Source organism: Citrobacter sp. Ct235, assembly GCF_030332305.1.
Lineage (GTDB): Bacteria > Pseudomonadota > Gammaproteobacteria > Enterobacterales > Enterobacteriaceae > Citrobacter_A > Citrobacter_A telavivensis.
The window spans coordinates 1-57,671 of record NZ_JAOWIC010000045.1; the positions used below are offsets into that span (position 1 = coordinate 1).

A 57,671-nucleotide genomic window follows, 5' to 3' on the forward strand; every position below is an offset into this window, starting at 1 on the left:
GGCGCATTATAGGGAGTTATTTCAGGCTGACAAGGGGAAATTTAAAATAATTTTCCGAGTGCGTAATATTTATCCAAAACAGGTTTAAACCGTCAGTTTTTCGAGCGATTCAAAGCCGTAACGCTGCAAAACGGGTAATAATTGCTCAGTTTCCGGCGTCATCGCCATACAATAGGCGATATTGGCATCTGCGGATTTCGCATCCGGCGCTTCATGTTCCAGTAGCCAGGCCGTGCGGCGCGCAATCGCCGCTCCGGAATCTACCAGCCGCGTCCCTTCAGGAAGAACCTGTAAGAGTTCTTCCTGTAACAGTGGGAAATGGGTGCACCCGAGCACTACCGTATCAGGCGGTTCCGGCATCCGCAGCCATGGGCGCAGAATCCGTTGCAACTCTTCCAGCGGCACCGGCTCACCGTGCAGCTTCGCTTCCGCCAACTCCACTAGCTCCGCTGACCCCAGCATGGCTATCTGACACTCATTCGCAAAGCGCGCAATCAGCTCATGCGTATAAGGACGTTTCACCGTCCCGCGTGTTGCCAGCAGCCCGACAACGCCATTCGCCGTCAGACGCGCCGCCGGTTTAATCGCCGGCACCACGCCCACGACCGGGAAAGCGAACTTCTCACGCAAGGCCGGAAGAGAGACCGTACTGGCCGTGTTACAGGCGATAACCGCCAGGGAGAGAGGATAACGCTGCTGTACCGCCGTCACGATCTCAACAACGCGCTCAACGATAAATGCCTCGCTCTTTTCCCCATAAGGAAAAGCCACGTTATCGAAAGCGTAGATATAGTGGAGATCCGGCAGGAGATGCCGGATCTCATCATAGACCGACAACCCACCGACACCGGAATCAAATACCAGTACGGTGGGGCGTGGATCAGAAGGTGTAGCTGCCAGACAAGGTGTATTCCCGTCCTGCAGTTTGGTAGCCATAAACTGTCTCGTAATCTTTATCGAACAGGTTGGCTATTTTACCACGAACTGTGAGATGTGAGGTGACCGGATATGAAAGTCCAATATCCCACACGCTCAGCCCGCCCATTTTCACCTTACGGGAATTGTCATAGTCGTAATCGTAGCGCTCGCCGATGTACTGATAGGTCACATCCCAGCCCAGCTCGTAGACCTGCCCGCTCAGCTCATACTTCACCTGCTGCTTGGCGCGGCGATAAAGCTGTTGATCGGTTTCATCATCGCGCGGATCCACATACTGCAACGTTAAGCGGTGATCGACCGGACCGGTTGTCAGGTTTCCCGTCCATTCCAGCCCCTTGATGGTCGCAGATTTGACGTTGAAGTAGGTATTGTTGTTGTAGTCGATCAGATTCTGGATTTTGTAGCGATAGGTCGACAAGCGCCAGTCAAGCGGACCGGTCAGCCCTTCCAGCCCGGCTTCCCACTGCTTCGATTCTTCCGGCTTCAGATTCGGGTTAGAGGCAATGCCAAAACGCTCCGCACCAAACTGTTGCCCCAGTGAAGGCGCAAGGAAGCCCGTGCCGTAAGAGAGCGTCACCTTATAGTCATCAACGAACTGCCAGCCCGCCGCCGTTTGCCAGGTGCCATGCCAGCCAAACTGGTCGTCATGGTCTTCACGACCAGACGCTTCCAGCGTCACGCTGTCAATCTGCTGTTGCCCGGTCAAATAGAGGCCCGTGTTATCACGCTTATAGTTGTCTGTCCCATACTCGCCAAAGGACATCAGCTTTTCTTGCTTCCAGTCGACGCCCGCGCTGACAGCACCGTGCCCGACAATAACGTTGTTACCCCACTGGACATAGCGCTGCTCCATGTCATCAAGGCTGTAACCTGTCGCATAGCGCCCGTTCAGACTGCTGTAGTTGTAGTCCTTAATACGCTGGTAATTGGCGACCAGTTGCGAAGAGTAGATACCGGAATTGAAGCGCAGCCCTGTATCCCACGACTGGGTGTAATTCTGGTGCTCGTCGTTTCCGCCGTCATAACCCCATTTCCCCTGGTCATAATCGGCATTACTGGCATAGCCGTAGCCACGGAAGTAACCCTCGAATTGATCGTTAAATTTGTGCTCAACGCCTCCCCAGAACAGCTTGTTGCGATAGCCATCGCGATCGCTATCACCGCTATAGCTGGAGCGCGGCTGAACATCGAAGCCTTTGGTGGTCTGATATGCCCCGGCAGCGGTCACCACGGTATCACCAAAACGCTGGCGATAAGTGCCGTCATACTGCTGATAGCCTTTTGACCCCACGCCAGCATTGATCTGCGAACGCTCCTCACCGGCCATGGTGATAATGTTCACCACGCCGCCAATGGCACCGGAACCATAAATCGCTGAACGCGGGCCGCGGATATATTCGATGCGCTGCACCAGCGAGACCGGAATCTGATCAATATCGGAGTTATTCGAAATGCCCGGACGGGCGACCGGAATACCATCCACTAACACCAGAACGTGTTTCGCTTCGGTACCCCGCACAAACAGAGAAGAGCTTTGCCCCATGCCGCCATTCTGGGCGACATCCACGCCAGGCAGACGGCGCATGACATCAAGGACAGTTCGGGACTGCCAGCGTTCGATATCTTCACGCGTGACAATGTCAGTTGGTGCCAGAACGGTATTAACAGGTTGCTGAAAACGGTTTGCCGTCACGACAAGCGTGTCAGGCGTGGCATCCTGTGCCCAACCTGAAAAGGCCGTGACGGAGAGCACCGTCAACAGCGATGTTTTTTTAATCATTGTAAAGCATCCACAATATAAGAAGGATGCCGCAGGTCCCACCGATAGTACGCGATGATGAAAACCAGTTGCGACGTTAGCCGGCAGGTCTTCGGGCTTGGAAGGGTATCCCCGTCAGGGATACCAGAAATGAAGACTTCCCACCCGAGGGCAGTGTCTGCTTACGCTCTCATCTCACCTTTCCTTACCGCTGCGCGTCAGCTCCAGATTTACACTGGATTCCCTATTAACTCACAGGACCGGCACACGGATGCTACAGTTTGTAACATCTTACTGTCCAGCGTGATTGTTAAATATCGGAAGTCATCAATGTCTGGACATCTGTTGAGCAATCCCTACAATCCCCGCGTACTTATATTTTTCAGGATACATCATGACCCCCGAACACCTTCCGACAGAACAGTATGACGCGCAGCTCGCCGAGAAAGTGGTGCGCTTGCAGAGTATGATGGCGCCCTTTTCTGGCCTGGTTCCGGAAGTGTTTCGCTCGCCGGTCAGTCACTACCGTATGCGTGCGGAGTTCCGCATCTGGCACGACGGTGACGACCTGTATCACATCATTTTTGATCAGCAGAGCAAAAGCCGAATTCGCGTCGACAGCTTCCCGGCGGCGAGTGAACTGATCAATCAGTTAATGACCGCGATGATCGCTGGCGTACGCGACAACCGCGTGCTGCGCCATAAGCTGTTTCAGATTGATTACCTGACCACCATGAGCAATCAGGCAGTGGTCTCGCTGCTGTATCATAAAAAACTGGACGATGAGTGGCGTGAAGCCGCCGAAGCGTTGCGCGATGCTCTGCGCGCGCAGAACCTGAACGTGCATCTGATTGGCCGCGCGACGAAAACGAAAATCGCGCTGGACCAGGATTACATCGACGAACGCTTGCCGGTTGCGGGCAAAGAGATGATCTATCGTCAGGTCGAGAATAGCTTTACGCAACCCAATGCGGCAATGAACATTCAGATGCTGGAGTGGGCGCTGGATGTCACGCGCGAATCGAAAGGCGATCTGCTCGAACTGTACTGCGGGAATGGCAACTTTTCGCTCGCGCTGGCGCGCAACTTTGAGCGCGTACTGGCGACCGAAATCGCTAAACCCTCGGTTGCCGCCGCGCAATACAACATTGCGGCGAATCAGATTGATAACGTGCAGATTATCCGCATGGCGGCGGAAGAGTTTACGCAGGCGATGAATGGCGTGCGCGAGTTTAACCGCTTGCAGGGCATCGATCTGAAAAGCTATCAGTGTGAAACGATTTTTGTCGATCCGCCCCGCAGCGGTCTGGACAGCGAGACGGAGAAAATGGTGCAGGCGTATCCGCGTATTCTGTACATCTCCTGCAATCCGCAGACGCTGTGCAAGAACCTGGAAACCTTGAGCCAGACGCATAACGTCTCACGTCTGGCGCTGTTCGATCAGTTCCCGTATACGCACCATATGGAGTGCGGTGTGTTGTTGACGGCGAAGTAATCGGTTATCGGCCGGATAAGGCATTTATGCCGCATCCGGCCTGGACGTCAGCCGCGCTTATTCCGACACTTCCTGCTTGCGATTACGCATTTTCACGCCGATCCAGAAGACCAGAATGACCGACAGCACCGCCGGGAAGAAGTTGGAGCCGATATCCGGATACTCCGCGCGCACCACGGTGCTGTAAAGCAGAACGCCGAGAATAAAGCAGGCGGCAGACAGGCCCGGTAACCCCACAGGCATGGTGCGATTCTGATAACGTTGATGCAGACAGTACACCGTCAGCACCAGCGAGATAATCGGGAATACAGAGAACGGCACGATGGAGCTAAACAGCGCCGCGAATGTGCCATTGATCGACAAGCCAGCGACCAGCGCCAGCAACAGCGTACCTTTATCCTGAACTGACTGTTTCATTGCTCTTCCTTCACGTTACCTGGAATGAGGGTCATCTTCTCTTGTTCGCGGCGATACCAGTAAAACGCGCCTTTCGAAATCATGCGCAGTTGCAGTACCAGTCGCTCTTCTAACTGTTGGCGTTGTTCCGCCCCCACGTCCAGCGCCTCGGCGCCTGCACTGAAGACAATCGTCACCATCGCTTCGGCTTGCGCTTCAGTAAACGCGCGCGGCATATGGTTTTCGAGTTCCAGATAATCCGCAAGTTCCGCGATGAAGTGCTGAATTTCTCGTGCAACGGCGGCACGGAAAGCCGCTGAGGTACCAGAACGTTCACGCAATAATAAACGGAAGGCGTTGGGGTTGTTACCGATGAACTCCATAAATGTAGAGACCGAGGTGCGGATCACACTCCCGCCCTTGGCGATACGCTGACGGGCCTGGCGCATCAACTGACGCAGCATCAGACCGCTTTCATCGACCATCGTCAGGCCGAGTTCATCAACATCACGGAAATGACGATAAAAGGAGGTTGGCGCAATGCCCGCTTCGCGCGCGACTTCACGCAAACTCAGGCTGGCGAAGCTACGCTCTGCGCTCAGTTGACTAAATGCGGCCTCTACCAGCGAACGCCGGGTTTTTTCTTTTTGCTGCGCTCTAACGCCCATCACGATGTCTGAATCCTTCCATATGTCTTGTCTGGCACTATACCAGAGTTCAAAGTTAATCTGCTTGTTCCGCTTTGTGAATGATTGTTTGCGCGCAGTTTGTGCTTCAGCTTCGCAAAAAAGCACAACGATAATTGGGTTATCCCGGCAATGATGTTACTATTCTGTTGCTTTTATGTATAAGAACAGGTAAGCCTTACCATGCCACATTCCTACGATTACGATGCCATAGTAATAGGTTCCGGCCCCGGCGGCGAAGGCGCTGCAATGGGTCTGGTTAAGCAAGGAGCTCGCGTTGCCGTTGTCGAGCGCTATCATAACGTTGGCGGCGGTTGCACCCACTGGGGCACCATCCCGTCGAAAGCGCTCCGTCACGCAGTCAGCCGTATTATCGAATTCAATCAGAACCCCCTTTACAGCGATCATTCCCGCCTGCTTCGTTCCTCATTCGCCGATATTCTCAACCATGCCGACAACGTGATTAATCAGCAAACACGGATGCGGCAGGGTTTTTATGAGCGTAACCACTGCGAAATCTTGCAGGGCAACGCCCATTTTGTCGACGAACACACGCTGGCGCTGGAATGTCATGACGGCACGGTTGAAACCCTGACGGCAGAGAAGTTTGTCATTGCCTGCGGATCGCGCCCTTATCATCCGACAGACGTGGACTTCTCGCACCCGCGCATCTATGACAGCGATTCGATCCTCAGTCTGCACCACGAGCCTCGCCACGTCATTATTTATGGCGCCGGGGTGATCGGCTGCGAGTATGCGTCTATTTTCCGCGGAATGGAGGTCAAAGTTGACCTCATCAACACCCGTGATCGTCTGCTGGCGTTCCTCGATCAGGAGATGTCCGACTCCCTCTCTTATCACTTCTGGAACAGCGGCGTCGTCATTCGCCACAATGAAGAGTATGAGAAGATCGAAGGCTGTGACGACGGGGTGATCATGCACCTGAAGTCCGGTAAGAAACTGAAGGCCGACTGCCTGCTGTATGCCAATGGTCGTACCGGGAATACCGATTCCCTGGCGTTACAGAATATCGGTCTGGAAACCGACAGCCGTGGTCAGCTCAAGGTCAACAGCATGTACCAGACCGCACTGCCGCACATTTACGCAGTGGGTGACGTGATTGGTTACCCGAGCCTGGCGTCCGCTGCATACGACCAGGGACGCATTGCCGCCCAGGCGCTGGTGAAAGGGGAAGCGAACGCGCACCTGATAGAAGATATCCCAACCGGGATTTATACCATTCCGGAGATCAGTTCTGTGGGTAAAACCGAACAGCAACTGACGGCAATGAAAGTGCCTTACGAAGTGGGTCGTGCCCAGTTTAAACACCTGGCACGTGCGCAAATCGTCGGCATGAACGTGGGCACGCTGAAGATTTTGTTCCATCGGGAAACCAAAGAGATTCTGGGAATTCACTGCTTTGGCGAGCGCGCAGCCGAGATTATTCACATCGGTCAGGCGATTATGGAGCAGAAAGGTGGCGGTAACACAATTGAGTACTTTGTTAACACCACCTTTAACTACCCGACCATGGCAGAAGCCTATCGGGTCGCTGCGCTAAACGGCTTAAACCGCCTTTTTTAACGCATTGTCGAAATGGCCATCCATTGCACCACGGATGGCCTCTGCCAGTTGCTCATAGCGACTACGCAGGGGGGAACCCGGACGATAAACCAGCCCCACTGTGCGACGCGGCTCAGGCTTAATGCAGGGCAAATACACAACGCCATCGCGTTTGCGTTCCTGTGGAACCGCCAGCGCCGGCAGCAATGTAATCCCGCTTCCCGCCGCCACCATATTACGCAGCGTTTCCAGACTGGTCGCGCGGAAGTGGGTGTCTTCATCAGCCCCCGCTTCAAAGCAGAAGCCCATCGCCTGATCGCGCAGACAGTGACCGTCCTCCAGCATCAGCAGTTTTTCACCGGCCAGATCGGACATCGGCACGCATTCGCGATTCGCCCACGGGTGATCCTCATAAATAGCCAGTTGCATCGGTTCGTCGTACAGCGGCACTTCAATAAATGCCTCACTCTCTTTCACCAGCGCCAGGATCACGCAATCGAGTTTGCCGCTATCCAGCTGTGCCAGCAGCTGATGGGTTTGTGCTTCATGCAGATACATTTCCAGCTTCGGGAACGTCTGGTGCAGCATCGGAATAATGTGCGGCAGCAGGTAAGGACCAACGGTGGGAATCAAACCAATGTGCAGCGGACCGGACATGGTCTCGCCCTGCTGGCTTGCCATCTCCTTGAGCACTTTGACCTCACGCAGCACGGTGCGTGCCTGATCCACCAGCAGTAAACCTGCCTGGGTGAACAGCACTTTACGACTCGTACGCTCCAGCAGCATTACGCCCAGTTCATCTTCCAGCTTACGGATTTGACCGCTCAACGTTGGCTGGCTGACGTGACAGGAATCCGCCGCGCGCCGAAAGTGGCGATGTTCGGCTAATGCCACCAGGTATTCAAGATCACGAATATTCATTATTCATCCTCCATCGCCACGATAGTTCATGGCGATAGGTAGCATAGCAACGAACGATTATCCCTATCAAGCTTTCTGTCTGATAATCCATCACAGAAACGGAGCGGTCTCGTTTAACCCTTGAAGCCACTGCCCGTTTTGAGAGTCTCTCTCATACCCAAATAACTAAAGCCAACGTGAACTTTTGCGGACCTCAGGTCCGCATTTTTTTTACGTAAAAAAGCCCGGCTTAACGCCAGGCCGTGATGAGACAAGAACAGGTTGTTATTCGCGTTCGACAGCACTCAACGCATCGGCGACACGCTTAAACCGTTCGAACTGGCGACGTAACATGCCGTGCTTCTTCGCATCCGGTTCCAGACGAATCACCGGCGGCAGGGTCGCTTTAATGGCCTGCTCAAACCCAGGATAATCCCCCGTACCTACAGCCGCACACATCGCCGCCGCCCGGCAGCCGGACTGCTCAACGTCGACAATTTCAAGCGGCAAATTGCTGGCATCGCAAAACATCTGCATCCAGATACGTGAATGCGTAGGGCCGCCGGTGAAACGAATCGTTTGAATACCTTCTCCGAGCTGCAACAGTTTGTCCTGATGCAGTAAGTGCGAGAACACAATCCCCTGATAGATACCGTAAACGATATCTGCCGCGTCGTGGTGGCCTCCGAGCCCGAAGAATCCGCCACTCAGTGAATCGCCATAATTCGAACCGTATAGCCAGGGGAAAAACAGAATGCTGTCGGGTTTCTCATACCCACGCGCCGCCCACTGGTTAAGCGTGTCGTGGTCATCCTGTAGTTCTGGTAAAAAGTGCTGAATAAACCAGGTCAGATTGCTGGCAGAAGTGGGGCTGCCTTCGTGGGCAAAATAGTGCCCCGGAATACTGAATTTACCCCATACATACGGATAGTCTGCCGGGATAATATCATCAAAAACGCGGGTGGCAATCGACCACGTTCCGGCAACCGCGCTAAGCTGCGTGCTGTCATAGACGCCGGAAGTCATTGCCGCGCCAACGACATCAAACACCCCGCCAAATACCGGCGTTCCAGCTTTTAACCCGCATAACGCGGCGGCGTCCGTTGTGACAACCCCTGCCAGTTCAGCGGAGCCAATCACTTTCGGCATGCACTCCATCATCTCTTCAATGCCGAACAGGGTGAACAGCGCAGGATCGAAATCATTACGCTGCAAATTAAATAACTGACTTCCCGAAATATTGGTTTCTTCGCAGGTCAATTCCGCCGTCAAACGATAACGAATGTAATCGTGGGCCATCAACACATAACCCGTACGCGCATAACGCTCCGGCTCGTGCTGTTTCAGCCACCTCAGCAATGCCGCCGGATGTGAAGGCCATAACTGCTGAAAGCTATGCGGATATGCCAGACGGTCGATATCCTGCGCTTTCCAGTCCGCAACCAGAGACTGTGCCCGGGAATCCGAAGAGACAATCCCGTTGCGTACGGGCCTTCCTGACTTATCGACCAGATAAAGTCCTTTACCGTGTGAGGAAAAACCAATTCCGTTAATCTGTTCCGCCGACAGATGACTTTCAACCAGCGCACGCCGGATAACGTCACACGTTGCCGCCCAAAGGGCCTCCATATCGCGTTCGCAGAATCCTGCCTGTGGGCTGAGTAACGATAAGGTTTGAGCAGCCACCGTGATTTCTCTACCCTCGGCAGTGTAGATTCCCGCCTTGGTGACGGTGCCGCCCAAATCAATGCCCATAAAGTAATGGTCCATCGTCCTCTCCTTATCCTGCGATCAATGCCCGCTCGTCGTGCCACCCCGCCGCCTGCATCTTGCTTTCTATCCACTGGCGCGCGTGGATAATTTCCAGTAACGGTTCAGGGGATTTTTCTGTCCACATTTCAATCAGGAAAGTGCCCCTATAGTTCAGACGGCGTAATATTCTGAAGAGCTTCACGAAATCTACGCATCCCTCACCAAAGGGGACATCGCGGAACTGTCCAGGGGAATCCGGCGTCACCGGAAAGGTATCTTTAAGATGGATGGCGGCAATCCGGTCAATACCTTTCGCCAACTCACTCTCCAGCTCATTGCCCCATGCGGTGAGATTGCCAACATCGGGGTAAACGGTAAACCACGGAGAATTGATTTTTGCATCCAGCACTTTCCATTTGCTGATGGAGTTAATAAAGGGAGTATCCATAATTTCCACAGCACACATCACCTGCGCAGCGGCGGCCTGCTCCGCCACCCAGGCCATCGCATCCTCAAACAAGGCGATAGTGTCGTCATTCTGCGGCTCGTAATAGACGTCATACCCGGCAAGCTGGATCGTTCGAATGCCTAAATCCTGCGCCAACCGTAATGCTTTTTGCATGATCGTTCGCGCTTGCAGGCGGGTGTCGCTATCGTGACTACCGAACGGGAAACGGCGGTGCGCCGATAAACACAGGGTCGGAATACGCACGCCGGTTTTCTGAATGGCGCTAATGATTTCCATGCGCTCGGCAAGCGACCAGTCCAGACGAGCCAGGCGCTCTTCGCTTTCATCGACTGACATTTCAACAAAATCAAACCCGCATGATTTCGCCAGCGCCAGTTTTTCTACCCAACTGGTGTTCCTGGGAAGCGCCTTTTCATAAATACCTAATGGATGGCTACGCATTTTTTCCCTCACGAGTGGCCAGTTGTTGTCGAAATGCTTTCAGGCTGTTATTCATGGCGCGTCGCGCCTGCCATTTTTGTTTGAAGAACTTAAAGGCCAGGGCGGCAATCAACGTTATTCCCCATACCGCCAGATTGAAATGCAGACTCAGTCCTGACAGGCTCAGCCCGGTGGCGATAACCTGGAGCACCAACAACGCGCAGAAGACATGGCCGACTTTACCGACCCCGCCGAATGGATCGGTGCCGCCAAGGACAATGGCCAGCACCGTCAGCAGGAGATAAGAATCGCCATAGCCCATACGTGCAGAGTTAAAGCGGGCCAGCATAATGAGCCCCGCCAGTACGCAAAGCAGACTGGATATGGCGTAAATCGCCATCAGAACACGGTCGGTCCGAATACCGCTAAACCAGGTCGCATTGATATTGCTGCCGCACATGTAAATAACCTTCCCGGTGCGGGTTTTTCCGAGGAACAGTGCCAGCATGATCGTCGTGACGATAAAAATCACCATGGGAACCGGCACGCCATAAACCACTTCCGACCCCATACTGCGGACAATGGGTGGCATCCCACTGAGCGCGGCGCCTTTGGTAAGGTAAATACCAATGCCACTGATAATCGTCATACTGCCCAGCGTGACCAGAATCGGGTGTGCCCCCACTCGGGAAATAATGATCCCCGTGATAGCGCCAATCACGATGGCGATCATCATCGCGCCCAGCATCGCCAGAAATAACCACCACAACTGCAGGCCGGTAGACGCCTCAGCAGGCACATATTGAATTAACAGCCAGGCCATAAACAGACTGGTCAGATTCGCCGTGCCGATAATCGCCAGATTCAACCCGCCGCTCAGCATAGGGACAAACATTGCGAAGGTGAGCAGCCCCAGTTCTGGCAACTGGAAGGCAATACTCAGAAACGTATTATCGGTAAAAAAACGTCCGGGCATCGCCAGACTAAATGCCACCACCGCGAAGAAACATATCGCCAGTAAACCGGAGCTGGTGCCATCAATTGGTAAAAATGCCTGTTTTTTCATTTCAAGCCCCTTGTCAGACGAATCCAACGTCCGTTTCTTTACGTTTTTTGTAGTGAGTGACGCAAATTGCCGAGACAATGACCACCCCGATGACGATGTTGACGAAGTAGCTGGAGACGCCGACCAGGTTGAGACCATTTTTCAGAATGCCGATGAGGAATACCCCCATCAACGTGCCAATGACTGACCCGCGACCGCCGGATAAGCTCGCGCCACCTAACACGGCGGCAGCCAGTACATCCAGTTCACCCCCCACTAACGCATTGGGCACGACCTCGCTCATACGATAAGCCTGAAGCATTCCCCCAATCGCTGCCGCAGCGCCAAGATAGCCATAGGCGAACAGATAAATGAGTGAAACCCGAATCCCAATACGCCGCGCCGACTCAGTACTGCCGCCCACGGCATAAAGCTGACGTCCAATGTGGGTTTTATTCATCACAATCCAGGTGAAGCAGGCCATGCCCAGCATCACCACCAACGGCAGCCCAACCTGGTAAACTTCCCCTTCAAAGCCAAAGCTAAAAAGGGATCGCTGTGTCACCCACCAGTCAGGCAAGTCGTAAATGCTGTGACCATTGGTCAGCCACATCAACATGCCAAATAGCAGTGACTGCATACTGATAGTGATAATGATGGAAACCACATTGAGGTAATAAATGAGGATCGCGTTAATCAGGCCAAACAGAACGCCCAGCACGATCGCCAACCCAAGGCACAGCAGGGGATTCGCGATCGCCCCATTCAACAACAGCGACGCCACAATGTACTGCACCACGGAAGCGACGGCCGCGAACGAAATATCAATGCCTCCCGTCACCAGCACGACAAATAAACCGAGGGCAAAAATTCCCGTTACGGCATAGCTTTCGGTTAGATCCAGCAAATTCTGAATCGACAGGAACTCATCACTCATCAGAGAAAAAAGCGCCAGCATCAGGACAATGACCCAGCCCAACCATCCTTCGACCGAACGTGGGAACCGGAGCTGCAATACATTAGCCATTAATCACCTCCGCGAGTTGCTGTTCGGTATAGAGAGAAGGCAGCAATTCATTAATAATCTTTCCTCGCTGCATATGGAAAATACGATCGCAGTTGTAATACGCTTCTGGCGCTTCATCAGTAATCAGCAACACGGAAATACCGACACCGGAAAGCCGGTGGATAAGCTGGTAAATACTGTCTTTCGCACCAATATCAACGCCTACCGTTGGCGCATCGAGAATCAATACTTTCGGCCGAGTGAGAATCCATTTTGCCAACACTACTTTTTGCTGATTACCGCCAGAAAGCGTGGATAACGGGTTATCAGGATCGGTGACTTTAATATCCAGATCCTGAATCCATTCCTTAACAAGGGTCTCCTGCCGTTTTTTATCAATACATTGCCAGGGTGTTTTTAACCGATTCAGGATCGAGAGCACCATATTGTCACTGACCGATTGCGGTAAAACGGCCCCCAGCGTCAGGCGGTCTTCAGAGACATAAGCAATACCCAGTTTTGCGGCTTGCGTATTATCGTTAATCACGACTTTCTTCCCATCCAGATAAATATCCCCACTATCTGGATGAGTAATACCAAAAAGGCTCAATGCCAGTTCTGTTCGCCCTGAACCTAGTAAGCCACATAATCCCAGCACTTCACCCTGGTGAAGCTGGAAGGAAATATCTTCAAATTGCCCTTTCCGGCTCAATTTATTCAGTTCAAGGACGACTTTCCCGCCAATACTATTCGGTAATTTTTTCTGATGAACAATCGTTCTGCCAGTCATCAGTTCAGTAATCCGTCCTGGCGACAATAAGTCTGCCGCCCAGGTTCCGATGATTTCGCCATCGCGAATCACCGTAATACGGTCGGAGATTTCTTTAACTTCATCCAGTCGGTGACTGACAAAAACCACCGTAATATTTTTATCACGGAGGTAATTTACCGTTCGTAATAGCTGGTTTACTTCGGTGCGGGTAAGTGAAGCCGTCGGTTCATCCATGATAACCAGCCGGGCCTCCGCGACCAGCGCACGGCAAATCGCTACCTGCTGGCGTTGTGCAATAGGCAAATGCTGAACCAGCGCATCTGCATCAAGATTAAAATTCAATTCCTGAATAATTTTCTGCGATACGGCTTTCAGGTGAGATTTTTTATGCCAGCGAAAATACCCTTTCAGGTTGTACTCAAAGGCAATATTTTCCGCTACCGTCAGGTTTGGAAACAAAGAAAGATCCTGATAAATAACCTGAATGCCTAACTCACGCGCTTTATCGGGTGAGAGTCTGCTCCATGATTTATCATCGATGATAATTTCACTGCCGGTATCCGGGGTATAAACACCGCTCAACGTTTTGATTAACGTACTTTTGCCACAACCATTCGCACCCGCAAGGCAGTGGACTTCACCTTTATTTAGCGTGAGATCAATATTTTTTAATGCCTGATGACCGCCGAAGCTTTTAGTCAGCGATTTTAGCGTCACTAACGGCACATCTGCATTTCGCTCTGCAATATGGGGCATCTGCGGCTCCTGAACGACCAAAGGATATCCGGGCCACGACTGGCCCGGTGATGCAACCTAAAATTACAAACCTAACTTCACTAAACGTTGCGTATTTTCAAGATCGAGTTTTTCAGGGTTATCACTCAGAATGGTATTGTTCTGAACGTTAATTTCCCCCATATCGCCAAGTTTCACGCCATCTTTGATAGGTTCGCCATTCATCATCGCCGTGGCGACCTGAACAAAAACTTTGCCCGCCGTCATCGGATTAGAAATATATCCGCCATCAATCGCGCCTTTTTCCAGCAGCTTAATTCCCTGTCCCGGGGTGAATGTGCCAAATACGCAAATCGCATCGTTTTTCTTACGCTTATCAATTGCGCGGCCTGCGCCAATCGGACCTTGCGAACCAAATGACATGATACCTTTGAGATCTTTATATTTTGACATCAGGTCATTCGCAGTACGCATTGAGTCGTCCACGGATTCCGCCACGCCAAAACGATCCTCAACCAGCGTCATTTTTGGGTAATGTTCTTTCTGATACGCAATAGCAGCGTCAGCCCAGTCATTCACCAGGGGAACTGTCAGGCTGCCGACGAACATGGCGTATTTTCCTTCTTCACCCATGCATTTCGCCATATCTTTCATATGGTTGGCACCCATTGTTTGGGTGTTCAACAATTCAAAGTCCCAGTCAGCATTCGCCTGGTTCGGCGACTCATGCGTAATGACCTTAATACCGGCTTCCTGCGCGCGCTTCAGCACAGGCTCCAGGACTTTCGCATCGTTTGGCACAACGCCAATCACATCGACTTTTTTAGCAATTAAATCTTCGATGGCGCGGACCTGTTCAGCCGGGTCTGCGGTCGTCGGCCCGACTTGCCAGGCATTAACGCCTAATGCTTTTCCTTCTTCCTTAATGCCTTGTTCCATCACGTTAAACCAGGGAATGCCCCCCACCTTAACCACGACACCCATCGTGAAAGGTTTGTTGGCTTTTTGCGGTGTAGCGGGTTGTTCCGCCCACGCTGCGGTTGACGTTAAAACAGCAGTAATCAGGCAGGGTAAGATTAATTTTTTCATCGTAATTTCCTTAAGAAATAGCGTCATGTGTCAGGGAAACCCGATAAAAATATCAGCCTGACTTTTTATTAATTTCAACTTTTCTCTGGTATTGGCTAAATAATCGGGATGCTACCTCAATTATTCAGATAACGATTCACATCTATGACTTATCAACTTCAACAACATTTAACTGCGGATGCAAACTACGGTAACGCTCATCACTACAACTATTGGTAACCATAATATCAATTTCATCCAGCATACATATTTTGCTAAAGGCGAACTGTTCGAACTTACTGGAGTCAACCATTAATATTTTTTTCGCCGAAACCTGTAACATAACCTGTTTCAACCGGGCATTTATTTCACTACCATCACGGATTCCATTTTCCAGATTCACGCCCTGACAGGAAAAAAAGAAACTATTAATCTGAAAGTTTCTGATGGCGCTCTCCGCAACCGGACCATGAAAATCATCATGACGTTCGGAATACTCACCGCCGATACCAATAATACGAACGTTATCCCGACAAGCTAACGCCTGGATAATACGCAGTGAATTGGTCACGACCGTTATATCGATATCCGGGATTTGCCGGGCCAGAAACCAACAGGTACTGCTGTTATCCATCAAAATGCAGTCGCCAGGATGAATAAACTGGAGCGCTGCCTTGGTGATTTTTGCTTTAATATCAGGATGTTCTTCAGTACGTTTACGAAATGATTCCGCCCGATCCACGCTATTTTTTTGCCAGGTGTTGTCTTCAATCGCCGCAGGCGTAATATCCGGCGCATCCAGTGAAACCGCACCACCAAAGCTGCGGGTGAGCTTCTTATTTTTTTCCAGCCTCGTCAGATCTCTGCGAATTGTTTCCTGCGACACCTGACATAATTGCGACAGTTCCGTGACGCGCACCGCCCCCAACTTCTGAACATGCGCACAAATCATTTTATAACGTTCTGCCTGCAACATAATATCGACCCACGAAAACCGATTTCATCATGTGTTTATCATTAATCTTTTTGCCCTAAATTAAAGTGAGTGGTGTCAAGGATCGTTTTACAGAAATATCACACACACTGTAACGCGACGGAAATCTAAAATCTAACTGCAACGAAAGCAACACATAATGAAAAAATCCAATATACATCACAAAACATCGCTCTTTTATTCTGTTGTTTCCACAAGAAAACCACTATTCGGTCATTTACGGGCATTCATAAAACACAAAAACATGCCCGATTAGTTCCGAATTTGACCGTTTTCGTTGTTTTGGTAACACAAAGAATCTGTATGAATTTTACATCTTATTTATTCAGCGTAATTTAAATAACAACGTGACAAACCGCGCCAATTAAAGAACGAGAGAAAATCCGCTTTTTATAAAAGCAAACGGTAATTCAGGAGTAAAGAATGAATACACTGAAGAAAAAAGTGCTGGCCGCTAATTTATCTTTGCCGGCTCATCAACTGGTCACCTTTACATGGGGAAATGTCAGCGGAATTGATCGCGAAAAAGGGGTAATGGTGATTAAACCCTCCGGTGTCGAATACGACAATATGAGTCTGGATGATATGGTCGTCGTCGATATACACAGTGGGAACGTTGTCGAAGGGAACAAAAAACCGTCATCGGATACCGACACACATCTGGCGCTGTATCACGCCTTTCCAGATATTGGCGGCATCGTCCATACCCATTCGCGCCACGCGACCATCTGGTCGCAGGCCGGAAAAGATTTAATGCCGCTGGGCACAACGCATGCTGATTATTTCTATGGCGCAATCCCTTGTACACGCCCCATGCGGGATGAAGAAATCAATGGACGTTACGAATACGACACCGGCAGCGTCATTATTGAAACCTTTAAACAACGAGGGATCGCGCCCAACCATATTCCTGCCGTACTGGTAAACAGTCATGGCCCCTTTGCCTGGGGCACCGATCCTGCCAACGCCGTGCATAACGCCGTTGTGCTTGAAGAAATCGCGTATATGAATTTGTTCACACAGCAACTGCAACCCCATCTCACCGCGATGCAGCAAACATTGTTGGACAAGCACTTTTTAAGGAAGCACGGCGCGAAGGCCTACTATGGTCAGTAATACCTGATGCAGTGACATAAAAAAGCCTGGCATCGCGCCAGGCTGAGTGAAACCGCATAACCGTTATGCCAGACGCGCCTTCGCATAGCCGATCGCTTGCGCAACCTGCTGAGGAGACACGCCGCCTTTCGCCGCGCGCTTGTCCAGACACGACTGCAGGGAGAGGATCGGATACACATCATCGCCGATGACGCTACTGAATTTCTGCAGGTCGGCCAGCGGCAGATCTTCCAGCGGTTTCCCCTGGCGAATCGCCTCAACGACCGTTTCACCCACGATATGGTGCGCTTCACGGAACGGAACGCCTTTCGCGACCAGATAATCCGCCAGTTCGGTGGCGTTTGCATAACCTTGCTGCGCCGCTTCCTGACAACGCGGACGTTTCACCTGGATACCGTCCAGCACCAGTGCGGCCATATGCAGGCAGTCCAGCCAGGTGTCGAGTGCGTCGAACAGGCCTTCTTTGTCTTCCTGCATGTCTTTGTTATAGGCCAGCGGCAGCCCCTTCAGCGTCATCATCATGCCGGTCAATGCGCCCTGAACACGGCCACATTTACCGCGAATCAACTCCAGCGCATCCGGGTTTTTCTTCTGCGGCATCAGCGACGAACCGGAGGTCACGCGATCGGAAAGCTCAACAAAGCCCGCCTCACCCGTGTTAAAGAAAATCAGGTCTTCGGCAAAACGCGACAGATGCACCATCCCGATAGCGGCGTCAGACAGCAGTTCCAGCACATGGTCACGATCGGAAACGCTGTCCAGACTGTTCCGCGTTGCCGAGGCAAAACCCAGCCAGCCGGCCAGCTGTTCACGATCGATTTCATACGCCGTCCCCGCCAGGGCGCCACAGCCTAATGGGCTCACATCCAGACGTTTTAACGCGTCCTGCAAACGACTTTCATCACGCACCAGCATTTCGACATAGGCCAGACACCAGTGCGCAAACGTCACCGGCTGCGCACGCTGCAGATGGGTATACCCCGGCATTACCGCATCCTGGTTATTTTCCGCCGTCTCGACCAGCGCGCTTTGCAGCTGACGATTCGCGGTAAGCAGTTCGGTCACCGTCTCTTTGCACCACAGTTTCAAATCGGTGGCGACCTGGTCATTACGGCTACGCCCGGTATGCAGCTTTTTACCTAACTGACCCACTTTGTCGATCAGTTTGCCTTCCACCCAGCTATGAATATCTTCGGCATCGCTTTGCAGAATCTGCTGAGGATTGGCGCGGACCTCTTCCAGCAGAATGTTCAGCGCGTCTTCGAGCTGAAGCTGTTCGTCAGCGGTTAATACGCCAACGGTGACTAACGCTTTGGACCAGGCGACAGAGCCAACAATATCCTGCTCCGCCAGACGGTAATCAAAGCGCAACGAATCGTTGAACTGTTTGAACCGCTGATCTGCTGCCTGAGTAAAACGCCCACCCCAAAGTGCCATAACATGCTTCCTTAAATTCTTGAATTGCCGGATGGCGCTGCGCTAATCCGGTCTACAGGTTGTGTTTTCGTAGGCCCGATAAGGCGTAGCCGCCATCGGGCACAAAATCATTACGCCAGAATACGTGTACCAATCGGCGTGCCGTTGAACAGCGCCGGGAGTTGTTCGGCATGACGCCAGGAAGCGATATCCACCGGACGTCCCAGCGTACGCGCGGCATCCAGCGCGGCATTTACCTTCACAATCATGCCATCCGTAATGATACCCTGGTCGATCAGTTGTTCCGCTTTCGCGGCGGTCATTTCGGCAATACGCTGACCTTTACCGTCGAGAATCCCGCTCACGTCGGAGAGCAGGATCAGATCCGCGCCCAGCGTCGCCGCCAGCGCCGTCGCCGCCTGGTCCGCGTTCACGTTCATCAGTTGCCCTTCTTCCGTCACCCCAATTGAGCTGACCACCGGCAGAAAACCCTTTTCCAGCAGCGTGTTAATCAGCTCAGGCGAACCCGGCTGCGCCAGTCCAACGTGGCCAAGCTCTTCGTCGAGCTGAGTCACGTTTACGCTATCGCCATCGCCAAGATACAGACCAACGGAGGCAATGTGATGCTTCTTCGCCCAGGCCAGCAACGTTTTGTTTGCCGTCCCCGCCAGCGCACCGGTGATGATGTCGATCTGGTCGGCAGGCGTCACGCGCAGGCCGTTTTTCTTTTTCACCGGCAGGTTAAGCCCTTTCATCAGTTCATCGACGACGCAGCCGCCGCCGTGCACAATGACCAGCGGACGCTGATGCGACTCACGATAGTTCACCAGCGCGGTAAAAAGACGCTCCAGCGCCTCTTCGCTATCCAGTAATACGCCACCCAGCTTGATAATTAATGGACTCATCATTGCACCCTTAAATAAGAGACTGCGTTTCAGCAAAGCCGAAACGAATATTAGCGCACTGCACTGCCTGTGCGGCGGCGCCTTTCAACAAGTTATCTTCGGTAGCCACCACAATCAAATGTTCACCCTGCACGGCGAAACCGATATCGCAGAACGGCAGCCCAACGACATTCTTCAGCGCCGGAACGCCTTTGTCATACAGACGCACCAGCGGTTTATCACCATACGCCTGCTGTAATACCTGAGCGACCTGCGCATGCGTCACGCCCGGCTGCAGCCGACAGGTGATCGTTTCCAGAATCCCACGCGGAAAATTACCCAGATGAGGCGTGAAAATCACCTCGGTCCCCAGATGGGTGGCAATCTCCGGCTGATGACGATGGGTAAACACGCCATACGGTTGCAGGCTCACTTCGCAGAAACTGTTAGACAGCGCCGCTTTACGTCCTGCCCCGCTCACGCCGCTGGTCGCGTTAATCACCGGCCATTGCGCCAAATCCAGCAACCCGGCGTCGATCAGTGGCTTAAGAGAGAGCTGCGCCGCCGTGGGATAGCATCCCGGCACCGCAATCAGATTCGCCTCTTTCAGTTTGTCGGCGCGCCACTCCGCCAGGCCGTACACCGCCTGCTCAAGCAGGTCAGGGTGCTGATGAGTGAAGCCATAGTATTTTTCATAGAACCCGGCATCGTTCACGCGGAAGGCACCGGAAAGATCGAAGACCACGCAACCGGCGGCCAGAAATTGCGGTGCCAGGTCATGGCTGACTTCGTGGGCGGTGGCTAAAAACACCACATCCACGCCGTCGGTAAACTCGCTGATATCGGACATTGGCTGCAAGGGCAGATCGACAATGCCTTTAAGCTGTGGATGCAAATCAGAAATTAACTTTCCCGCATCATTGCTTTGCGCTGAGACGGTCAAAGCGGTTATGGTCATATGGGGGTGGCGATTCACGTAGCTTACAAGCTCTGCGCCCGCATAACCGCTAGCGCCTACAATCAGCGTATTCAACATCAGGTTCCTTTATGCTCAACGTTAATGTATTTTTATGCACATTTATTGCATGAATATTGATACTATCACGACCTAAGGTGTGTCAACAATGAAAATGAACTTACCGCCATTTATCGAGATCTACCGCGCGCTGATTGCCACGCCGTCCATCAGCGCTACCGAAGAAGCGCTGGATCAGAGCAATGAGTCTTTAATCAATCTGCTGGCGGGTTGGTTCAGCGATCTCGGTTTTAACGTTGAGATTCAACCGGTCCCGGGAACCCGCAATAAATTCAATCTGCTGGCCAGCACCGGACAGGGCGCGGGCGGCCTGCTGCTGACGGGTCATACCGACACCGTGCCGTTTGACGATGGGCGCTGGACGCGCGATCCCTTCACCCTCACCGAGCATGACAACAAGCTCTACGGTCTGGGCACGGCAGACATGAAGGGCTTCTTCGCTTTTATTCTCGACGCGCTTCGCGACGTTGATGTGACACAACTGAAAAAGCCGCTCTACATCCTGGCGACGGCAGATGAGGAGACCAGCATGGCGGGCGCGCGTTACTTCTCAGAAAACACGGCGATTCGCCCCGATTGCGCGATCATCGGTGAGCCCACGTCGCTACAACCGATTCGCGCGCACAAAGGCCATATCTCAACGGCAGTACGGGTGATGGGCCAGTCCGGTCACTCCAGCGATCCGGCGCGTGGCGTGAACGCTATCGAACTGATGCACGACGCCATTGGTCGCATTATGCAACTGCGCGATACCCTAAAGGAACGTTATCACTACGATGCCTTCACCGTGCCGTATCCCACCCTGAATCTGGGCAGTCTGCACGGTGGCGATGCCTCGAACCGCATTTGCGCCTGCTGTGAACTGCATATGGATATCCGCCCGCTGCCGGGCATGACGCTGGGCGATCTGGATGGCCTGCTGACAGAAGCCCTGGCACCGGTGAGCGAACGCTGGCCGGGTCGGCTGACCGTTGCCGAATTGCATCCGCCGATCCCGGGCTACGAATGTCCGCCAGACCATCAGTTGGTTGAAGTAGTGGAGAAACTGCTGGGCGAGAAAACCGATGTGGTGAACTACTGTACCGAAGCGCCGTTTATTCAGACCCTGTGTCCGACGCTGGTGTTGGGCCCGGGCTCTATCAATCAGGCGCACCAGCCGGATGAATATCTGGAAACCCGGTTCATCAAACCGACGCGTGAACTGATTACCCAGGTTGTTCATCATTTCTGCTGGCACTGACCTCCATCACTCTCCGGTAACACCGGAGAGTGACTTTTGTCACAATTCCATAAGTAATACTTATCTGCCGCAAAGTGAGTTAAATTTCGTAAATTATCGACATTTATTCGTTTGCTGAAGCGATTTCGCCGCAATTGACGAATGGTTTTTTACGTGGCTTTATAAAGTGAGATGAATTAACAAATGTCCTGATCACAGGACTCAAACCCACAGTATTTCGTGTTGCAGGAAGGCGGCAAGTTTGTGGAGCCCACAAACGCAGCCAACACATCTGCGGCGCGAAAGACGAAGGGTAAAACATATGAGATGGGGTGTCTGGGTTAATATGAACGAACAATATTCCGCGTTGCGTAGTAATGTCAGTATGCTCGGCAAAGTGCTGGGAGAAACCATCAAGGATGCGCTGGGAGAGAACATTCTTGATCGCGTAGAAACAATCCGTAAGCTGTCTAAATCCTCACGCGCTGGCAATGAAGCTCATCGCCAGGAGTTACTCACCACGTTACAAAATCTGTCGAATGACGAGCTGCTGCCGGTCGCACGCGCGTTTAGCCAGTTCCTGAACCTGGCCAACACCGCCGAGCAATATCACAGCAGTTCGCCAAAAGGCGAAGGCGCCAGCAACCCGGAAGTGATTGCCCGCACCCTGCGTAAACTGAAAAACCAGCCGGATCTAAACGACGCCATCATCAAAAAAGCGGTGGAGTCGTTGTCTCTGGAACTGGTATTGACCGCACATCCGACGGAAATCACCCGTCGCACGCTGATCCACAAAATGGGCGAAATTAACGCCTGTCTGAAGCAACTCGATAACAAAGATATCGTTGAGTACGAACGCCACCAGCTGATGCGCCGTCTGCGCCAGCTGATTGCACAGTCCTGGCACACCGATGAAATTCGTAAGCTGCGCCCAAGCCCGGTTGATGAAGCCAAATGGGGCTTCGCGGTGGTCGAGAACAGCCTGTGGCAGGGGGTTCCGAACTATTTACGCGAGCTAAACGAACAACTGGAAGAGAATCTGGGTTACCAGTTACCCGTTGATTTCGTTCCCGTACGTTTCACCTCGTGGATGGGCGGCGACCGTGACGGTAACCCAAATGTGACCGCGGATATCACCCGCCACGTTCTGCTGCTCAGTCGCTGGAAAGCGACCGATCTGTTCCTGAAAGATATTCATGTTCTGGTTTCTGAACTGTCGATGGTCAATGCCACGCCGGAACTGTTAGCAATGGTCGGCGAAGAAGGCGCATCGGAGCCTTACCGCTATCTGATGAAAAACCTGCGCGCACGCCTGATGGCAACCCAGGCCTGGCTGGAAGCGCGCCTCAAAGGCGAGAAGCTGCCGAAACCAGCAGGTCTGTTGACGCAAAACGAACAGCTGTGGGAACCGCTGTACGCCTGCTACCGGTCGCTACAAGCCTGCGGCATGGGCATTATCGCCAACGGCGAACTGCTCGACACCCTGCGTCGCGTGAAATGTTTTGGCGTACCGCTGGTCCGTATTGATATCCGTCAGGAAAGTACCCGCCACACCGAAGCGCTGGGTGAACTGACCCGTTACCTCGGCATCGGGGATTACGAAAGCTGGTCAGAAGCGGACAAACAGGCCTTCCTGATCCGCGAACTGAACTCCAAACGCCCGCTGCTGCCGCGCAACTGGGAGCCGAGCAATGACACTCGCGAAGTGCTCGATACCTGTAAGGTCATTGCCGAAGCGCCGAAAGGTTCAATTGCCGCCTACGTTATCTCTATGGCAAAAACGCCGTCCGACGTGCTGGCCGTGCATCTGCTGCTGAAAGAGGCTGGCATTGGCTTCGCCATGCCGGTTGCGCCGCTGTTCGAAACCCTCGACGACCTGAACAATGCCGACGACGTGATGACCCAACTGCTGAACATCGACTGGTATCGCGGTCTGATTCAGGGCAAGCAGATGGTGATGATTGGCTATTCCGACTCGGCAAAAGACGCCGGCGTGATGGCCGCCTCCTGGGCGCAGTATCAGGCGCAGGATGCGTTGATTAAAACCTGCGAGAAAGCGGGTATCGAGCTGACGCTGTTCCACGGTCGCGGCGGCTCCATCGGTCGCGGGGGCGCGCCAGCCCATGCGGCACTGCTTTCACAACCGCCGGGCAGCCTGAAAGGCGGTCTGCGCGTGACCGAACAGGGCGAGATGATCCGCTTCAAATACGGTCTGCCAGAAGTCACCGTTAGCAGTCTGTCGCTGTACACCAGTGCGATTCTGGAAGCGAACCTGCTGCCGCCGCCGGAGCCGAAAGACGCCTGGTGTCATATCATGGACGAACTCTCGGTCATCTCCTGTGACGTGTACCGTGGTTATGTTCGTGAAAACAAAGACTTTGTCCCGTACTTCCGCTCCGCAACGCCAGAACAGGAACTGGGTAAACTGCCGCTCGGCTCACGTCCGGCGAAACGTCGCCCGACCGGCGGTGTAGAATCCCTGCGCGCCATTCCGTGGATCTTCGCCTGGACACAGAACCGCCTGATGCTGCCAGCCTGGCTGGGTGCCGGTACCGCGCTGCAGAAAGTGGTTGAAGATGGTAAGCAGAGCGAACTGGAAGCGATGTGTCGCGACTGGCCGTTCTTCTCCACTCGCCTCGGCATGCTGGAAATGGTGTTCTCGAAAGCGGATCTGTGGCTGGCGGAATATTACGATCAGCGACTGGTGGCGAAAGAGTTGTGGCCGCTGGGCAAAGAACTGCGCGAACTGCTGGAAGAGGACATCAAAGTGGTGCTGGCCATTGCCAACGACTCACACCTGATGGCCGATCTCCCGTGGATTGCCGAGTCCATTCAGTTACGTAATATCTATACCGACCCGCTGAACGTTCTGCAGGCAGAGCTGTTACACCGCTCACGACTGACGGAACAGCAGGGCAAAGAGCCCGATCCTCGCGTTGAACAGGCGCTGATGGTCACCATTGCCGGCGTGGCGGCAGGTATGCGTAATACCGGCTAATTTCACCCTCTTCCCCCCTCTCGTGCTGTTGCGCGCGAGGGGGCTGAAATATTGCTGTCATAACCTCCACACATTCACTATATTTCTGTCTGTTTTTTCCACCGTGAGATTTTTCCAGAGCAACGTGCGCCTTTGTGCCGATGCTTCAGATTCTCTTAAGGTTTAGTCGCTACGTTTGGCACCACGTTTAAAGACAGGCTGACAATATGCAATCCACTACCCTCCAGTCTACGCCATCATTTAGCTGGAAAGCCCTTGGCTGGGCGCTTCTCTATTTTTGGTTTTTCTCGTCATTACTGCAGGTCATTATTTTAGTTTCCGGATTCAGCGGCACCAACGGGCTGCGTGACTCATTGCTTTACAGCTCCCTTTGGCTGATCCCGATTTTCCTGTTTCCCAACCGAACCCGCATTATTGCTGCGGTGGTGGGCGTCGTGTTGTGGGCCACGTCGCTGGCCACGCTCTGTTATTACGTCATCTACGGACAAGAGTTTTCGCAAAGCGTCCTGTTCGTGATGTTTGAGACCAATGCCAACGAAGCCAGCGAATACCTGAGCCAGTACTTCAGTCTGAAAATCATCGCCATTGCGCTGGCTTATACCGTTGTCGCCGTATTTCTCTGGACGCGACTGCGCCCCGTCTATATTCCCGGACGCTGGCGTTGGCTCGTCTCTTTTGCGTTGCTATACGGACTGATCCTGAACCCGTTTGTGGTTCGTTCTGCGTTTGGCAACTCACCGTATGAGAAGACGCTAAGCGGCCTCTCCTCGCGTATGGAACCGGCCGCGCCGTGGCAGTTTGTCATTGGGTATTATCAGTATCAGCGCCAGTTGACCTCACTCAACAACCTGTTGAGCCAGAACCACGCTCTGCCTCCGCTGACCAATTTTAAAGACAACTCCGGCGACGCACCGCGCACGCTGGTGCTGGTAATTGGCGAGTCTACCCAGCGTGGCCGCATGAGTCTGTACGGTTATCCGCGTGAAACCACACCGGAACTGGACGAATTGCATAAGTCAGACCCGAATCTGACCGTGTTTAATAACGTCGTGACCTCACGCCCTTACACGATCGAAATCTTGCAACAGGCGCTGACCTTCGCGAACGAGAAGAACCCGGACCTGTATCTGACGAAACCGTCGCTGATGAACATGATGAAACAGGCGGGATACAAAACCTACTGGATCACAAACCAGCAGACGATGACCGCCCGTAACACCATGCTCACGGTCTTCTCTAAGCAGACCGACGAGCAGTTCTATATGAACCAGCAGCGTACGCAAAGCGCGCGCGAATATGACACTAACGTGCTGACGCCATTTAAGAAAATCATGGCCGATCCTGCACCGAAAAAGTTCATCATTGTTCATCTGCTGGGCACGCACATTAAGTACAAATTCCGCTATCCGGAAGACCAGGGCAAATTCGACGGCAGTACCGATCACCTCCCGCAGGGCCTGAACGCAGAAGAGCAGGAGTCGTATAACGATTACGACAACGCCAACCTGTATAACGACAAGGTCGTCGCGAGCCTGATTAAGGATTATAAAGCAACCGATCCGAACGGTTTCCTGCTCTATTTCTCTGACCATGGTGAAGAGGTGTATGACACGCCGCCGCACAAAACACAGGGTCGCAACGAGGACAACCCGACGCGTCACATGTATACCGTGCCGTTCCTGCTGTGGACTTCAGAGAAATGGCAGGCCGCGCATCCGCGTGATTTATCACAGGATGTGAATCGTAAGTACAGCAGTTCGGAACTGATCCACACCTGGTCCGACTTAGCTGGCCTGACCTACGACGGTTTCGATCCGACGCGTTCCCTCACCAGCCCGCAGTTCAAAGAAACGACGCGCTGGATTGGCAACCCGTACAAGAAAAATGCGCTGATTGACTACGACAGCCTGCCGTATGGCGAGCAGGTAGGAAATCAGTAAGTGATTCAACAAGCCACTCTTTTTAGAGTGGCCTTTTTTCACCATGGCGGTTACTGTTTCCCTGTCTGCGCAACGCAAGGGATCATCATGTATCAAGACGTCAGCCATCTTCTTTCCCGCCTGATTCATGGCCCCTCGCCGCTGCGCCAGATTTTCTTCGCCAGTACGCTCACCCCCATCCCGGAACTGGCGTATCAGGTCGATTTTCCCCGTCTGGAAATCGTACTGGAAGGTGAACTGGCCGACGCCAGCCTTACCGATACGCTCACGCCTTGCGATGTGCTCTATGTACCGGCTGGCGGCTGGAACCTCCCGCAATGGCAAGTGCCCGTCATCACGCTCAGTATTCTGTTTGGCAAACAACAGCTGGGGTTCAGCGTTGTGCAATGGGACGGGAAAACGTACCAGAACCTGGTCAAACAGCACGTGGCGCGCCGTGGACCGCGTATCGGTTCCTTTCTGTTACAGACGCTCAATGAAATGCAGATGCAACCACAGGAGCAGCAGACAGCACGGTTGATTGTCGCCAGCCTGCTCAGCCACTGTCGCGATCTGCTTGGCAGCCAGATTCAAACCGCCTCACGCAGTCAGGCGTTATTTGAGGCTATCCGCGACTACATTGACGAGCGTTACGCATCACCGCTTACCCGGGAGTCGGTAGCGCAGGCGTTCTATATCTCACCGAACTATCTCTCGCACCTGTTTCAAAAAACCGGGGCCACCGGCTTTAACGAATACCTGAACCATATGCGACTGGAGCACGCGAAAGCATTGCTAAAAGGCTACGATCTGAAGATCAAAGAGGTGGCTCACACCTGTGGATTTGTCGACAGTAACTACTTTTGCCGCCTGTTTCGTAAAAATACCGAACGCTCACCGTCAGAATATCGTCGTCAGTATCACAGCCAGCTAACGGAAAAGCAGATTACTCCAGAATAAGGTGGGTATATTGCGGAGCGGAAAGTAGCTTACGTACCGCGCTCATCACACGCTGCGGTTCGCGCAGAAAGGCGTTAATCCCGGACTGGACATAGCGGCACTGGGTGAAACGCTCCGCGCCCGCCAGATCGATATCGGTAATCAGCAGCACGGCATCCGCCCGGCGGATATCATCTTCAGTTAAGCGATTTTCTGTGCCGAGCGCCCCCTGCGTTTCAATCTTGATGGTCCACTTTTCCTGCTGGCACAACTTCTCCAGTCGTTCAGCCGCCATGTAGGTATGCGCCACGCCGCTTACGCAGGCCGTCACCGCGACCAGATATCGCCCTGTTGAAACGGACATATTACCCTCCTGTTGTGACCTGAAAGCCAGCATTCTCCGCCATCGCGCGCACCTGGGCGACAACCTGCTCCGTTGGCGCAGGGACGTCCTTCATTGACCATTGCTGCCCAAGCAACCGGTATTTCGGTTCACCGTATAAATGAAACGGTAACAGGTGCAGTTGCTTTATACCAAGCGATAACAGCAACGTCAGCGCACGCTGTATATTCTCCTGCGTGAGCGTGTAGCCGGGGATCAGCGGTAAGCGGGGGATCACGTTCACGCCCTCTTCCACCAGCATTTGCAGATTCGCCACCACGCGCGGCATATTCATCGCCACAATCTCACGGGCCCGTTCTGGCTCCATTATCTTTAAATCGAACAGTACCTCATCACACGTTTTCGCCAGCGGCAGCAGGCGACGGGCGGGGGCATCGCCTGCCGTTTCAATCGCACAGTGCACACCCCAGCGCCGCAGACGTTGTAAGAACCGCGTGGCAAAGGCCGCCTGCATCAGCACTTCGCCGCCCGACAGCGTCACCCCACCGCCAGAGGTACGAAAGAAAACGTCATCTTTCATCACCTCACGTTCCAGTTCATCCAGGGTGATGTCGCGACCAATCCGCTCAAACGCCCCGGACGGGCATTCATCGGCATCACGCAGACACGGCGAACAGTGCAGACATTTACTTTCCCGCCGCACCGTTTCAATCCGTGGCGAGATAGATTCCGGATTGGCGCACCACGGGCAGGTATGCGGGCAGCCTTTAAAAAAAACCACCGTGCGGATCCCCTGACCGTCATTCAGCGAATAGCGTTGAATATTGAAGATGCGCGCAACCTCCTCGTCGCGCGACTCCACAACCTCACAACTGATGCGCGGTGCGGCGAATGATGTCATCCTGGATCTCCTTCGACAGCTCGACAAAGAAGGCACTATACCCCGCCACGCGCACCACCAGCCCGGCGAAATCCTGGGGTCGCAGCTGTGCTTCCCGCAGCGTTTCGGCATTCACCACGTTAAACTGAATGTGCTGCAATTTTAGCTGGGTAAAGGCGCGCAAAAAATCACACAGCTTGCGTAATCCCGCCTCTCCTTCCAGCGTGGCGGGCGTGAACTTCACGTTCAGCAACGTCCCGTTGGACAGCAGCGTGTTATCCAGTTTACTGACCGATTTCAGCACCGCCGTCGGCCCCTGCATATCCTGTCCGAGCATCGGCGACAGGCCGCCATCTGCCAGTTGTTCTCCGGAAAAACGCCCGTCCGGCGTCGCCCCCACCACTGCCCCCAACGGAACGTGTGCAGAAACGGTATAAGAGCCCGGCGTAAACTGGCCGCCGCGCGGATTCTGGTATTTCTCCACCTCTTTGCAGTAATGACGCAGCAGTTCGGCGCTAATGTTGTCCACCTCATCAATGTCATTACCGTACTTCTGGAAGCGGTTGATGAGCCTGGCGCGGATCTTTTCCCCTTCCGGCGTGGCGAAGTTGGCCTTCAACACCGCAAGCAACGCGTCGAAACTGACGCGCTGCTGATCAAACACCAGTCCGTTCAGCGCATGCAGAGAGTCGCTCAGATTGGCGATACCAATACCCTGCACACCAGAGAAATTATAGCGCGCGCCGCCGTCGGTGATGTCACATCCCTTCTCCAGACAGTCGCTGATAAACGAGGAGAGCAGCGGCACCGGCGCCCAGTCGCGATGACCGATATCGCAAATATTGCTGCCTTCCACCATCAGCGTGATGTAGTGGCTGATTTTGGCGCGAATATGCGCCAGCAGGCCTTCGTAAGTCAGCTCGCGATTGCCTTCGTTCTCATAGAGGCTTATCTCCATAACCTTCAACAGGTTGAACATGGCGATATCGTGCAGGCCGTAGGTTCTGCCCGGAATCGACAACTCCACGCACCCCACCACCGCGTAATCACGCGCATCTTCCAGTGAGACGCCCCGGTTGAGGAATGCCGGGATCACCACTTCGTCATTAAAGATCTGCGGAATGCCGGTCCCCAGACGGATGGTTTCGGCGGTCTTCATCAGAAACGGCGTATCAATCAGCGCGTTCGTGCGTACGCCCAGATTCGGCTGGGGTAACTGCACGCTCTGGTAGGCATCCAGACAGAGGAACGAAAGCGCGTTTACCGCGCTGCGGCCATTTTCCGTCAGGCCGCCGAGTAGCGCGGTATACCCGGTCGGGAAGCCGGCGAAATAGCGCGCGCTGCTGGTCGAACGCAGAAGCACGATGTCATTGCATTTCACCCACAGCGATTCAAGCAACTCTTTCAGGAATGCGGGGTCTTCCCCCTGCGTCAGCGACGCCTGATAAAATGGCAGCATGTACCGATCGAAACGGCCCAGCGACAGCGAGCTGGCGTTGGATTCGTACTGCAAAATGATATTCATGTACCAGAACAACTGGCACGCCTGCCAGAAAGTTTGCGGCTTATGCTGCACGTTATGCCGCGAGTTGGCGGCGATAGTCAGCAACTCCTGGCGACGCGTGGCGTCCGGGCAGCGTTCAGCCATACTTTCCGCCAGTACGGCATAGCGCAGAATGTGGCGCTGCGATGCCTCCAGCAGTAGCAGCGCCGCCTGATAAAAGACGTTATCCGGTGCCTGCTGGCAGTGCACGCGCATCTGCTCGACCAGTTCACCCAGCCCGTGATTCAGCAGACGTGGATAATCAATGATGATATGTCCCTGTCCCTTATCCGTCTGGTTGATGCTAAAAATCTGGGTGCTGACGGCGGCTTTGACCTCATCCGTCATCTGACCGTTGATGAAATCCTTCATTGACCGTTTTTCCCAGTAAGGGAAAAGCACATCGCGATAGAGGCGTTTATCGTCTTCGCTGATATCGAAACGGTCCTGGGGACGGGTCGGAAACTGATCCAACTCCTTGAGCAGCCAGTACGGATCCATTTCCGGCGACATGATGCCCGCACGCGGCTTAACGGTACGGTTGCCGGCAATCAGTTCCTCATCACGAATCGAAATCGCGACATGCTCAAGGATATAAGCCGTCGCTTTCGCCCGACGTAAAATGACCGGTTCCCCCTCTGTCTGCTGATGGCTGGCGGTATACAACACAGCACGCTCAAGTGAGATTTCACGGTTATTTTTAAAAAGGGCGGTTTTGAGACGATGGATACGGTTGGTCATGAGGGACTCCTGTGGGGCCAAACCTATCAGGCTATCTTATTTGTCATTTTGAACCAGGGCAGTGCTCGTAACCCTCACGTACTACGTGTACGCTCGGGTTCCTGTGCGCTGTCCGTGTTCAAACTGCCTGCAACGATGACGCCTGATGAGGTTGCCCCTTAAACTTAAAACTTGCTCTGATTCGTAGGCCGGATAAGCGAAGCGCCATCCGGCAAACAAAACGGTTACGCAGTCTGCGCCAGATGCGCACCAATCTTGTTCATGATCGCGTCAGCGCGTTTCACCGCATCGCTGATGTTGACGCGTACGATGGTTTTACCTGCAAAACGCTCTTCAAATTTGATCCCGATATCTTTGGTCAGAATGACGATATCGGCCTGCGCCACATCGACTGGCGTCAGTTCATTTTCCAGACCAATCGAGCCCTGCGTCTCAACTTTCACTTCCCAGCCTTTTGCTTTGGCTGCGCTTTCCAGCGCTTCAGCGGCCATATAGGTATGTGCAACACCTGAAGGACATGCGGTTACTGCAATAATTTTCGTCATGACGCCACTCCTCACTTAATTAATTTCAAAATCTAAATCCAGATCGTCTTCTTTCTCGTCGGTCTGAGAGACATTCTTGCGCGCCAGACTTTTCAGCACGTTCACACAGACAGCCGTCACCACCGCCCCCACCGCCACCGCGGCGACATAGCCCAGTTTGCCTTCAACCACCGGCAGAACGATCAGTCCGCCCCAACCGGCGTAACACTGCGCGCCGAACAGCGCCGCAGTGACCGCGCCACAGGCCGAGCCCAGCATGATGGAAGGAATGACGCGCAGCGGGTCAGCGGCGGCGAAAGGAATCGCCCCTTCGGTCACGCCGACACAGCCCATCACCAGCGCCGCTTTACCGGCTTCGCGTTCTTCAGAAGAGAAGTTTTTACGCCCCACCAGCGTCGCCAGCCCTAAGCCCAGCGGCGGCACGCAGATCCCAACAGCCGCAATGGCCACCACGGTGTAAACCCCCTGCGCCACGCAAATCAGCATAAAGGCGTAGGCAACCTTGTTGATCGGGCCACCCATGTCAAAGGCCAGCATCAGCCCCATAATCACCGCCAACATCACGATGCTGCCCTGCTGCATACCCTGCAGCCACTGGGTCAGACTGGCGGTCAGTGCGCCAACGGGTTCGCCCAGCCCCCACATCATGATGCCTGCCGTGATAAAGGTCCCGACGATAGGAATCACGAAGATCGGCATCACGGAACGCAGCACTTTATGAACCGGGATTTTTTTCAGGTAGTGCACAACGATGCCGCCGATAATCCCGGCAATCAGCGCCCCGAAGAACCCGGCGCCGAAGCTGTTGCCCACCCAGGCGCCGATCGCACACGGTGCCAGGGCAGAGCGTTCGGCAATGGAATAACCGATGTACGCCGCAAGGAAAGGGACCATCAGCGTCAGCCCGGCCACGCCGATATCAAACAGTTTTTTGAGATTCGGATCGGTCGCGGCATCAGGCACCGCGCCTTTGCCATACAGCATGACGGAGACTGCCAGTAATATGCCGCCCGCGACCACAAAGGGGATCATATGCGACACCCCCGTCATCAGATGCTGACGGGTGTTTTTCAGGATTTGTACCAACTCATTCATAAGTCGCTCCCGGGCACATGTTTGCCCATGTCCATAACGTTGTTGTGGCAAACAATAGGCAATCCGCAAGGGCGCAGACAGTGGATAAAAAGGCCATTTACTGGATTTTTGTAATGTCAGTACAAAAATGAGATCCGCCTCATAAGTTGAGAAATAGGAAGATTTATGGATATCACGTCGACTTGTGAACTATCTCCCACTTTTCGTCTTACATTACATTTGTCCAGTTTTTGGCAGAATTGTCACATGGCAGCGAACAACCAAGGCCTTTTATCCTGTAGGCAGAAAACCGTTATGGGAGAGAGGCAATGGCCCTGATTGTGGAATTTACCTGTGAGCTGCCCAATGGCGTTCATGCACGCCCGGCAAGCCATGTTGAGACACTGTGTAATACCTTTACTTCACACATTGAGTGGCACAACCTACGAACCGATCGTAAAGGCAACGCCAAGAGCGCGCTGGCGCTGATTGGCACAGATACGCTGGCCGGCGACCATTGCCAGTTGCTGATTACCGGCGCGGATGAAGCCGATGCCCATCAGCGCCTGAGCCAGTGGCTGTGCGACGAGTTTCCCCACTGCGATGCGCCGCTGGCTGAGGTCAACAACAGCGAATTAGAACCGCTACCGGCCTCGCTGACCCACCTGAAACCGCAGCTTTTCCGCGCCCGCAGCGTTTGCAGCGGCAGCGCGGGCGGCATCCTGACGCTTCTCTCTTCGCTGGATCTCAATGCGCTCGGCGAACTCCCTGCGGCAAGCGATGTGGAAAGCGAGCAGTCGGCGCTGGATCGCGGCTTAACGCTACTGGTGAAAAACATTGAATTTCGTTTGCTCGACAGCGACGGCGACACCAGCGCTATTCTGGAAGCCCACCGTTCGCTGGCAGGCGATACCTCCCTGCGTCAGCATCTGCTGACGGGCGTTTCTCGCGGCTTAAGCTGCGCACAGGCGATTGTCGACAGCGCTAACCACTTCTGCGAAGAGTTTGCCCGTTCCAGCAGCAGCTATTTGCAGGAACGCGCGCTGGACGTGCGTGACGTCTGCTTCCAGTTGCTGCAACACATCTACGGCGAAAAACGCTTTCCGGCCCCCGGAAAGCTGACCCAACCGACCGTCTGCATGGCGGATGAATTGACGCCCAGCCAGTTCCTCGAACTGGACAAAACCTTCCTCAAAGGCCTGCTGCTGAAAAGCGGCGGTACCACCTCGCACACCGTGATCCTGGCTCGTTCATTCAACATTCCAACGCTGGTTGGCGTCGCGACTGATGCCTTAACCCCATGGCTGCAACAAGAGGTCTATATCGACGGCAATGCAGGGGCGGTGGTGGTCGCGCCTGACGAGCCGGTCAGCCGCTACTATCAGCAGGAAGCCCGCGTGCACGAGGCGCTGCGCGAGCAACAGCGCGTCTGGTTGACCCAGGAAGCGCGCACGGCTGATGGTATCCGAATGGAAGTTGCCGCCAACATCGCCCACTCCGTGGAAGCGCAGGCGGCATTCGGCAACGGTGCGGAGGCGGTCGGTCTGTTTCGCACCGAAATGCTGTATATGGACCGGATCAGCGCCCCGGGCGAGAACGAACTGTACAATATTTTTTGCCAGGCGCTGGACTCCGCGCAGGGACGCAGCATTATTGTGCGCACGATGGATATCGGCGGCGATAAACCCGTTGATTACCTGAATATTCCCGCTGAAGCCAACCCGTTCCTCGGCTATCGCGCCGTGCGTATTTATGAAGAATACGCCGCGCTGTTTACCACTCAGCTCCGGTCGATCCTGCGCGCCTCGGCGCACGGTAGCCTGAAAATCATGATCCCGATGATCTCCTCGATGGAAGAGATCCTGTGGGTTAAAGAGAAACTGGCGGAAGCCAAGCAGCAGCTGCGCAATGAGCAGATCCCGTTTGATGAGAAGATCCCGCTCGGCATTATGCTGGAAGTCCCGTCAGTGATGTTCATCATCGATCAGTGCTGTGAAGAGATTGATTTCTTTAGCATCGGCAGTAACGACCTGACGCAATACCTGCTGGCCGTTGACCGCGATAACGCCAAAGTCACCCGCCACTACAACAGCCTGAACCCGGCCTTCCTGCGCGCGCTGGATTTCGCGGTGCAGGCAGTACACCGTCAGGGGAAATGGATCGGCCTGTGTGGCGAACTCGGGGCAAAAGGCTCCGTTCTGCCGCTGCTGGTCGGGCTGGGACTGGACGAAATCAGCATGAGCGCCCCCTCCATTCCTGCCGCCAAAGCGCGGATGGCACAGCTCGACAGTCGCGCTTGCCGACAGTTACTGAATCAGGCGATGGCCTGTCGCACGTCGCTGGAAGTGGAGCATCTGCTGGCACAGTTCCGCATGACGCAGCAGGATGCCCCGCTGGTCACCGCCCAGTGCATCACCCTCGACAGCGACTGGCGCAGCAAAGAAGAGGTGATCAAAGGGATGACCGACAACCTGCTGCTCGCCAGTCGCTGCCGCTACCCTCGCAAACTGGAAGCCGATCTGTGGGCCCGCGAGGCGGTATTCTCCACCGGACTGGGCTTCAGTTTCGCCATTCCGCACAGCAAATCTGAGCATATTGAGCAGTCCACGATAAGCGTCGCGCGCCTGAAAGCCCCCGTACGCTGGGGAGATGATGAGGCGCAGTTCATCATCATGCTGACGCTCAACAAACACGCTGCGGGAGACCAGCATATGCGTATCTTCTCGCGCCTGGCCCGTCGCATTATGCATGAAGAATTTCGCAACGCGCTGGTGAACGCCGCGTCTGCAGACGCGATTGCCAACCTACTGCAACATGAGCTTGAACTTTAAGAGGAAGCAAAATGGAACTGTATCTGGATAGCGCCAATGTGGCGGAAGTCGAACGTCTGGCCCGCATCTTCCCCATCGCCGGGGTAACAACCAACCCGAGCATTGTGGCGGCAAGCAAAGAATCTATCTGGGATGTCCTGCCGCGTCTGCAAAGGGTGATTGGCGAACACGGCATTCTGTTTGCCCAGACCATGAGCCGCGATGCGCAGGGAATGGTGAACGAAGCCAAACGTCTGAACAATGCCGTTCCGGGAATTGTGGTGAAAATCCCGGTGACCTCTGAAGGACTGGTTGCCATCAAGCAGTTGAAAAAAGAGGGCATTGTCACACTGGGTACCGCTGTGTACAGCGCGTCTCAGGGACTGCTTGCCGCGCTGGCGGGAGCGAAATATGTCGCGCCTTACGTCAACCGCGTGGATGCCCAGGGCGGAGACGGTATCCGTACGGTACAGGAATTACAGACGCTGCTGGAACGGCATGCGCCGAAAAGCAAGGTGCTGGCCGCCAGTTTTAAAACCCCACGCCAGGCGCTGGATTGTCTGCTGGCGGGTTGTGAAGCGATCACCCTTCCTTTAGATGTAGCGCAACAAATGCTCGATACCCCTGCGGTACAGTCAGCTGTTGAGAAGTTTGAGCAAGACTGGAAAAACGCATTCGGTAACATCAACCTGTGAGGAAAATAGGATATGGACCGCATTATTCAATCCCCCGGTAAGTACATCCAGGGTGCAGATGTCATCACTCGTCTTGGCGAATACCTCAAGCCGTTGGCTGAACGTTGGCTGGTTGTCGGCGATAAATTTGTTCTCGGTTTCGCCCAGGGCGAACTGGAAAAAAGCTTTAAAAACGCAGGACTGGCGCTGGAAGTTGCGCCATTTGGCGGTGAATGCTCGCAAAACGAGATCGACCGTTTGCGCAGCGTGGCGGAAAACGCGCAGTGCGGCGCCGTTCTCGGCATCGGCGGCGGCAAAACGCTGGATACCGCGAAAGCCCTTGCCCACTTTATGAACCTGCCTGTGGCGATCGCACCAACCATCGCCTCAACCGATGCGCCATGTAGCGCCCTTTCCGTTATCTACACCGACGCCGGTGAATTTGACCGTTATCTGCTGCTACCGCATAACCCGCATATGGTGATTGTCGACACCAAAATCGTTGCCGGTGCACCGGCGCGTCTGTTAGCCGCAGGGATTGGTGATGCGCTGGCGACCTGGTTTGAAGCGCGCGCGTGTTCACGCAGCGGCGCGATCACCATGGCGGGCGGCAAATGCACTCAGGCGGCACTGGCGCTGGCTGAACTGTGCTACAACACGCTGCTTGAAGAGGGTGAAAAAGCAATGCTGGCCGCCGAGCAGCACGTCGTCACCCCGGCGCTTGAGCGCGTAATTGAAGCTAATACCTATCTGAGCGGCGTCGGCTTTGAAAGCGGCGGTCTGGCCGCCGCACACGCGGTTCACAATGGTCTGACGGCGATCCCGGATGCGCACCACTACTATCACGGTGAAAAAGTGGCATTTGGTACGCTGACTCAGTTGGTTCTGGAAAACGCGCCGGTTGAAGAGATTGAGACCGTTGCCGCAGTTTGCCATTCCGTCGGTCTGCCGATTACGCTGGCGCAACTGGATATCAAACAGGATATTCCGGCGAAGATGCGTATCGTGGCGGAAGCCGCCTGCGCGGAAGGCGAAACCATTCATAACATGCCTGGCGGCGCGACGCCGGATCAGGTTTATGCAGCGCTGTTGGTTGCCGACCAGTACGGTCAGCGCTATCTGCAAGAGTGGGAATAAAACGCATAACACTCCCGGCATCGTCCGGGAGTGTTTCTTATGTTATCAAGCCTGTTCAACTGTCTGTACTTCGCGCTTTTTCCGGCTGACAATCGCCAACGCCATGACAATCAGCACAATTCCCCCACCCTCGACAGGACCGGGGTTTTCGCCAAGCAGCCACCAGGAAAACAGAACGCCGCACACCGGAACCGCCAGGGTACTTAAGCTGGCAATACTGGCAGGCAGATTCCTCAACACAAACAGCCACAAACTCCAGGCCAGCGCTGTCGCCAGAATCGCGCTATAGGCCAGCGCCCAGAATACGATGGGCTGCCAGTCAACCACCGGTTGTGGAACCCACCAGGCTACCACACTCATCACCAGCACGGCATACAACATCTGCCAGGCGGTTAACGACAATAAATCAATACGAGGATGGCGGGCATACATTCGTTTGGCGACAATGGCGCTCGCGCCCCAACTGACCCCGGAGAGGATCGCCAGCAACGCACTCTTCAGCGAGGCGTAATTCAGTTGCCACGGCTGCATCACCAGCAGTAAACCAATAGCCGCAATCATAATTGCCGCGTATTGCAAACGCCGTAGCCTTTCGCCCAGAAACAGCGCCGCCAGAATGACGACCCAGAATGGCATGGTATAGGTCAGAATCGCGACCTTTCCCGCCCCGCCGCTCATCAGCGCCCACTGCGCCAGCCCGATCATGCCGCAGGTCTGTAATAGCGCAATCGCCAGCGTGTATTTGAACGGCGTCGGGCGCAGACCGCGGCCGCGCAGGAGGAGGACGATGAATAATAGTAAGGTTCCGAAGATACAGCGTAATGCAGTGAAGTCGAACGCGCCGATATAGCTCGTGACCTGCTTCATAAAAATCCAGCTATAGCTCCAGATAAGGGTAAGTAAGATAAGACCACCGATTGCCAGTGGATTGCCCTTTCCTGAGACAGACATGATTAATCCAGTAGATTGACGTTTCCTGTGAACACTATACCCCTACTGATACACTTCAGCGACTGCAAGCAGTCGCTGAAGTGGGGTCAGATTACGTCAGAATCGGGATTACTGCAGGTCGAAGCGGTCCAGGTTCATCACTTTCACCCATGCCGCAACGAAGTCCTTCACGAACTTCACATGCGCATCGCTACCGGCATACACTTCCGCCAGAGCACGCAATACCGCATGAGAGCCAAAGACCAGGTCCGCACGGGAAGCGGTGTATTTCACTTCACCGGTCTGACGATCGCGGCCTTCAAACTGTTCGTTTGACTCATCAACCGGTTTCCATTCATGACGCATATCCAGCAGGTTGACGAAGAAGTCATTGCTGAGCACGCCCGGACGATCGGTAAAGACGCCATGCTTACTGCCATCGTAGTTCGCGCCAAGAACGCGCAGCCCCCCCACCAGTACGGTCATTTCCGGTGCGGTCAGGGTCAACTGCTGCGCTTTATCAATCAGCAGAGACTCTGTCGTTGCCGCGCCAGGTTCACCGCGATAGTTACGGAAACCATCAGCGATCGGTTTGAGCAGTTCAAACATCTCGACATCCGTCTGATCCTGGCGCGCGTCCACGCGACCAGGGGTGAACGGCACATGAATGCTGACACCTGCGGCGCTGGCGGCTTGTTCAACCCCGACGACACCGGCCAGAACGATGATATCGGCCAGCGAGGCTTTAGCCGAGTCGCGCTGGATTTTCTCCAGAACCGGCAGCACACGCGTGGCAATCGCATTGACATCCCAACCGCGTTGCGGCGCTAATGCCAGACGCGCACCGTTCGCCCCGCCACGTTTATCACCACCGCGGAAGGTTGACGCAGATGCCCACGCGACGGACACCAGCTCGCCAACAGAGAGGCCAGACGCGGCAATCGCGGACTTCAGGCTCAGGATATCTTCTTCTGTCGGATTGAAGGTCGGTTGCGGCAGCGGATCCTGCCAAATCAGATCTTCTTTTGGCACTTCCGGTCCGATGTAACGCGCTTTCGGCCCCATATCACGGTGGGTCAATTTGAACCACGCACGGGCGAAGGCTTCGTTAAACGCCTGCGGATCGTTCAGGAAGCGACGGGAAATTTTTTCGAATTCCGGATCAAAGCGCAGCGTCAGGTCGGTGACCAGCATGGTGGGCTTGCGTTTTTTCGACGGGTCGAACGGATCGGGAATAATTTCTGGCGCATCAACCGCTTCAAACTGGATGGCGCCAGCCGGGCTACGCGTCTGTACCCACTCATATTTGAACAGGTTCTCGAAGAAGTAGTTGCTCCATTGGGTTGGGGTTTGCGTCCAGACCACTTCCAGTCCGGAGGTAATCGCATCCGCGCCCACACCGCTACCAAAATCGCTTTTCCAGCCTAAACCCTGGTTTTCGATCGGTGCCACTTCCGGGTCCGGACCGACATGTGTCGCCGGGCCTGCGCCGTGGGTTTTACCCAACGTGTGACCGCCTGCAATCAACGCGACGGTTTCTTCATCGTCCATCCCCATGTTGCCAAAGGTTGCACGAATTGCTGAGGCCGCAGAAAGCGGTTCACCGCTGGCGTTAGGGCCTTCCGGGTTAACGTAGATCAGCCCCATCTCGGTGGCGGCTAAAGGACGTTTTGCCAGCTCTTCCGGGTCACGGTGGGCAAGCCACGTTTTCTCATCGCCCCAGTTCACATCCAGATCCGGTTCCCAGACGTCCTCGCGACCCGCACCGAAACCAAAGGTACGGAAGCCCGAGTTTTCCAGCGCGACGTTACCCGCCAGAATAAACAAGTCTGCCCAGGAAATTTTTTGCCCGTATTTTTGCTTGATTGGCCACAACAGGCGACGCGCCTTGTCCAGGCTCACGTTATCCGGCCAGGAGTTCAGGGGAGCAAAACGCTGCTGTCCGCGACCCGCACCGCCGCGGCCATCAACGGAACGATAGGTACCTGCACCGTGCCAGGCCATGCGGATAAACAGACCGGCATAAGTTCCCCAGTCAGCAGGCCACCACGGTTGAGATTCGGTGAGAAGCGCTCTGAGATCGCCTTTCAGCGCGGAATAATCTAATTTGCTGAATTCTTTGCGGTAATCGAAATCTTCACCCAGCGGGTTTGAGCGACTGGAATGTTGGTTTAAAAGGTCGACGCGGAGCTGGTTAGGCCACCAGTCACGGCTGGTTGTTCCTGCTCCAGCGCTCTGGTCATGGCCGCCCTGATGAAAAGGACATTTTCCGGCGGACGTCGGGTTATGGATATCGTCTGGCGTGCTCATCTATATGCTCCCTTTACAGTGTTTACATTACGATATACACCTACAGAGATAAGATATAGTCGAAATAATCCACAGATTCGATAGCTGATACCTTTTATATTTTTAGTTACAGAGATGTAGATCAAAATGAGGTGTAAAAAAGCCCTCCGGGGAGGGCCGAGGCATTTTATACACCGGGTCTGACGCCCAGCGTGTGGCAAATCGCGTAGCTCATTTCAGCGCGGTTAAGTGTATAAAAATGAAAATCTTTTACCCCTTCCCGGCTTAAAATTTTCACCATGTCCATGGCGATATTTGCCCCCACCAGCTTGCGGGTTTCCGCATCGTCATCGAGGCCGTTAAACATTTGTGACATCCACGACGGAATGCGCACATTGGTCATATCAGCAAACTTCTTCGCCTGCTTAAAGTTCGAGACCGGCAGAATGCCAGGAATGATTTCCACGTCGATGCCCGCAGAGACGCAGCGATCGCGAAAACGCAGGTAGCTTTCGACATCAAAGAAAAATTGGGTGATGGCGCGATTCGCCCCGGCATCCACTTTACGCTTCAGGTTGAGCAAGTCCGCCTGCGCGCTTTTCGCTTCCGGGTGCACTTCCGGGTAAGCGGCGACGGAGATATCAAAGTCAGCCACCTCTTTGAGCAGGCTCACCAGATCGGCAGCATACATATCCGGCTTGCCGCTGCCCGCTGGCAGGTCGCCACGCAGCGCAACAATGTGGCGGATACCGTTGTTCCAGTAGTCCTGCGCGATAGTGCGCAGCTCATCGCGAGTCGCGTCAATACAGGTCAGGTGCGGTGCGGCTTCCAGACCCGTGCGATCTTTAATCCCTTTGATAATACTGTGCGTACGGTCGCGCTCGCCAGAGTTTGCGCCGTAGGTTACCGAAACAAACTTCGGCTTCAGGCTGCTCAGGCGATCGATGGAATTCCACAGGGTTTGCTCCATTTCACTGGTGCGCGGCGGGAAAAACTCGAACGAAACGTTAATCTGACCCTGGACTTCCGCCAGGCTCTGATTCAGGGCTTCCCGCTGGTTGGCGTGAAAAAAGCTCATACCTTACCTCATCAATCGCTTATCATTATATGTTGCGTTGTGAACATCTATCCGTTTAGACGTCCAGATGTAAAAATGACGGAAAAGCACGATGACGTCAACTGAAAAATCATCGTTGATGGTGAGGAAAAGTCAGGGAAGATGAAAAAAATTCACGTTAGCCCGCCATTCAGAGGGCTGACATCACGCTTTTCAGCCACTGTAAGCGCGCAACGTTCTCCGGCAGCATTACCAGCCCCGCCTGAATACTGAGTTCACCGTTGCGCAGTGGACGAAAAACCACGCCCTGGCGCTGAATGGCGGCAAAGGAGGCCGGAAGTAAGCTCAGACCGTCGCCATGCGCAATTCGCGCCAGCAGAACGTCATGCTCCAGCGGCTCTTCAAGACAGGCCGGGGCGTAACCCACGCGCTGAAAGCATTCCCGCGTAGCGTCAAAGAAGGCCGGATTACGTTCCCGGCTGAACCAGAACAGCGGCCGGTGGTTAAGTTCCGCCAGGAGGAGAGACTCTCTGCCTGCCTCTGGCCAGATGGCGGGTAGCGCCGCGATGAGCGGCTCGTGCCAGTCGAGCGACGTGACGGCAAGTCCGACGGACTCCAGCGGCAACGCCACCACGGCAGCATCCAGTTTTCCGCGTCGCACCTGACGCACCAGATCGGGCGAGCCCTGGCGCACCAGACGCAGGGTCTTCACCCGGGTATTCATCTGCGTTTCCAGCCCAGCGAAAACCCCCTGCTCAAACGCCGTCGTCAGCCCCAGACGCAGCGACTGCACATCATTTGGCGCGAGCTGACTCAGAGCTGCCCAGGTTTTATCCTGCAGTTCCAGCAGCGGACGTACGATCTCCAGCACCTGCAGTCCCTCATTTGTCAGCGTCAGGCCTTTGGTATGACGGACAAACAGCGTTACCCCCAGACGTTCTTCAAGCTGGCGTATGTGGCGGCTGAGCGGCGGTTGCGACATAAACAGTCGCTGGGCCGCCCGGCTCATGTTGTTCTCTTCCGCCACCACGGCGAAGTAGCGCAGCAGGCGGATATCCAGCGAGTGCAGAGGCGGTGTTGTCATACCGAAAAGGTATCACGGAAACGGTATTATCCAAATGATTCCGCCCGCCCTATCCTCACGCCATACATTACACAAACGAGGAAGACACCATGCATTCGGAACGTTTTATTACCGGTCAGGACATGCTACAGCAGGTCGATGGCAAAGGCGGCGATGCCGTCGTCGAGAGCCTGAAAGATATTGCTCCCGACTTCGCCCGCTATCTGATTGAGTTTCCTTTTGGCGACATCTATTCCCGACCCGGGCTGGATTTACGCAGTCGGGAGATTGCCACCGTCGCCGCATTGACCGCGCTGGGTAATGCCACGCCGCAGTTGAAGGTACATATTGCCGCCGCGCTGCACGTCGGGTTAACGCAGGAGGAAATTATTGAGGTGATGATGCAGATGGCAGTATATGCAGGCTTTCCAGCCGCGTTAAACGGTCTGTTCGCCGCAAAAGAGGTGTTTGCGGCGAACCCTGAAGGCTGATTACAGAACCGTAGGCCGGATAAGCGCAGCGCCATCCGGCAAAAACTACAGCAGTTGCGCCAGACGGTTAATATCTGACTGGATCGCCCCGGCGGTAACGTCACGACCGGCACCGGGTCCGCGGATCACCAACGGATTATCGCGATACCAGCGACTTTCAATGGCGAAGACGTTATCGCACGGCAGCAGCGCTGCCAGCGGGTGCTCTGGACGAACGGCTTCGACGCCGACGCGCGCTTTGCCGTTGGCATCGAAACGTGCCACATAGCGCAGCACCAGCCCCATTTCGCGGGCCGCTTCCAGACGTTGCACCATCTGGTCGTTCAGTTCATCGCCATTTTCAAAGAAGTGATCGATTGAACCTTCTTCACAATGTGCGGGAACCAGCGACTCAACGCGAACCTGATCCGGCTCGATGTCGTAGCCCGCTTCACGCGCCAGAATCACCAGCTTGCGCATCACATCTTTACCCGACAGGTCGACGCGCGGATCCGGCTCCGTCAGTCCCTGCTGCCAGGCCTGATCCACCAGATCGGTAAACGGTACAGAGCCATCAAACTGCAGGAATAGCCAGGACAGCGTGCCGGAGAAGATCCCGCTGATTGACAGGATAGTGTCGCCGCTGTCGATCAGATCGCGCACGGTGTGGTTGATCGGCAACCCCGCCCCCACGGTGGCGTTGTACAGCCAGTGACGCCCGGTCTTATCAAACGCGTCGTGGATCTGGCGATACTTATTGCTGGTGCTCGCCCCGGCCAGTTTGTTAGCGCTGATGACGTGGAAACCGTGACTGGCGAAGTCGAGATACTGATCGGCAAGCTGTTCGCTTGCGGTCACATCCAGCACCACCAGATCGTCATACGGGTGCGCGCGCATCCACAGGAACAGCGACTCTTCATCCTGTTCAATGGCTTCATCATTGAAGAACGCCAGCGCCCGGCTGGCATCAAGCCCTTCGTAGTTCAACAGGCTGCGACGGCTATCCACCACCCCTGCCAGCACAAATTCAAAACCGGTACGCGCCGAGAGCGTACTCTGCTCGCGAGCAAACAGTTCCAGCCAGCGGGAACCAATATTGCCCTTGCCAAAGAGCACCAGGCCGATGCGTTTTTCTGCGCGGAAAATGGACTGATGCAGACCCTGAATCAGGCTCTCCGTCGGGCCGGTACGCAGCACGGCCACCAGGCTGATGCCCTCTTCCGACTGCCAGGTAAATTCCACCGGCTGTCCTTTCAGCTGCTGCCAAAAACGGTGGCAGTGCAGCGGATTACGGGTGACGCCCGCCCCCACCATCGCCACCAGCGCCAGCCCCTGACGCAAACGCAGTTCACCCGGCAAACCCGCTTCATCGAGGATTCGCAGAGCGCTATCCGCCACTTCCGAGGTGTAGCAGAACTGCAGCAGGTGACGATCGGTATGAACGCCAACGGCCAGCGGACGCACCTGCGCACGCTTGAGGACCTGGTCGATATCCTTATGCGCCTGCTTAAAGTCCTGGCTGGCAGGAACCTGAAATTCAATCAGGCAAACGTCATCATGGCTGGTCACGATACGCGCGCCGGTACCTGAAGCCAGTACGCGCTCAATGCGCGTAGAGCCTTGATCCGGCGTGTAGCTACAGCGCAACTGGAGATCGATATCGCTCCCGGAAACCGGCTGCAGCGTACGGGTGTGCAGAACCGGTGCCGCCAGGCGCGCCAGCTCGCTGGCTTCATCCAGACGCAACAGCGGCAACAGGCAGGCGTCTTTAACTTTACGTGGGTCGGCGCTGTACACCCCGGCCACGTCGCTCCAGATGGTGACGCGGGAAACGCCCGCCAGCGCGCCAACCTGCGTGGCGGAATAGTCAGAACCGTTACGACCCAGCAGCACCGTATCACCCGCATTACTACGGCTGATAAAACCGGTCACCACCAGACGTTTTTGCGGGTGCTGGATCAGCAGTTGCTGCAATAACGGGTAAGAAAGTCCTTCATCCACCTGCGGTTGCGCGGCGCGCTCGGCGCGTAAGAATTCACGCGCATCCAGCCAGGCCGACGCCATGCCATGCTGATTCAGTACCGCAGACATCAGACGTGCCGACCATACTTCACCATGACCTACCACCTCCGCATAAACAGCGTCATTCACGCCGCTGTCCAGCAGGTTTGCCAGACGCTCCAGATCGCTAATAAACAGGCTGGTTAATCCATCCGCCACGTCAGCGGGAAGCAGGCCGCTAATCAGCTCACACTGATAGCGGCGCAGGGTCTGTTGCACCTGATGCGCAGAAAGGCGATCGGTCTGACTTAATTTCAGCCAACTGATCAGTTGGTTGGTCGTACTGCCCGCAGCGGAAACCACCATCATGTCGTCAGGCTGTGAGTATTCCGCCATGATGCCCGCGACGCGCAGATAACATTTCACGTCAGCCAGACTACTACCACCAAATTTGTGCAGTTGACGACCCTTCGCCCCTGCCTGCGCAATCACACTCATGTTTACCCCTTGTTTGCAGCCCGGAAGCCATTTTCCAGGTCGGCAATTAAATCTTCGCCATCTTCAATACCGGTGGAGATACGCAGCAGCGTCTCGGAGATCCCGGCAGCGGCACGCGCTTCTGGTGCCATGCCGGCATGCGTCATCGTTGCGGCGTGAGAGATTAGGCTTTCCACTCCCCCTAAGGATTCCGCCAGCGTAAACAACGACAGCCCGCTCAGGAAACGACGCAGCGTCTGCTCATCGCCATCCAGTTCAAAACTCAACATTGCGCCAAAACCTTTCTGCTGACGCACGGCAATGTCATGCCCCTGATTTTCCGGCAGCGACGGGTGATAGAGCTTTTTCACCAGCGGCTGGGTTTGCAGATAATCGACGATCGCCTGCGCATTGCGTTGCGCCACTTCCATGCGCGGCGACAGCGTACGCAACCCACGCAACAGCAGGTAACTGTCAAACGCGCCGCCGGTCACGCCGATATTATTCGCCCACCATGCCAGTTCGGTGACGATTTCCGGATCTTTGGCTATCACCACGCCCGCCACCACGTCAGAGTGGCCATTCAGATATTTCGTGCATGAATGCAACACCAGATCGGCGCCCAATGCCAGCGGATTTTGCAGCGCCGGGCTTAAAAAAGTGTTGTCGACAACGCTGACGGCTCCGGCTTCACGCGCCAGTTGGCAGATTTTCGCAATATCCACCACGCGTAACAGCGGATTACTCGGACTTTCCACCAGTACCAGTTTGGGTTTTTCTGCCAGCGCGGCCTGCAACGCCTGCTCATCCCCTTGATCGACAAACCGCACGCGATAGCATCCGCGCGTCGCCAGACTGTCAAACAGGCGGTAGCTGCCGCCATAGCAGTCATGCGGTGCCACCAGCAGATCGCCTGGCTTCAGAAATACGGTTGTCACCAGGTGAATCGCCGACATGCCGGTATTGGTCAGCACCGCACCCGCCCCCCCTTCCAGTTCGGCCAGCGCACGCTGCACCACATCGCGCGTAGGGTTGCCGCGACGGGAGTAGTCATGGGCGCGAGGCTCATTAAAACCGGTAAAATTATAGGTGCTGGAAAGGTGAATCGGCGGAACGACGCAACCATACTGTTCGTCGTCATTTAACCCGCTACGCACTGCGATGGTGGCCTGTTTACGCGTCATGTTAGGGTGTTCCTGAGCTGAGTCGATGAAAAGTCAGGTCCCAGAGTAAACAGGTTAACAATAGACGTCAATACATCTGGACATCTAAACTTCTTTGCGTATAGATTGAGCAAACTGGAAATAGCCGTTAAAATTATCTGCATTAGCGCACAACTACAGGCGCTTTATCAGTGTCACAGTATCGCCTGTACGGTAAACTATGCGGAATTATGGCGAGTAGCCACACAAATAGTGCGGCATTGCCTCATATTAATGACAAAGAGGATTAAGTATCTCATGGCTGAATGGAGCGGCGAATATATCAGCCCATACGCTGAGCACGGTAAGAAGAGTGAGCAAGTAAAGAAAATTACGGTTTCCATTCCTCTGAAGGTGTTAAAAATCCTCACCGATGAACGCACGCGTCGTCAGGTGAACAACCTGCGCCACGCCACCAACAGTGAGTTGCTGTGTGAAGCGTTTCTGCATGCCTTTACCGGGCAACCCCTGCCAAACGACGCAGACCTGCGTAAAGAGCGCAGTGATGAAATCCCGGAAGCGGCGAAAGAGATCATGCGTGAACTGGGGATCGACCCGGAGACATGGGAATATTGATTTGCAAAAAAGAGCGGCGCGGGTTTCCTGGCCGCTCTTTTTAATTGTGTAACAAGGACGTTATGCCATGAATCGAGGCTTACTGGTTTTCGGTCTGCTGATTGCGACGCCTGTTTTTGCCTGGCAGCCGCAAACCGGCGACATCATCTTTCAAATGTCCTTATCCTCCCAGAGCCAGGCGATTCAACTGGCAACGCATTCTGACTATAGCCATACCGGCATGATCGTTATCCGCGAGAAAAAACCGTATGTCTTTGAGGCCATTGGCCCGGTGGTTTATACCCCTCTGCAAAAGTGGATAAAACACGGTAAAGACGGAAAATACATCGTGCGTCGCGTTGACGGTGGGCTATCGCCACAGCAGCAGAAAAAGCTCGCGCAAACCGCAAAACAATATCTCGGTAAACCTTACGATCTGGCCTTTTCCTGGAGTGACGAGCGTCAGTACTGCTCTGAAGTGGTGTGGAAGGTGTATGACCATGCGCTCGGGATGAAAATGGGTAAGCTGCAAAAGCTAAAGGATTTCGATCTCAGTCACCCGGCGGTGCAAGCCAAAATGAAAGAACGCTACGGTAAAAATATCCCGCTGAATGAAACGGTTATTTCCCCGCAGGCGCTTTTTGATGCGCCGCAACTGGAAACGGTTGAGAAGTCGTGGCCGCTGCTTTGGTGGTGACGCAACAAAGGCAGAGGTTTTCCCCTGCCTTTCAGACTCACTGCCCACTATTTTCATAGTGGTGCTCATGGGTTATTTGCTAATCCCATTAAATTTATTCAGTGTTGCTTCCATTTTGAGCGTTTCTTTACGGTTCAGTGGATAGAAATAAATCAGCATCACGGCGGCCAAAAACAGGCATAAAGCCGGTATCAGATTCGCCATCGTGTAAATATTTTCCCGCACGACGCTGGTTTGCACAGCCCCGCCCGTTGATGAGGATTGGTAGCCGATGATAGCCAGCATAAAACCCCCAATAGCCCCCGCACATGCCTGACCCACTTTGCGAGCAAAGAAGTTCACACCATAAACGGTGCCATCTTCGCGATCGCCAGTAATATACTGATGGTAGTCGCAAACATCAGTCATAAATGCCCAAATCATCAGGTTGAATAATCCGGCCCCTAGCGTCGCAAGGAAAAGAAAGACCAGATAGATTTTCGCATCCGTAATGTGGATGAAGTACATAATCAGATACATCACCACTGAAAAGAACAGTGCGCCGACGCTGGCTTCTTTTTTACCAAACCGCTTCGTGAGCCAGGACGCCGATGGCGCCAGCAGAATCAGGGAACCAAAGGTAAATAAGAGTGCGACAGACATGGCGGCTTTATTGTGGAAATAGTCATTAAACAGATAGGTCATATTGGTGCCGGAGAGACCCTGATTAATCACAATAAGCAGATCAACCACAACCAGCACAATCAACGCCTTATTGCGTAGCAATCCCTTCAGCAAAACAGAAACGGGCATGCTCTCTTTTCTTTCCACACGCACGCGCTCTGTCGTTAAGTGACAGGTCAGTGTTAAAAAGATAAAAGCCAGTATCGAGCAGCCAATCGCAATCCAGAAGAAATGTTGCCCGGAAATCACCAGGCTTCCGTCAACAAGGGTGGTATACATCAGAATGGGAATAAAAAAACCGGTTGCCCCACCACCAATCGCCGAGCCAACGCTGCGGTAAGTCGAAAGCGAAACACGATCGTCCGGATTCGAGCTAATCGCGGCTGACATTGCACCATAAGGAATGCTAACGGTCGATAACAACGAACCGTAAATAAAATAGGAACAGCAGATATAGATAATTTTCGCTGTTTCAGAAAATTCATGAACAAACGGCAGAAAAAGAACCACCGAAATGATGCAGAAAGGGTATTTCATGCGACGAACCCAGGGGTTAAAACGCCCGTAAACGGTCAGTTTAGACGTATCGCATATGCGCCCTACGGCGACATCAACAAACGCATCAAAGAGTTTTGTTATAAAATAGAGTGACCCGACAATAACCCCGGAAACACCGAGCACATTAGTGTAGTAAATCATTAAAAAGCTATTGACCAACCCAAGAATAAAACAATTCCCCAGGTCGCCACACAAGTAACCTATTTTATCTCTGAATCCGAAAGGCCTGATAGCAATGCTTGCATTACTTCTTATAACATGTTCATCACTGGACATTATGTCAACTCCTGAGTGCCTTATTCACGCGAATATTAAGGCAAGCGTGGTTTCGCGTATTGAAAGGCAACTTGATGATGTTTTGTATAGATAAGCTTCACGTTAACGGAATTAACAATCAGAAGTTATAGCCCAGACCCACACGATAACGCGTCTGGCGATCGTCCGTCGTTGTCGTGTTATAACCAGAGGACACGTTACCCACTTCAACAAAAGGAACCCAGGACCCTATCTTATAAGCAACACGGAAGTTATATTCATAGTCTTCATTTTTGTTGTTATATAAATCTTCACTATCGGCAATTTTATAAATGCCGTTGAGTTCAAACATCCAGTTATTGACGTTATAACCGAGCCATGCCTCCGGGCGATAGACCATCCGATCATCTTTGCCGTCGGCATTTCTACGCATATATTCCTGACGATAGCGGAACGCAGTCCACCAGTTGTCATTGATATTATACTGTACGCGAAGATAAGGCTTATAGATCGTCATGTTATCACCCGTTTCAACCGCGATGCCAGGCTGCCAGATGAGGCCCTGCCAGGTGAATTGATAGCTTGCCGTATACTCGTTGCCATTACTTTCCATATTGTTCCACGCATCATTTGATTGCGCATCATCGGAACGAGAGATAGCTTCTACTGCCACACCAAAACCAGTCGCAAAGCGGTGAGACATATAAACACGGTCATAGTTACGTCCATCATCATAATATTCATGACGATAATCTACATAGCCTGCGTGAGCGGCTCCAGATAATAATGGAATAAGTAATAATGCATATCCACGCTTCATAGCAATCCCTCTCAATAGAAAACGTCAAAAACAATCTGACCTTATCGGCACCACCACTGCTAAAACGACATGATGAAAATAAGGGATAGTGATAATTTTATATTACGTAATGAAGTTTATTTAAGCGAGGAAGCTAAAACCTTTTAAATTTTGCCAGCAACTAAAAATCATGGCAAAAAAAGAAAGATAAGAGAGATGAACATCACCAATAGAAACAATTTACCGATAAATTAGAAACGGCATTTCAAGTTAGTTTCTGGTTATTTATTCAAGGCGTCAATGAAAAATATAAAAAAGATAAAATTCAGATACAAAAAAAGCGCCAGTCGGCGCTTTTTTTTGACAGCTGAAACTTATTTGCTGCCCGGGATGTTGAAACGCTTGTTGAAGCGGTCAACACGGCCACCGGTTGCAACGTCACGCTGTTTGCCAGTGTAGAACGGGTGGCATTTACCGCAGACGTCCAGGTTCAGATCGTGACCTACGGTAGAGCGAATTTTCATGACGTTACCGCAAGAACAGGTAGCAGTAATTTCTTCGTATTTCGGGTGAATATCTTTTTTCATGGGAAAACCTCAGTTTAAGGCCGCGTCGCTCTTCCAGCCCTAACGCCAGACACCACGCGATGTTAATTTTTACCCGTCGCCTTTCACACCGCTGATATGTTGGCTGCGTGAAATTCTCGGGTAACGGTCAAGTTTTGACACAATCAATTTGCATCAAAGGCGGCGAATCATACAGAAATTAGCCCGCTCATGCAAACTGATTCGCTCATCACCCATGAGTAATGTGTATACTAACCGGCCAGATTTCAAGTCAGGATGATTTATGCCCGTAGCGCACGTTGCCTTACCCGTTCCGCTCCCTCGCACCTTTGACTATCTTCTGCCGGAAGGCATGAATGTCAAAGCAGGGTGTCGCGTGCGCGTACCGTTTGGCAAACAGCAGGAGCGCGTCGGGATCGTCGTCTCGGTTAGCGACAAAAGCGAGCTGCCGCTGAATGAACTGAAAGCTGTCGTTGATGTGCTGGATGATGAGCCGCTCTTTTCGACCTCCGTCTGGCGTCTGCTGATCTGGGCGGCAGATTATTATCATCATCCCATTGGCGACGTGCTGTTCCATGCCCTGCCCATCCTGCTGCGTCAGGGGAAACCTGCTACCAACACGCCAATGTGGTACTGGTTTGCCACCGAAGAGGGCCAGGCCGTTGATCTTAATAGCCTGAAACGTTCCCCCAAACAGCAGCAGGCGCTGGCCGCGTTGCGACAGGGGAAAATCTGGCGCGATCGGGTCGCCGACCTTGAGTTCAACGATGCCGCGCTTCAGGCTCTGCGTAAAAAAGGCTTGTGTGAACTGGCGAGCGAAACCCCAGGTTTTAGCGACTGGCGCACGCACTACGCGGTTTGCGGCGAACGTCTGCGACTGAACACCGAACAGGCCACCGCCGTTGGCGCAATTCACAGCGCGTCAGACTGTTTCTCCGCCTGGCTGCTGGCCGGGGTGACGGGGTCAGGTAAAACCGAAGTTTATCTGAGCGTACTGGAAAACGTTCTGGCACAGGGTAAGCAGGCGCTGGTGATGGTGCCGGAAATTGGTCTGACGCCGCAAACCATCGCCCGTTTTCGCGAACGGTTCAACGCGCCGGTGGAAGTGCTGCATTCCGGCCTCAATGACAGCGAGCGCCTTTCTGCCTGGTTGAAGGCCAAAAACGGCGAAGCGGCGATCGTCATTGGCACGCGCTCCTCCTTATTTACGCCGTTTAAAAATCTTGGCGTGATCGTTATCGATGAAGAACACGACAGTTCCTATAAACAGCAGGAAGGCTGGCGCTATCATGCCCGCGATCTGGCGGTCTGGCGCGCCCATAGCGAACGCATTCCGATAATCCTCGGTTCGGCAACTCCGGCACTGGAAACGCTGTGTAACGTGCGGCAGAAAAAATACCGGATGCTGCGCCTGACGCGCCGCGCCGGAAACGCGCGCCCCGCGACTCAGCACGTGCTGGATTTAAAAGGTCAGCAGGTGCAAGCCGGTCTGGCACCGGCGCTGATCGCCCGTATGCGCCAGCATTTACAGGCTGACAACCAGGTGATCTTATTTCTCAATCGCCGGGGCTTTGCGCCTGCGCTGCTTTGCCACGACTGCGGCTGGATTGCGGAGTGCCCGCGTTGCGATCACTACTACACCCTGCATCAGGCACAGCACCATTTGCGCTGTCATCACTGCGACAGCCAGCGTCCGGTGCCACGTCAGTGTCCTTCCTGTGGATCGACGCATATGGTACCGGTCGGATTAGGCACTGAGCAGCTTGAACAAGCGCTGGCTCCCTTCTTTCCCGGCGTGCCGATTTCCCGCATTGACCGCGATACCACCAGCCGCAAAGGGTCGCTTGAGCAGCATCTGGCACAAGTGCATCGCGGTGGCGCAAGGATCCTGATCGGCACCCAGATGCTGGCAAAAGGTCACCACTTCCCTGACGTGACGCTGGTTGCGCTGCTGGATGTGGACGGCGCGCTGTTCTCGGCAGATTTCCGCTCAGCAGAACGCTTTGCCCAACTTTATACGCAGGTTTCCGGGCGCGCAGGACGCGCTGGCAAACAGGGAGAAGTGATTTTGCAGACCCACCATCCGGAACATCCGCTGCTACAGACTCTGTTGCATAAGGGCTATGACGCATTCGCTGAACAAGCGCTGGCGGAACGGCAAACTCTGCAACTGCCACCGTGGACCAATCACGTCATTGTGCGCGCAGAAGATCACCATAATCAGCAGGCGCCGCTGTTTTTGCAGCAACTGCGTAATCTGATTCAGGCCAGTCCGCTGGCTGACGATAAGCTCTGGATTTTAGGCCCGGTACCGGCGCTGGCGCCGAAGCGCGGCGGACGCTATCGCTGGCAGATTTTATTGCAGCATCCGTCACGGATTCGTTTGCAGCATATCGTGAGTGGCACGCTGGCACTCATCAATACGTTACCGGAGTCGCGCAAGGTGAAATGGGTGCTGGATGTCGATCCCATCGAGGGATAGCCCCCTCAGATGCGAGGCGGATCGTAAAATTCAACATCCATCACACTTTTTATGAAAATTCTGTAACCGTTTCCATTCGCTATCTGATAAAAATGTTTTTGATGTGAATTCAACAGGGATTGTGCTGCGCCGGATTACCCAGGCGAGGAGAAAGAGTGAAACCGAATAAGCAGGCCGCTGCCGCTACAATGAAAGATGTTGCCATGAAGGCGAAAGTCTCAACGGCAACGGTGTCCCGCGCGCTAATGAACCCCGATAAAGTCTCTCAGTCCACCCGAAACCGGGTTGAACAGGCAGCTGTAGAAGTGGGGTATTTACCGCAGGCGACGGGTCGCAATGTTAAACGTAATGAATCGCGAACGATCCTGGTGATTGTCCCGGATATTTGCGATCCCTTCTTTAGCGAACTGATCCGTGGGATCGAGGTCACCGCCGCCAGTCATGGCTATCTGGTGTTGATCGGCGATTGCGCGCACCAGAACCAGCAGGAAAAAACCTTCGTCAATCTGATCATCACCAAGCAAATTGATGGCATGTTGTTGTTGGGCTCTCGTCTGCCGTTTGACGCCAGTATTGAAGAGCAGCGCAATCTGCCGCCGATGGTGATGGCGAACGAGTTTGCGCCGGAGCTGGAGTTGCCCACCGTCCATATCGACAACCTGACCGCTGCCTTCAATGCCGTGAACTATCTGCATGAACTGGGACATCAGCGCATTGGCTGCATTGCCGGGCCGGAAGAGATGCCGCTATGTCATTACCGCTTGCAGGGTTACGTGCAAGCGCTGCGCCGTTGCGGTGTGACGGTGGACCCGCACTATATCGCTCGCGGAGATTTCACCTTCGAAGCTGGCGGCAATGCGCTCAGGCAGTTGTTCGAATTGCCGCAACCGCCGACAGCGGTATTCTGTCATAGTGATGTCATGGCGCTCGGCGCCCTCTCATGGGCCAAACGTCAGGGCATCAAAGTTCCGGATGACCTGTCGATTATTGGTTTCGACAACATCGCCCTGGCGGAATTTTGCGATCCGCCGCTGACCACCGTTGCGCAACCGCGTTTCGAAATTGGTCGTGAAGCGATGCTGTTGCTGCTTGACCAAATTCATGGACAAAATGTCAACAGCGGCTCGCGTTTGATGGACTGTGAACTGATCCTTCGGGGTACCACGCGTGCCTTAACGTAAACCTTTCAGACACGGTGTCTGGTCAAAGGCCCGCCGCTTAAGTAACATGGCGGGCTGACGAACAAATCAATACAGCGAAACGATAGTGGCACAACGAGATTATGTACGTCGCGGCCAACCGGCACCTTCGCGGCGCAAAAAGAGCACCTCACGGAAAAAGCAACGCAACACGTCTGCGGTATCGCCCGCAATGGTCGCCATTGCCGCCGCCGTTCTTGTGGCCTTTATCGGTGGTTTGTACTTCATTACGCATCATAAGAAAGAAGAATCCGAAACGTTGCAGGGTCAGAAAGTGACCGGTAACGGGCTGCCGCCGAAGCCGGAAGAGCGTTGGCGCTATATTAAAGAGCTGGAAAGCCGCCAGCCGGGCGTACGTGCGCCGACAGAACCGTCTGCAGGCGGTGAAGTGATGAAGCCGGATCAACTGACCAACGAACAGCGCCAGTTGCTTGCGCAAATGCAGGCCGATATGCGCCAGCAGCCAACGCAACTCAACGAAGTACCGTGGAACGAGCAGACACCGGCACAGCGTCAGCAAACGTTGCAGCGCCAGGCTCAACAACGTCAGGTTGAGCAACAGCAGCAGCAGTGGAACAGCACGCCACCGGTTCAACAGCCGCGTACGCAGCCGCAGACACAAACGCGCACAGCGCAAACGGCACCGGTACAGCAACCGTCGAAGCCTGTTACGCAGCCGCAGAAACCTGCGGCAACGTCACAGCCGTATCAGGATCTGCTGCAGACCCCTGCGCACACAGCGGCATCTGCGCCGAAAACACAACCTGCCGCTCCGGTTGAGCGCGTGCCAGAAGCACCGAAGCCGACCGCGGAGAAGAAAGACGAACGTCGCTGGATGGTGCAGTGCGGTTCGTTTAAAGGCGCTGAACAGGCAGAAACCGTGCGTGCACAGCTGGCTTTCGAAGGCTTTGACTCCAAAATCACCACCAACAATGGCTGGAATCGCGTGGTCATCGGGCCGGTGAAAGGTAAAGAGAATGCCGACAGCACGATTAGCCGCCTGAAGATGGCGGGTCACACAAACTGTATTCGACTCGCCTCCGGGGGTTGAAACCCCCAAAATCCCCCCCATCTATACTTGCATTACGCCCCGTACACCGTGCGGGGCTTGTATTCTGTATTTGTAACCAAGGGGTCTGCTCGTGACAACAATAGTAAGCGTACGCCGTAACGGCCATGTGGTTATCGCCGGTGATGGTCAGGCCACACTGGGTAACACCGTAATGAAAGGCAACGTGAAAAAAGTACGTCGTCTGTACAACGACAAAGTCATTGCTGGCTTTGCGGGAGGTACGGCGGATGCGTTCACGCTGTTTGAACTGTTTGAGCGCAAGCTGGAAATGCATCAGGGACATCTGGTCAAAGCCGCCGTTGAGCTGGCGAAAGACTGGCGTACCGACAGGATGCTACGCAAACTTGAAGCGCTGTTAGCGGTCGCAGATGAAAACGCCTCCCTTATCATCACCGGTAACGGTGACGTCGTGCAGCCGGAAAACGATCTGATTGCCATCGGCTCCGGCGGTCCCTACGCCCAGGCTGCGGCACGTGCTCTGCTGGAAAACACCGAGCTCGGCGCTCGCGACATTGCTGAAAAAGCGTTGGATATTGCAGGTGATATCTGCATTTACACCAACCATTTCCATACCATTGAAGAATTACCGTCTAAAGCGTAAGGATCTCCCATGTCTGAAATGACCCCACGCGAAATCGTCAGCGAACTGAACAAGCATATCATCGGCCAGGATAACGCCAAGCGTTCCGTGGCGATTGCACTGCGTAACCGCTGGCGCCGCATGCAGCTCGACGAAGAGCTGCGCCATGAAGTCACACCGAAAAACATTCTGATGATTGGCCCCACCGGTGTCGGTAAAACCGAAATTGCCCGTCGTCTGGCAAAGCTTGCCAACGCGCCGTTCATCAAAGTAGAAGCGACAAAATTCACCGAAGTAGGTTATGTCGGTAAAGAAGTTGACTCTATCATCCGCGATCTGACCGATGCCGCCATCAAAATGGTTCGCGTCCAGGCGATCGAGAAAAATCGCTATCGTGCAGAAGAGATGGCAGAAGAGCGCATTCTTGATGTGCTGATCCCACCGGCTAAAAATAACTGGGGCCAGGCGGAACAGCAGTCTGAACCGTCTGCTGCGCGTCAGGCATTCCGTAAAAAACTGCGCGAAGGCCAGCTCGACGATAAAGAAATCGAGATCGATCTCGCCGCTGCACCGATGGGCGTAGAAATCATGGCGCCTCCGGGAATGGAAGAGATGACCAGCCAGTTGCAGTCCATGTTCCAGAACCTGGGCGGGCAGAAGCAGAAAGCGCGTAAGCTGAAAATCAAAGACGCGATGAAGCTGCTGATTGAAGAAGAAGCGGCCAAACTGGTGAATCCGGAAGAGCTGAAACAGGAAGCGATCGACGCTGTTGAGCAGCACGGGATCGTGTTTATCGACGAAATCGACAAAATCTGTAAGCGCGGCGAATCCTCCGGCCCGGACGTGTCCCGTGAAGGCGTACAGCGCGACCTGCTACCGCTGGTTGAAGGCTGCACCGTCTCCACCAAGCACGGGATGGTCAAAACCGACCACATTCTGTTTATCGCCTCTGGGGCGTTCCAGGTGGCGAAGCCGTCTGACCTGATCCCGGAACTGCAGGGTCGTCTGCCGATTCGCGTGGAACTGCAGGCGCTGACCACCAGCGACTTTGAACGCATTCTGACGGAGCCTAATGCCTCTGTCACCGTGCAGTACAAAGCACTGATGGCGACTGAAGGCGTCAACATTGAGTTTACTGAATCCGGTATCAAGAAAATTGCTGAAGCGGCATGGCAGGTTAACGAGACCACCGAAAACATCGGTGCCCGTCGTCTGCACACCGTTCTGGAGCGCCTGATGGAAGATATTTCCTATGATGCGAGCGATTTGAATGGTCAAAGCATAACAATTGATGCGGATTATGTGAGCAAACATCTGGATGCGCTGGTCGCAGATGAAGATCTGAGCCGTTTTATCCTATAATCGCGTTCACTGCATTTTCATCACTGTTGATGGGGCTGAAAGGCCCCATTTTTATTGGCGCTAAATATGACTGAACAACAACAAATTAGCCGCTCCCAGGCCTGGCTGGAAAGCTTACGAC

The 57,671-nt window shown here is 54.0% G+C and carries 48 protein-coding genes and 1 riboswitch (1 of these 49 running past the window's edge); of the genes, 19 read left to right on the forward strand and 29 right to left on the reverse strand.

Annotated features, from left to right (window positions below; translation table 11 throughout):
* Nucleotides 1–84: 84 nt before the first annotated feature.
* A complete protein-coding gene (gene murI / locus OGY35_RS11850) occupies nt 85–936 on the reverse strand; it encodes a glutamate racemase (RefSeq protein WP_042998964.1) in 852 nt (283 codons plus the stop codon).
* Entirely contained in the window at nt 881–2,719 is a 1,839-nt protein-coding gene (gene btuB, locus OGY35_RS11855; RefSeq protein ID WP_178823078.1) for a TonB-dependent vitamin B12 receptor BtuB, read from the reverse strand. Before btuB ends, murI begins: the two co-directional genes overlap by 56 nt.
* Nucleotides 2,720–2,784: 65 nt before the next feature.
* Nucleotides 2,785–2,978: riboswitch (cobalamin riboswitch) on the reverse strand.
* 114 nt (nt 2,979–3,092) lie between these two features.
* Here btuB and trmA point away from each other — a divergent pair.
* Nucleotides 3,093–4,193: a tRNA (uridine(54)-C5)-methyltransferase TrmA gene (trmA, locus tag OGY35_RS11860; protein WP_178823077.1), complete on the forward strand. Its 1,101-nt coding sequence runs from the start codon at nt 3,093–3,095 to the stop codon at nt 4,191–4,193.
* A 57-nt stretch (nt 4,194–4,250) separates the two neighbouring features.
* Here the strand turns inward: trmA and OGY35_RS11865 are convergent, their stop codons facing one another.
* The gene (locus tag OGY35_RS11865) at nt 4,251–4,610 is read right to left on the reverse strand and encodes a YijD family membrane protein (protein WP_042325658.1); all 360 of its coding nucleotides are present in this window, start codon (nt 4,608–4,610) and stop codon (nt 4,251–4,253) included.
* Nucleotides 4,607–5,260, reverse strand: coding sequence for an HTH-type transcriptional repressor FabR (fabR, locus tag OGY35_RS11870; protein WP_080950006.1), 654 nt, complete (start codon nt 5,258–5,260; stop codon nt 4,607–4,609). Before fabR ends, OGY35_RS11865 begins: the two co-directional genes overlap by 4 nt.
* A 198-nt stretch (nt 5,261–5,458) precedes the next feature.
* Between fabR and sthA the strand changes: the two genes are divergently transcribed.
* On the forward strand, nt 5,459–6,859 hold the full coding sequence (gene sthA, locus OGY35_RS11875) for a Si-specific NAD(P)(+) transhydrogenase (protein WP_286632360.1): 1,401 nt from the start codon (nt 5,459–5,461) through the stop codon (nt 6,857–6,859).
* Here sthA and oxyR read toward each other — a convergent pair.
* The 8 genes from oxyR to OGY35_RS11915 form a co-directional block, all read right to left on the reverse strand.
* Nucleotides 6,842–7,759, reverse strand: a complete 918-nt coding sequence (oxyR, locus tag OGY35_RS11880) for a DNA-binding transcriptional regulator OxyR (protein WP_286632361.1) — start codon at nt 7,757–7,759, stop codon at nt 6,842–6,844. The genes sthA and oxyR overlap by 18 nt on opposite strands.
* Before the next feature lie 264 nt (nt 7,760–8,023).
* Entirely contained in the window at nt 8,024–9,508 is a 1,485-nt protein-coding gene (locus OGY35_RS11885; protein WP_286632362.1) for an FGGY-family carbohydrate kinase, read from the reverse strand.
* A 10-nt stretch (nt 9,509–9,518) separates the two neighbouring features.
* A complete protein-coding gene (locus OGY35_RS11890) occupies nt 9,519–10,400 on the reverse strand; it encodes an L-ribulose-5-phosphate 3-epimerase (RefSeq protein WP_046493521.1) in 882 nt (293 codons plus the stop codon).
* Nucleotides 10,393–11,445, reverse strand: a complete 1,053-nt coding sequence (locus OGY35_RS11895; protein ID WP_152401289.1) for an ABC transporter permease — start codon at nt 11,443–11,445, stop codon at nt 10,393–10,395. Before OGY35_RS11895 ends, OGY35_RS11890 begins: the two co-directional genes overlap by 8 nt.
* A gap of 13 nt (nt 11,446–11,458) precedes the next feature.
* A complete protein-coding gene (locus OGY35_RS11900; RefSeq protein ID WP_286632363.1) occupies nt 11,459–12,451 on the reverse strand; it encodes an ABC transporter permease in 993 nt (330 codons plus the stop codon).
* Nucleotides 12,444–13,958 (reverse strand): sugar ABC transporter ATP-binding protein, encoded by a 1,515-nt coding sequence (locus tag OGY35_RS11905; RefSeq protein ID WP_178827319.1) that lies wholly within the window; start codon nt 13,956–13,958, stop codon nt 12,444–12,446. Before OGY35_RS11905 ends, OGY35_RS11900 begins: the two co-directional genes overlap by 8 nt.
* Nucleotides 13,959–14,021: 63 nt before the next feature.
* Nucleotides 14,022–15,026 carry a substrate-binding domain-containing protein gene (locus OGY35_RS11910; RefSeq protein WP_286632364.1) on the reverse strand — a complete coding sequence of 335 codons (1,005 nt, stop codon included), beginning with the start codon at nt 15,024–15,026 and terminating at the stop codon, nt 14,022–14,024.
* 142 nt (nt 15,027–15,168) lie between these two features.
* Nucleotides 15,169–15,981: a DeoR/GlpR family DNA-binding transcription regulator gene (locus tag OGY35_RS11915; protein ID WP_286632365.1), complete on the reverse strand. Its 813-nt coding sequence runs from the start codon at nt 15,979–15,981 to the stop codon at nt 15,169–15,171.
* Between the two features lie 441 nt (nt 15,982–16,422).
* On the opposite strand from OGY35_RS11915, the gene araD reads away from it, so the two are divergent.
* Nucleotides 16,423–17,115, forward strand: coding sequence for an L-ribulose-5-phosphate 4-epimerase (gene araD / locus OGY35_RS11920; RefSeq protein WP_286632366.1), 693 nt, complete (start codon nt 16,423–16,425; stop codon nt 17,113–17,115).
* 63 nt (nt 17,116–17,178) lie between these two features.
* On the opposite strand, the gene argH is transcribed toward araD, so the two are convergent.
* From argH to argC, 3 genes are all read right to left on the reverse strand, one after another.
* Nucleotides 17,179–18,552, reverse strand: a complete 1,374-nt coding sequence (argH, locus tag OGY35_RS11925; RefSeq protein ID WP_286632367.1) for an argininosuccinate lyase — start codon at nt 18,550–18,552, stop codon at nt 17,179–17,181.
* A 110-nt stretch (nt 18,553–18,662) separates the two neighbouring features.
* Complete coding sequence (gene argB, locus OGY35_RS11930; RefSeq protein WP_152401275.1) at nt 18,663–19,439, reverse strand: acetylglutamate kinase; 777 nt, start codon at nt 19,437–19,439, stop codon at nt 18,663–18,665.
* Nucleotides 19,440–19,446: 7 nt separating this feature from the next.
* Nucleotides 19,447–20,451, reverse strand: coding sequence for an N-acetyl-gamma-glutamyl-phosphate reductase (gene argC / locus OGY35_RS11935; RefSeq protein ID WP_286632368.1), 1,005 nt, complete (start codon nt 20,449–20,451; stop codon nt 19,447–19,449).
* An 88-nt stretch (nt 20,452–20,539) separates the two neighbouring features.
* Here argC and argE point away from each other — a divergent pair, with 88 nt between their 5' ends.
* The 4 genes from argE to OGY35_RS11955 all read left to right on the forward strand — a co-directional run bounded on the left by argE (nt 20,540) and on the right by OGY35_RS11955 (nt 27,547).
* Nucleotides 20,540–21,691, forward strand: coding sequence for an acetylornithine deacetylase (argE, locus tag OGY35_RS11940; protein ID WP_046493499.1), 1,152 nt, complete (start codon nt 20,540–20,542; stop codon nt 21,689–21,691).
* A gap of 325 nt (nt 21,692–22,016) precedes the next feature.
* Nucleotides 22,017–24,668 (forward strand): phosphoenolpyruvate carboxylase, encoded by a 2,652-nt coding sequence (gene ppc, locus OGY35_RS11945; RefSeq protein ID WP_286632369.1) that lies wholly within the window; start codon nt 22,017–22,019, stop codon nt 24,666–24,668.
* Nucleotides 24,669–24,874: 206 nt separating this feature from the next.
* Nucleotides 24,875–26,608 (forward strand): phosphoethanolamine transferase CptA, encoded by a 1,734-nt coding sequence (locus OGY35_RS11950; RefSeq protein WP_286632370.1) that lies wholly within the window; start codon nt 24,875–24,877, stop codon nt 26,606–26,608.
* A gap of 87 nt (nt 26,609–26,695) precedes the next feature.
* Nucleotides 26,696–27,547, forward strand: a complete 852-nt coding sequence (locus OGY35_RS11955) for a helix-turn-helix transcriptional regulator (RefSeq protein WP_286632371.1) — start codon at nt 26,696–26,698, stop codon at nt 27,545–27,547.
* On the opposite strand, the gene OGY35_RS11960 is transcribed toward OGY35_RS11955, so the two are convergent.
* The 5 genes from OGY35_RS11960 to OGY35_RS11980 form a co-directional block, all read right to left on the reverse strand.
* The gene (locus OGY35_RS11960) at nt 27,534–27,890 is read right to left on the reverse strand and encodes a PTS fructose-like transporter subunit IIB (RefSeq protein WP_046493492.1); all 357 of its coding nucleotides are present in this window, start codon (nt 27,888–27,890) and stop codon (nt 27,534–27,536) included. The two genes, OGY35_RS11955 and OGY35_RS11960, sit on opposite strands and share 14 nt — an antisense overlap.
* A gap of 1 nt (nt 27,891) precedes the next feature.
* Nucleotides 27,892–28,770 carry a [formate-C-acetyltransferase]-activating enzyme gene (locus OGY35_RS11965; protein WP_286632372.1) on the reverse strand — a complete coding sequence of 293 codons (879 nt, stop codon included), beginning with the start codon at nt 28,768–28,770 and terminating at the stop codon, nt 27,892–27,894.
* A complete protein-coding gene (locus OGY35_RS11970; RefSeq protein WP_286632373.1) occupies nt 28,736–31,033 on the reverse strand; it encodes a formate C-acetyltransferase in 2,298 nt (765 codons plus the stop codon). Before OGY35_RS11970 ends, OGY35_RS11965 begins: the two co-directional genes overlap by 35 nt.
* Before the next feature lie 224 nt (nt 31,034–31,257).
* On the reverse strand, nt 31,258–31,578 hold the full coding sequence (locus OGY35_RS11975; protein WP_178827565.1) for a PTS fructose-like transporter subunit IIB: 321 nt from the start codon (nt 31,576–31,578) through the stop codon (nt 31,258–31,260).
* Nucleotides 31,579–31,593: 15 nt separating this feature from the next.
* Nucleotides 31,594–32,673: a PTS fructose transporter subunit EIIC gene (locus tag OGY35_RS11980; protein ID WP_152401261.1), complete on the reverse strand. Its 1,080-nt coding sequence runs from the start codon at nt 32,671–32,673 to the stop codon at nt 31,594–31,596.
* Between the two features lie 308 nt (nt 32,674–32,981).
* Between OGY35_RS11980 and ptsP the strand changes: the two genes are divergently transcribed.
* The 3 genes from ptsP to gldA are packed head-to-tail and all read left to right on the forward strand — an operon-like array spanning nt 32,982 to nt 37,273.
* Nucleotides 32,982–35,483 (forward strand): phosphoenolpyruvate--protein phosphotransferase, encoded by a 2,502-nt coding sequence (ptsP, locus tag OGY35_RS11985; protein ID WP_286632374.1) that lies wholly within the window; start codon nt 32,982–32,984, stop codon nt 35,481–35,483.
* 11 nt (nt 35,484–35,494) lie between these two features.
* A complete protein-coding gene (gene fsa, locus OGY35_RS11990; protein WP_152401257.1) occupies nt 35,495–36,157 on the forward strand; it encodes a fructose-6-phosphate aldolase in 663 nt (220 codons plus the stop codon).
* A 12-nt stretch (nt 36,158–36,169) separates the two neighbouring features.
* Nucleotides 36,170–37,273 (forward strand): bifunctional L-1,2-propanediol dehydrogenase/glycerol dehydrogenase, encoded by a 1,104-nt coding sequence (gene gldA / locus OGY35_RS11995; RefSeq protein ID WP_046493479.1) that lies wholly within the window; start codon nt 36,170–36,172, stop codon nt 37,271–37,273.
* A 45-nt stretch (nt 37,274–37,318) separates the two neighbouring features.
* Here the strand turns inward: gldA and OGY35_RS12000 are convergent, their stop codons facing one another.
* From OGY35_RS12000 to OGY35_RS12015, 4 genes are all read right to left on the reverse strand, one after another.
* On the reverse strand, nt 37,319–38,224 hold the full coding sequence (locus OGY35_RS12000; RefSeq protein ID WP_286632375.1) for a DMT family transporter: 906 nt from the start codon (nt 38,222–38,224) through the stop codon (nt 37,319–37,321).
* A gap of 108 nt (nt 38,225–38,332) precedes the next feature.
* Entirely contained in the window at nt 38,333–40,513 is a 2,181-nt protein-coding gene (gene katG, locus OGY35_RS12005; protein WP_286632376.1) for a catalase/peroxidase HPI, read from the reverse strand.
* Nucleotides 40,514–40,679: 166 nt separating this feature from the next.
* A complete protein-coding gene (metF, locus tag OGY35_RS12010) occupies nt 40,680–41,570 on the reverse strand; it encodes a methylenetetrahydrofolate reductase (protein ID WP_046493473.1) in 891 nt (296 codons plus the stop codon).
* Between the two features lie 169 nt (nt 41,571–41,739).
* Nucleotides 41,740–42,633, reverse strand: a complete 894-nt coding sequence (locus OGY35_RS12015) for a LysR family transcriptional regulator (protein WP_286632377.1) — start codon at nt 42,631–42,633, stop codon at nt 41,740–41,742.
* 89 nt (nt 42,634–42,722) lie between these two features.
* Between OGY35_RS12015 and OGY35_RS12020 the strand changes: the two genes are divergently transcribed.
* Nucleotides 42,723–43,103, forward strand: a complete 381-nt coding sequence (locus OGY35_RS12020; protein ID WP_195619912.1) for a carboxymuconolactone decarboxylase family protein — start codon at nt 42,723–42,725, stop codon at nt 43,101–43,103.
* A gap of 45 nt (nt 43,104–43,148) precedes the next feature.
* Here OGY35_RS12020 and metL read toward each other — a convergent pair whose 3' ends face one another.
* On the reverse strand, nt 43,149–45,581 hold the full coding sequence (metL, locus tag OGY35_RS12025) for a bifunctional aspartate kinase/homoserine dehydrogenase II (protein ID WP_286632378.1): 2,433 nt from the start codon (nt 45,579–45,581) through the stop codon (nt 43,149–43,151).
* A 2-nt stretch (nt 45,582–45,583) separates the two neighbouring features.
* Nucleotides 45,584–46,744: a cystathionine gamma-synthase gene (gene metB, locus OGY35_RS12030; RefSeq protein ID WP_152401244.1), complete on the reverse strand. Its 1,161-nt coding sequence runs from the start codon at nt 46,742–46,744 to the stop codon at nt 45,584–45,586.
* Nucleotides 46,745–47,020: 276 nt separating this feature from the next.
* Here metB and metJ point away from each other — a divergent pair, with 276 nt between their 5' ends.
* Both metJ and OGY35_RS12040 read left to right on the forward strand, forming a co-directional pair.
* Complete coding sequence (gene metJ, locus OGY35_RS12035) at nt 47,021–47,338, forward strand: met regulon transcriptional regulator MetJ (protein WP_042325599.1); 318 nt, start codon at nt 47,021–47,023, stop codon at nt 47,336–47,338.
* Nucleotides 47,339–47,405: 67 nt separating this feature from the next.
* Nucleotides 47,406–48,014, forward strand: a complete 609-nt coding sequence (locus OGY35_RS12040) for a YiiX family permuted papain-like enzyme (protein WP_286632379.1) — start codon at nt 47,406–47,408, stop codon at nt 48,012–48,014.
* Between the two features lie 72 nt (nt 48,015–48,086).
* Here the strand turns inward: OGY35_RS12040 and OGY35_RS12045 are convergent, their stop codons facing one another.
* The 3 genes from OGY35_RS12045 to rpmE form a co-directional block, all read right to left on the reverse strand.
* Nucleotides 48,087–49,511 (reverse strand): MFS transporter, encoded by a 1,425-nt coding sequence (locus OGY35_RS12045; RefSeq protein ID WP_152401240.1) that lies wholly within the window; start codon nt 49,509–49,511, stop codon nt 48,087–48,089.
* A gap of 118 nt (nt 49,512–49,629) precedes the next feature.
* Nucleotides 49,630–50,310 carry an oligogalacturonate-specific porin KdgM family protein gene (locus OGY35_RS12050; protein WP_046493449.1) on the reverse strand — a complete coding sequence of 227 codons (681 nt, stop codon included), beginning with the start codon at nt 50,308–50,310 and terminating at the stop codon, nt 49,630–49,632.
* Nucleotides 50,311–50,663: 353 nt separating this feature from the next.
* Entirely contained in the window at nt 50,664–50,876 is a 213-nt protein-coding gene (gene rpmE, locus OGY35_RS12055; protein WP_042325590.1) for a 50S ribosomal protein L31, read from the reverse strand.
* Nucleotides 50,877–51,138: 262 nt separating this feature from the next.
* Between rpmE and priA the strand changes: the two genes are divergently transcribed.
* The 6 genes from priA to menA all read left to right on the forward strand — a co-directional run.
* Nucleotides 51,139–53,337, forward strand: coding sequence for a primosomal protein N' (priA, locus tag OGY35_RS12060; RefSeq protein ID WP_286632380.1), 2,199 nt, complete (start codon nt 51,139–51,141; stop codon nt 53,335–53,337).
* A 155-nt stretch (nt 53,338–53,492) separates the two neighbouring features.
* The gene (cytR, locus tag OGY35_RS12065; protein ID WP_178828110.1) at nt 53,493–54,518 is read left to right on the forward strand and encodes a DNA-binding transcriptional regulator CytR; all 1,026 of its coding nucleotides are present in this window, start codon (nt 53,493–53,495) and stop codon (nt 54,516–54,518) included.
* A gap of 85 nt (nt 54,519–54,603) precedes the next feature.
* The gene (gene ftsN / locus OGY35_RS12070; RefSeq protein ID WP_178828108.1) at nt 54,604–55,587 is read left to right on the forward strand and encodes a cell division protein FtsN; all 984 of its coding nucleotides are present in this window, start codon (nt 54,604–54,606) and stop codon (nt 55,585–55,587) included.
* 91 nt (nt 55,588–55,678) lie between these two features.
* Nucleotides 55,679–56,209 (forward strand): ATP-dependent protease subunit HslV, encoded by a 531-nt coding sequence (gene hslV / locus OGY35_RS12075; RefSeq protein ID WP_046493441.1) that lies wholly within the window; start codon nt 55,679–55,681, stop codon nt 56,207–56,209.
* 9 nt (nt 56,210–56,218) lie between these two features.
* A complete protein-coding gene (gene hslU, locus OGY35_RS12080; RefSeq protein ID WP_042325582.1) occupies nt 56,219–57,550 on the forward strand; it encodes an ATP-dependent protease ATPase subunit HslU in 1,332 nt (443 codons plus the stop codon).
* A 66-nt stretch (nt 57,551–57,616) separates the two neighbouring features.
* A protein-coding gene (menA, locus tag OGY35_RS12085) for a 1,4-dihydroxy-2-naphthoate polyprenyltransferase (RefSeq protein ID WP_152401231.1) crosses the window boundary here: on the forward strand, nt 57,617–57,671 show its 5' portion. It continues 875 nt past the right edge of the window; the window shows 55 of its 930 coding nt (coding positions 1–55); it begins with the start codon at nt 57,617–57,619; its stop codon lies off the right edge, out of view.

Bases quoted from the DNA above. Each gene is read 5' to 3' on its own strand.
- priA (WP_286632380.1), top strand. From the start codon at position 51,139: ATGCCCGTAGCGCACGTTGCCTTACCCGTTCCGCTCCCTCGCACCTTT.
- fsa (WP_152401257.1), top strand. From the start codon at position 35,495: ATGGAACTGTATCTGGATAGCGCCAATGTGGCGGAAGTCGAACGTCTG.
- argH (WP_286632367.1), bottom strand. From the start codon at position 18,552: ATGGCACTTTGGGGTGGGCGTTTTACTCAGGCAGCAGATCAGCGGTTC.
- rpmE (WP_042325590.1), bottom strand. From the start codon at position 50,876: ATGAAAAAAGATATTCACCCGAAATACGAAGAAATTACTGCTACCTGT.
- OGY35_RS11975 (WP_178827565.1), bottom strand. From the start codon at position 31,578: ATGACGAAAATTATTGCAGTAACCGCATGTCCTTCAGGTGTTGCACAT.
- OGY35_RS11895 (WP_152401289.1), bottom strand. From the start codon at position 11,445: ATGAAAAAACAGGCATTTTTACCAATTGATGGCACCAGCTCCGGTTTA.
- btuB (WP_178823078.1), bottom strand. From the start codon at position 2,719: ATGATTAAAAAAACATCGCTGTTGACGGTGCTCTCCGTCACGGCCTTT.
- OGY35_RS11910 (WP_286632364.1), bottom strand. From the start codon at position 15,026: ATGAAAAAATTAATCTTACCCTGCCTGATTACTGCTGTTTTAACGTCA.
- OGY35_RS11900 (WP_286632363.1), bottom strand. From the start codon at position 12,451: ATGGCTAATGTATTGCAGCTCCGGTTCCCACGTTCGGTCGAAGGATGG.
- argC (WP_286632368.1), bottom strand. From the start codon at position 20,451: ATGTTGAATACGCTGATTGTAGGCGCTAGCGGTTATGCGGGCGCAGAG.
- OGY35_RS11950 (WP_286632370.1), top strand. From the start codon at position 24,875: ATGCAATCCACTACCCTCCAGTCTACGCCATCATTTAGCTGGAAAGCC.
- OGY35_RS12000 (WP_286632375.1), bottom strand. From the start codon at position 38,224: ATGTCTGTCTCAGGAAAGGGCAATCCACTGGCAATCGGTGGTCTTATC.
- araD (WP_286632366.1), top strand. From the start codon at position 16,423: ATGAATACACTGAAGAAAAAAGTGCTGGCCGCTAATTTATCTTTGCCG.
- OGY35_RS11890 (WP_046493521.1), bottom strand. From the start codon at position 10,400: ATGCGTAGCCATCCATTAGGTATTTATGAAAAGGCGCTTCCCAGGAAC.
- OGY35_RS11980 (WP_152401261.1), bottom strand. From the start codon at position 32,673: ATGAATGAGTTGGTACAAATCCTGAAAAACACCCGTCAGCATCTGATG.
- argE (WP_046493499.1), top strand. From the start codon at position 20,540: ATGAAAATGAACTTACCGCCATTTATCGAGATCTACCGCGCGCTGATT.
- OGY35_RS11885 (WP_286632362.1), bottom strand. From the start codon at position 9,508: ATGGACCATTACTTTATGGGCATTGATTTGGGCGGCACCGTCACCAAG.
- OGY35_RS11915 (WP_286632365.1), bottom strand. From the start codon at position 15,981: ATGTTGCAGGCAGAACGTTATAAAATGATTTGTGCGCATGTTCAGAAG.
- OGY35_RS11905 (WP_178827319.1), bottom strand. From the start codon at position 13,958: ATGCCCCATATTGCAGAGCGAAATGCAGATGTGCCGTTAGTGACGCTA.
- OGY35_RS12015 (WP_286632377.1), bottom strand. From the start codon at position 42,633: ATGACAACACCGCCTCTGCACTCGCTGGATATCCGCCTGCTGCGCTAC.
- OGY35_RS12040 (WP_286632379.1), top strand. From the start codon at position 47,406: ATGAATCGAGGCTTACTGGTTTTCGGTCTGCTGATTGCGACGCCTGTT.
- argB (WP_152401275.1), bottom strand. From the start codon at position 19,439: ATGATGAGTCCATTAATTATCAAGCTGGGTGGCGTATTACTGGATAGC.
- metB (WP_152401244.1), bottom strand. From the start codon at position 46,744: ATGACGCGTAAACAGGCCACCATCGCAGTGCGTAGCGGGTTAAATGAC.
- metL (WP_286632378.1), bottom strand. From the start codon at position 45,581: ATGAGTGTGATTGCGCAGGCAGGGGCGAAGGGTCGTCAACTGCACAAA.
- sthA (WP_286632360.1), top strand. From the start codon at position 5,459: ATGCCACATTCCTACGATTACGATGCCATAGTAATAGGTTCCGGCCCC.
- metJ (WP_042325599.1), top strand. From the start codon at position 47,021: ATGGCTGAATGGAGCGGCGAATATATCAGCCCATACGCTGAGCACGGT.
- OGY35_RS11865 (WP_042325658.1), bottom strand. From the start codon at position 4,610: ATGAAACAGTCAGTTCAGGATAAAGGTACGCTGTTGCTGGCGCTGGTC.
- ppc (WP_286632369.1), top strand. From the start codon at position 22,017: ATGAACGAACAATATTCCGCGTTGCGTAGTAATGTCAGTATGCTCGGC.
- katG (WP_286632376.1), bottom strand. From the start codon at position 40,513: ATGAGCACGCCAGACGATATCCATAACCCGACGTCCGCCGGAAAATGT.
- murI (WP_042998964.1), bottom strand. From the start codon at position 936: ATGGCTACCAAACTGCAGGACGGGAATACACCTTGTCTGGCAGCTACA.
- OGY35_RS11965 (WP_286632372.1), bottom strand. From the start codon at position 28,770: ATGACATCATTCGCCGCACCGCGCATCAGTTGTGAGGTTGTGGAGTCG.
- OGY35_RS12050 (WP_046493449.1), bottom strand. From the start codon at position 50,310: ATGAAGCGTGGATATGCATTATTACTTATTCCATTATTATCTGGAGCC.
- OGY35_RS12020 (WP_195619912.1), top strand. From the start codon at position 42,723: ATGCATTCGGAACGTTTTATTACCGGTCAGGACATGCTACAGCAGGTC.
- OGY35_RS11955 (WP_286632371.1), top strand. From the start codon at position 26,696: ATGTATCAAGACGTCAGCCATCTTCTTTCCCGCCTGATTCATGGCCCC.
- hslU (WP_042325582.1), top strand. From the start codon at position 56,219: ATGTCTGAAATGACCCCACGCGAAATCGTCAGCGAACTGAACAAGCAT.
- ptsP (WP_286632374.1), top strand. From the start codon at position 32,982: ATGGCCCTGATTGTGGAATTTACCTGTGAGCTGCCCAATGGCGTTCAT.
- OGY35_RS12045 (WP_152401240.1), bottom strand. From the start codon at position 49,511: ATGTCCAGTGATGAACATGTTATAAGAAGTAATGCAAGCATTGCTATC.
- trmA (WP_178823077.1), top strand. From the start codon at position 3,093: ATGACCCCCGAACACCTTCCGACAGAACAGTATGACGCGCAGCTCGCC.
- oxyR (WP_286632361.1), bottom strand. From the start codon at position 7,759: ATGAATATTCGTGATCTTGAATACCTGGTGGCATTAGCCGAACATCGC.
- gldA (WP_046493479.1), top strand. From the start codon at position 36,170: ATGGACCGCATTATTCAATCCCCCGGTAAGTACATCCAGGGTGCAGAT.
- metF (WP_046493473.1), bottom strand. From the start codon at position 41,570: ATGAGCTTTTTTCACGCCAACCAGCGGGAAGCCCTGAATCAGAGCCTG.
- OGY35_RS11970 (WP_286632373.1), bottom strand. From the start codon at position 31,033: ATGACCAACCGTATCCATCGTCTCAAAACCGCCCTTTTTAAAAATAAC.
- OGY35_RS11960 (WP_046493492.1), bottom strand. From the start codon at position 27,890: ATGTCCGTTTCAACAGGGCGATATCTGGTCGCGGTGACGGCCTGCGTA.